Annotated in this window: 47 protein-coding genes, 1 riboswitch and 1 other annotated feature (2 of these 49 running past the window's edge); of the genes, 5 read left to right on the top strand and 42 right to left on the bottom strand. The window is 32.5% G+C overall.

Features of this window, described 5'->3' with window-relative positions:
- From DW006_RS08100 to DW006_RS08090, 3 genes are all read right to left on the bottom strand, one after another.
- Positions 1-235 carry the beginning of an extracellular solute-binding protein gene (locus tag DW006_RS08100; protein ID WP_117999812.1) on the bottom strand. 2,888 nt of this gene lie to the left of the window's left edge, so only the first 235 of its 3,123 coding nucleotides appear in the window; its start codon is at positions 233-235; the stop codon falls past the left edge of the window.
- Positions 236-319: 84 nt separating this feature from the next.
- Positions 320-2,008 carry a hypothetical protein gene (locus DW006_RS08095; RefSeq protein ID WP_117999811.1) on the bottom strand — a complete coding sequence of 563 codons (1,689 nt, stop codon included), beginning with the start codon at positions 2,006-2,008 and terminating at the stop codon, positions 320-322.
- 482 nt (positions 2,009-2,490) lie between these two features.
- Positions 2,491-3,285, bottom strand: coding sequence for a hypothetical protein (locus DW006_RS08090; RefSeq protein WP_117999810.1), 795 nt, complete (start codon positions 3,283-3,285; stop codon positions 2,491-2,493).
- Positions 3,286-3,723: 438 nt separating this feature from the next.
- On the opposite strand from DW006_RS08090, the gene DW006_RS08085 reads away from it, so the two are divergent.
- Positions 3,724-4,440 (top strand): lysophospholipid acyltransferase family protein, encoded by a 717-nt coding sequence (locus tag DW006_RS08085; protein WP_117999809.1) that lies wholly within the window; start codon positions 3,724-3,726, stop codon positions 4,438-4,440.
- Between the two features lie 240 nt (positions 4,441-4,680).
- Complete coding sequence (locus tag DW006_RS08080) at positions 4,681-5,145, top strand: hypothetical protein (protein WP_117999808.1); 465 nt, start codon at positions 4,681-4,683, stop codon at positions 5,143-5,145.
- A 512-nt stretch (positions 5,146-5,657) separates the two neighbouring features.
- On the opposite strand, the gene DW006_RS08070 is transcribed toward DW006_RS08080, so the two are convergent.
- From DW006_RS08070 to DW006_RS12040, 11 genes are all read right to left on the bottom strand, one after another.
- Positions 5,658-6,023, bottom strand: a complete 366-nt coding sequence (locus DW006_RS08070; RefSeq protein ID WP_117999807.1) for a hypothetical protein — start codon at positions 6,021-6,023, stop codon at positions 5,658-5,660.
- A 317-nt stretch (positions 6,024-6,340) separates the two neighbouring features.
- Complete coding sequence (locus DW006_RS08065; protein ID WP_117999806.1) at positions 6,341-6,760, bottom strand: DUF1934 domain-containing protein; 420 nt, start codon at positions 6,758-6,760, stop codon at positions 6,341-6,343.
- Between the two features lie 37 nt (positions 6,761-6,797).
- Complete coding sequence (murI, locus tag DW006_RS08060; protein ID WP_117999837.1) at positions 6,798-7,613, bottom strand: glutamate racemase; 816 nt, start codon at positions 7,611-7,613, stop codon at positions 6,798-6,800.
- A gap of 109 nt (positions 7,614-7,722) precedes the next feature.
- On the bottom strand, positions 7,723-9,519 hold the full coding sequence (locus tag DW006_RS08055; RefSeq protein ID WP_117999805.1) for an ABC transporter ATP-binding protein: 1,797 nt from the start codon (positions 9,517-9,519) through the stop codon (positions 7,723-7,725).
- A 2-nt stretch (positions 9,520-9,521) separates the two neighbouring features.
- On the bottom strand, positions 9,522-9,752 hold the full coding sequence (locus DW006_RS08050; RefSeq protein ID WP_117999804.1) for a hypothetical protein: 231 nt from the start codon (positions 9,750-9,752) through the stop codon (positions 9,522-9,524).
- Positions 9,753-9,773: 21 nt separating this feature from the next.
- Positions 9,774-10,637: a hypothetical protein gene (locus DW006_RS08045; RefSeq protein ID WP_147337642.1), complete on the bottom strand. Its 864-nt coding sequence runs from the start codon at positions 10,635-10,637 to the stop codon at positions 9,774-9,776.
- A gap of 197 nt (positions 10,638-10,834) precedes the next feature.
- Complete coding sequence (locus tag DW006_RS08040; protein ID WP_117999802.1) at positions 10,835-12,658, bottom strand: ABC transporter ATP-binding protein; 1,824 nt, start codon at positions 12,656-12,658, stop codon at positions 10,835-10,837.
- Positions 12,645-13,157, bottom strand: coding sequence for a hypothetical protein (locus DW006_RS08035; RefSeq protein ID WP_117999801.1), 513 nt, complete (start codon positions 13,155-13,157; stop codon positions 12,645-12,647). Before DW006_RS08035 ends, DW006_RS08040 begins: the two co-directional genes overlap by 14 nt.
- Positions 13,158-13,173: 16 nt before the next feature.
- Positions 13,174-15,492: a hypothetical protein gene (locus DW006_RS08030; RefSeq protein WP_117999800.1), complete on the bottom strand. Its 2,319-nt coding sequence runs from the start codon at positions 15,490-15,492 to the stop codon at positions 13,174-13,176.
- 18 nt (positions 15,493-15,510) lie between these two features.
- Entirely contained in the window at positions 15,511-17,313 is a 1,803-nt protein-coding gene (locus DW006_RS08025; protein ID WP_117999799.1) for a S8 family serine peptidase, read from the bottom strand.
- A 79-nt stretch (positions 17,314-17,392) separates the two neighbouring features.
- A complete protein-coding gene (locus DW006_RS12040) occupies positions 17,393-17,563 on the bottom strand; it encodes a hypothetical protein (protein WP_158561093.1) in 171 nt (56 codons plus the stop codon).
- 276 nt (positions 17,564-17,839) lie between these two features.
- Here DW006_RS12040 and spoIIR point away from each other — a divergent pair, with 276 nt between their 5' ends.
- Positions 17,840-18,460: a stage II sporulation protein R gene (gene spoIIR / locus DW006_RS08020; protein WP_117999798.1), complete on the top strand. Its 621-nt coding sequence runs from the start codon at positions 17,840-17,842 to the stop codon at positions 18,458-18,460.
- Here spoIIR and ispE read toward each other — a convergent pair.
- The 8 genes from ispE to DW006_RS07980 all read right to left on the bottom strand — a co-directional run bounded on the left by ispE (position 18,457) and on the right by DW006_RS07980 (position 29,115).
- Positions 18,457-19,317 carry a 4-(cytidine 5'-diphospho)-2-C-methyl-D-erythritol kinase gene (gene ispE, locus DW006_RS08015; RefSeq protein ID WP_117999797.1) on the bottom strand — a complete coding sequence of 287 codons (861 nt, stop codon included), beginning with the start codon at positions 19,315-19,317 and terminating at the stop codon, positions 18,457-18,459. The genes spoIIR and ispE overlap by 4 nt on opposite strands.
- Before the next feature lie 189 nt (positions 19,318-19,506).
- A complete protein-coding gene (locus DW006_RS08010) occupies positions 19,507-21,051 on the bottom strand; it encodes an SPOCS domain-containing protein (protein WP_117999796.1) in 1,545 nt (514 codons plus the stop codon).
- A gap of 51 nt (positions 21,052-21,102) precedes the next feature.
- The gene (locus DW006_RS08005) at positions 21,103-21,516 is read right to left on the bottom strand and encodes a protease complex subunit PrcB family protein (RefSeq protein ID WP_117999795.1); all 414 of its coding nucleotides are present in this window, start codon (positions 21,514-21,516) and stop codon (positions 21,103-21,105) included.
- An 83-nt stretch (positions 21,517-21,599) separates the two neighbouring features.
- Positions 21,600-23,339 (bottom strand): phospho-sugar mutase, encoded by a 1,740-nt coding sequence (locus DW006_RS08000; protein ID WP_347475110.1) that lies wholly within the window; start codon positions 23,337-23,339, stop codon positions 21,600-21,602.
- Positions 23,340-23,554: 215 nt separating this feature from the next.
- Positions 23,555-24,538 (bottom strand): CotS family spore coat protein, encoded by a 984-nt coding sequence (locus DW006_RS07995; RefSeq protein ID WP_117999793.1) that lies wholly within the window; start codon positions 24,536-24,538, stop codon positions 23,555-23,557.
- 55 nt (positions 24,539-24,593) lie between these two features.
- Positions 24,594-25,964: a CCA tRNA nucleotidyltransferase gene (locus DW006_RS07990; protein ID WP_022164825.1), complete on the bottom strand. Its 1,371-nt coding sequence runs from the start codon at positions 25,962-25,964 to the stop codon at positions 24,594-24,596.
- 24 nt (positions 25,965-25,988) lie between these two features.
- Entirely contained in the window at positions 25,989-27,428 is a 1,440-nt protein-coding gene (locus DW006_RS07985) for a PLP-dependent aminotransferase family protein (protein ID WP_117999792.1), read from the bottom strand.
- A 295-nt stretch (positions 27,429-27,723) separates the two neighbouring features.
- Positions 27,724-29,115 (bottom strand): hypothetical protein, encoded by a 1,392-nt coding sequence (locus tag DW006_RS07980; protein WP_117999791.1) that lies wholly within the window; start codon positions 29,113-29,115, stop codon positions 27,724-27,726.
- 373 nt (positions 29,116-29,488) lie between these two features.
- Between DW006_RS07980 and DW006_RS07975 the strand changes: the two genes are divergently transcribed.
- Entirely contained in the window at positions 29,489-30,325 is an 837-nt protein-coding gene (locus tag DW006_RS07975; protein ID WP_117999790.1) for a pyridoxamine kinase, read from the top strand.
- 124 nt (positions 30,326-30,449) lie between these two features.
- Here DW006_RS07975 and metK read toward each other — a convergent pair whose 3' ends face one another.
- The 9 genes from metK to DW006_RS07930 all read right to left on the bottom strand — a co-directional run bounded on the left by metK (position 30,450) and on the right by DW006_RS07930 (position 41,539).
- Positions 30,450-31,640, bottom strand: a complete 1,191-nt coding sequence (metK, locus tag DW006_RS07970) for a methionine adenosyltransferase (RefSeq protein WP_117999789.1) — start codon at positions 31,638-31,640, stop codon at positions 30,450-30,452.
- 166 nt (positions 31,641-31,806) lie between these two features.
- Positions 31,807-31,912, bottom strand: a riboswitch (SAM riboswitch).
- A gap of 87 nt (positions 31,913-31,999) precedes the next feature.
- Positions 32,000-32,920 carry a hypothetical protein gene (locus tag DW006_RS07965; RefSeq protein WP_117999788.1) on the bottom strand — a complete coding sequence of 307 codons (921 nt, stop codon included), beginning with the start codon at positions 32,918-32,920 and terminating at the stop codon, positions 32,000-32,002.
- Between the two features lie 198 nt (positions 32,921-33,118).
- A complete protein-coding gene (locus tag DW006_RS07960; RefSeq protein ID WP_117999787.1) occupies positions 33,119-35,107 on the bottom strand; it encodes a 2-isopropylmalate synthase in 1,989 nt (662 codons plus the stop codon).
- Between the two features lie 256 nt (positions 35,108-35,363).
- Positions 35,364-35,592: a binding site (T-box leader), on the bottom strand.
- An 87-nt stretch (positions 35,593-35,679) separates the two neighbouring features.
- Positions 35,680-36,972: a UDP-N-acetylglucosamine 1-carboxyvinyltransferase gene (locus tag DW006_RS07955; protein WP_117999786.1), complete on the bottom strand. Its 1,293-nt coding sequence runs from the start codon at positions 36,970-36,972 to the stop codon at positions 35,680-35,682.
- 294 nt (positions 36,973-37,266) lie between these two features.
- Positions 37,267-37,848, bottom strand: coding sequence for a M23 family metallopeptidase (locus tag DW006_RS07950; protein ID WP_158561091.1), 582 nt, complete (start codon positions 37,846-37,848; stop codon positions 37,267-37,269).
- 71 nt (positions 37,849-37,919) lie between these two features.
- The gene (locus DW006_RS07945) at positions 37,920-38,423 is read right to left on the bottom strand and encodes a shikimate kinase (RefSeq protein ID WP_117999836.1); all 504 of its coding nucleotides are present in this window, start codon (positions 38,421-38,423) and stop codon (positions 37,920-37,922) included.
- A gap of 26 nt (positions 38,424-38,449) precedes the next feature.
- A complete protein-coding gene (locus tag DW006_RS07940) occupies positions 38,450-39,688 on the bottom strand; it encodes a DNA polymerase IV (protein WP_278286614.1) in 1,239 nt (412 codons plus the stop codon).
- 83 nt (positions 39,689-39,771) lie between these two features.
- The gene (locus DW006_RS07935; RefSeq protein WP_117999784.1) at positions 39,772-40,362 is read right to left on the bottom strand and encodes a flavin reductase family protein; all 591 of its coding nucleotides are present in this window, start codon (positions 40,360-40,362) and stop codon (positions 39,772-39,774) included.
- A 37-nt stretch (positions 40,363-40,399) separates the two neighbouring features.
- Entirely contained in the window at positions 40,400-41,539 is a 1,140-nt protein-coding gene (locus tag DW006_RS07930; protein WP_117999783.1) for a hypothetical protein, read from the bottom strand.
- Positions 41,540-41,667: 128 nt separating this feature from the next.
- Between DW006_RS07930 and DW006_RS07925 the strand changes: the two genes are divergently transcribed.
- Complete coding sequence (locus tag DW006_RS07925; protein WP_022164837.1) at positions 41,668-42,654, top strand: sigma-70 family RNA polymerase sigma factor; 987 nt, start codon at positions 41,668-41,670, stop codon at positions 42,652-42,654.
- Positions 42,655-42,816: 162 nt separating this feature from the next.
- Here DW006_RS07925 and DW006_RS07920 read toward each other — a convergent pair whose 3' ends face one another.
- The 11 genes from DW006_RS07920 to recR all read right to left on the bottom strand — a co-directional run.
- Positions 42,817-43,431, bottom strand: a complete 615-nt coding sequence (locus DW006_RS07920; protein WP_022164838.1) for a DUF624 domain-containing protein — start codon at positions 43,429-43,431, stop codon at positions 42,817-42,819.
- Positions 43,432-43,443: 12 nt separating this feature from the next.
- Entirely contained in the window at positions 43,444-44,472 is a 1,029-nt protein-coding gene (locus DW006_RS07915; RefSeq protein WP_117999781.1) for a LacI family DNA-binding transcriptional regulator, read from the bottom strand.
- A gap of 143 nt (positions 44,473-44,615) precedes the next feature.
- Entirely contained in the window at positions 44,616-46,106 is a 1,491-nt protein-coding gene (gene malQ / locus DW006_RS07910; protein ID WP_117999780.1) for a 4-alpha-glucanotransferase, read from the bottom strand.
- Positions 46,107-46,126: 20 nt separating this feature from the next.
- Positions 46,127-47,050, bottom strand: a complete 924-nt coding sequence (locus tag DW006_RS07905; protein WP_243002597.1) for a carbohydrate ABC transporter permease — start codon at positions 47,048-47,050, stop codon at positions 46,127-46,129.
- A complete protein-coding gene (locus DW006_RS07900; protein ID WP_117999779.1) occupies positions 47,050-47,976 on the bottom strand; it encodes a sugar ABC transporter permease in 927 nt (308 codons plus the stop codon). Before DW006_RS07900 ends, DW006_RS07905 begins: the two co-directional genes overlap by 1 nt.
- A 153-nt stretch (positions 47,977-48,129) precedes the next feature.
- Positions 48,130-49,422, bottom strand: a complete 1,293-nt coding sequence (locus tag DW006_RS07895) for an ABC transporter substrate-binding protein (protein ID WP_117999778.1) — start codon at positions 49,420-49,422, stop codon at positions 48,130-48,132.
- Between the two features lie 542 nt (positions 49,423-49,964).
- Positions 49,965-51,704 (bottom strand): ammonium transporter, encoded by a 1,740-nt coding sequence (locus tag DW006_RS07890; protein WP_199521895.1) that lies wholly within the window; start codon positions 51,702-51,704, stop codon positions 49,965-49,967.
- 395 nt (positions 51,705-52,099) lie between these two features.
- Positions 52,100-53,038, bottom strand: coding sequence for a transketolase family protein (locus DW006_RS07885; protein ID WP_117999777.1), 939 nt, complete (start codon positions 53,036-53,038; stop codon positions 52,100-52,102).
- A complete protein-coding gene (locus DW006_RS07880) occupies positions 53,026-53,865 on the bottom strand; it encodes a transketolase (RefSeq protein WP_117999776.1) in 840 nt (279 codons plus the stop codon). The genes DW006_RS07885 and DW006_RS07880 overlap by 13 nt, the downstream gene beginning before the upstream one ends.
- 47 nt (positions 53,866-53,912) lie before the next feature.
- Positions 53,913-57,344 (bottom strand): hypothetical protein, encoded by a 3,432-nt coding sequence (locus DW006_RS07875; protein ID WP_117999775.1) that lies wholly within the window; start codon positions 57,342-57,344, stop codon positions 53,913-53,915.
- 25 nt (positions 57,345-57,369) lie between these two features.
- Positions 57,370-57,671, bottom strand: partial view of a recombination mediator RecR gene (gene recR / locus DW006_RS07870; protein WP_022164848.1) — the 3' portion only. It continues 295 nt past the right edge of the window; the window shows 302 of its 597 coding nt (coding positions 296-597); its start codon lies beyond the right edge, outside the window; its stop codon occupies positions 57,370-57,372.

Below are 57,671 nucleotides of genomic sequence, written 5' to 3'. Positions count from 1 at the left end.
GAGTTCCTTCACCAATTGTTGTGTTCTTCTTTATGAAATCGGTGTAGTAAACTTCTGCTTCTTCTCCATCGCTTAGATAAGCTGTAGAAAGTAAATTATATGCTTTTTCAAAAGTGTTACTATCTACATCTTTGATATGTGATGTTTCTGTTTTGAAAACAAATTGTGTTAAAACAAGTGCAGCAACAACGATACAAACTATAGCTATTATAATAGTAGTAATCTTCTTTTTCATTGTTGTCCTTTCCCTTTTTCACAAAAGCGGAACTACTTTAACGGCAGTTCCGCTCTTATGTTTATAATAATTAATTAGTAATTACTATTTAGCCTCAATATTATAGTATTTCTTTAAAGCATCTTTAAGCTGTGTCTGAGCTTTATCAATACGTTTGTTAATTGTTGAATTCCAATCTGAAAGTTTAGCCTTAACATTATCAGCCCAATCCTTATCTCCAGGCCATGCTCCAACTACCTGTTCATCACCATTATGATTCCATTCATATAATGTATCTTTCTTTTCTCCGTTTTCAGTAACTGACTTAGTCCAGCACTTTTCACATGCATCGCCATAGTCAACAACTGTGTTCTTGCCTTCTTTCCAAATCTTAAGAACTTCCTGGAATCCTGCTTTGTCTTTGTAAAGTTTATGAGCATCGATGCTGTTCCATAATTTCATCTGTTCATCATAAGCCTTGCCTGTTACAACTGGGAAAGAATCTCCAGCTGCAAGTTTCATTTCTCCGTTTTCAGAGAACTTCTGAGCATAAATTGCTTTCTTTGCTACTGTTGAAGCTGTCCAGAATGATGCGAATGTGTAAGCTACATCTCTCTTCTGTGTTTCTGCCTTGCTCCATTCTGTGTTTCCATCATCCTGTGCGTAGTTATGTATACACATTGGATCCATAACGATCTTAACGCTGTTTTCTGTATACTTAGTTGATGGGAATGGATAATAATCCCAATCAGCAGCGTCGATGTATGCATCGCTGTCCTTTGCTGATTTATCAGCGCCTGCTGTTAAGAACCAAGGATCTGTTGTGTTAACTAATGTTCTGTTGTTTGTGAAGTAGTACCATGTATAAGCCTTGCTTTCCTGAACGATTTCCTTAGTTAAGGCACCTGAACCTTCTGCAGAATCGATTGTGTGGTCTGACCACTTAGGAATGTAACTTAATAATGATTTAACTTCTTCATTATTTAAATCAACTTTGTTTTCCTTAGTAATGTTTCTTGCAATTGCTTCTGTTCCAATGTTGATGATTGTTCCAGGAATTGCTTTAATTCCCCAGAATGTCTTATCATCAGCCTTTGTGACAAATCTTGTAAATTCATCAATTGTCCAATCTGGATCTGGAACGCTAATGTTGTTATCTTCTGCTAAAGACTTGTTAACCCAAACACCCCAAGGGATTGTGTATGATGGAATACCAGCCTGGAATCCATAATAGTTTAACTTATCCATAAGAGATTTATTGTATGACTTATATGTTTCATCATCTTTGTAAACTGATAAGTCAGCAACTAAACCTTTCTTAACATCTGATGTAACATCTGTTGAAGCCCAAATATCAGGGTACTTACCATACTTAGCCTTGAAGTTTTCCATTTCTTCTTCCCAAGTTGCTGTATTGTACTGATCTGGGTCACCGCTCTTTGACCAAAGATTAATCTTAATGTTAGGATATGCTTCATGGAACTTCTGAGCTACTGCATATACCTGTGCAACGTTACTTGCTGTAATGTTCTTTGCATCTGATAATTTCTTACCAGCTGTGCTGTCAGGGTTTCCGATATCTTCGTAATACTTTCCATCACCTGACCATACCATAATTGAAATGTCGCCCTTTGTATCAGCATTCAATCCTGTTGTAACTCCTAAATCTTTTGGACTATCAACACTTCCGTCCTTTCCATCTGAGCTACCTGAGCCACATCCTGTTAATAACATTGATGTTCCCATAACAACTGTTAGTGATAAAGCTAATGCTTTACGGCCTAATTTTTTCATTTTATTCTCCTCCTTATTGAAAAAATTCTTTCACCTACACTAGAATTCACATAGTGACTTCCTTAATAACGATTTTATCACAACAATATGTACAAATCAACAATAAAAAACGATTTTAGGTTCTTTTTTATTGTACTATTTTAACAACAGTTCTTTTCTGTTTACATAAAATGTTCACATTTTTGAAACTATAGTTGGTTCGTTTTTATTGTTAATTTATTAACAATTACCATATAATGGGCAGTTCAGGGAGTTTTGATACTTTTTGCTCATCTTTTTCTGCTTTACATAAAAGCTTAATTGCCTATATTTACTAGGATTGAAATGTTTTTTAATTTATTTTATTTTTTGTTATTTTGACAATCTTTAAAGTGAATTTTTTATGCAATATAAATACCTATTGCTCAAAAAAAGAAGATTTGCCATCCAAAAAGGGATTAAGCAAATCTTCTTTTTATTATTGTATTAAGTTAAGTTCTTAATTAGTTGTTTTCTCTTTTTCTAGCGAATACAACGATAACTGAAGCTGCTACTACGGCTGCTGCTGCACAAGCGATTGGTGTGAAGTCACCAGTTGCTACTGTGCTAGGAGCTGTGCTAACTGTACCAGTCTGACCTGACTGTGTACCCTGTCCGGCTGCTGCTGTTGTTGCTGTCTGTGCAGCTGCTGCTGTTGATTCAAGTGAGTATCCTGTACATGTAATTGTTGTACCCTTACCAGCTGCATCACCATTACCATCACTGATTGATTTAGCGCCACCTTCAGCGTATGTATATAAATCTTTTTCATCAGCTCTATCACCAAAGTCTCCACCTAAACCAAAGTAGATAGATGTTGCATCACACTTAGCTGTGAATGTTTCGTTAATTGTAGTGTTCTGACCTTTCTTTAACTTAACCCACTTTGCAAATGCAATGTTTTCTTTTGTTGCAACCTTAACTACAACCCACTTATCCATGTCGCTTGACTTTAATGTACACTGTAATTTGTATTCCTGACCTTTCTTAATGTCAACCTTGCCGTTGCCCTTTTTTGCATCCTGGAATACCTGGCATCCCCAGACACCACCCCAACCGATTGTCTTCATCTTACATGTCCATGATGTATCTGAGTTCTGTGTAAATTTACCATCTGCTGCTTCGTACCATGTGTGTCCTGGCTTGCCATCGAATCCAATGTAATCTCCCCATGTAGATCCTGCGAATACACTAACACACATACCAACTGTAAGTGCAAGTGAAGCTACTACAGCTGTAAATCTCTTTAATGCTTTCATTTTATTTCCTCCTCTTAATAAAAACGCGAACTACTCGCTATTTAATGTTACTATAGCACGAACATGTACCCAATTCAATAAATAAAAATGTTTTTATTAGTGTTTCTATTACTTTTTACAATTTCTTTGGTAAAATACTGTATAATTTCACCAAACATCTCATTATAATTACCGTGTCAAAAATCCTTCCCGTATTTATGTTAGAATAAAGGCGGAGGGCAAACATAGTAATCTGCCGGTATATACATAATATAAGTATACAAGCGAAGTATTACTGACCTTTTAATCTTCGAATCTTTTTATTTATTAAATATTGTGGTAACATTATTTAATATGTAGAATCTACTACAATGCCGTTAATTTATGTATGAAACATATTTGTATACGGGAGTACCAGGTTGTACATATTTATAATAATATTTCTACAAAGGAGTTTTTATGATAAGATTAATTATTTTACTTGTTTTTTTAATTGTATATTTTATTGTCTCTTTACCTATTCAATTATTGGAATTAATTTTAGAAAGATTTAATATGAATGCCCGCAATAAAAGCAGCCTTGCTTTTGTCAACTTTGGCTTAAGAATAGTTCAGCTTATTTCAGGAGTCAAACTGGAGGTACATGGCTATGAAAATATTCCAAAAGACCAGGCAGTATTGTTCGTAGGTAATCATACAAGTTTCTACGATATTATTGTCACATACCCTTTAATGAAGCGACCTACAGGTTATATAGCAAAGAAGGAAATTAAGAAGGTTCCATTTTTAAGTTGGTGGATGTATTTTGTAAACTGCATCTTTTTAGACAGAAAAGATCCACGTGCCGGTTTAAAATCGGTACTTAATGCTGCTGACATGATTAGAAATGGTATATCAATTTTTCTTTTTCCTGAAGGCACACGTTCAAAAGACTGCAAACTTGGAGAATTTAAGGAAGGTAGTTTTAAGATTGCCACTAAGGCAAAATGCCCTGTTGTTCCTGTAGGGATTCAGGGAACATATAATATTTTCGAAAAGCAGCAGCCACGAATCAAGTCCTCGAAGGTTATTGTTACTTTTGGCAAACCTATCTATACTGACCAGTTAGACAGAGCAGGACAAAAGCAGCTTCCTTCTATTGTTAAGGAACAGGTTCGAATTTTATCAAATCAGTAATCAATTTACAAAACAGATTATTTTTTCATCATTCTTGTTTGATTCAGAGATTGTTTTAGGACAAAGAATATTGCTTGTGACATTCTACGCACCCAATGCGTGCCCTCCCGCAACTATTTTCTTTTTGCATCAGGGTGCATTCCTAGTGGAACGTTTATTTATGTTTATTCTTCGTTAATGTTGTCAATTAAGTGATAAAATGATAGAATATCACAAGATTAGTTTATATGGAGGTACAAAATGAATAACATTTCACCATTGTTAGCTCTAAGCGGACTATCAATTGCACTTATTGTAATCGTAGTAATTCTTTTGATTGCCGTTATAGCGCTATATTTTATTGGAAGAAAAGCAGAAAAGAAGCAGGCAGAGCAGCAGAAAACTATGCAGGAAAACTCACAGTTAATTAGTTTATACGTTCTAGATAAAAAGAAACTGAAGTTAAAAGATGCAGGACTTCCTAGTATTGTTTTAGAGCAGACACCTAAGTATGCAAGACGTGCTAAATTACCTATTGTAAAGGTTAAAGCCGGTCCTAGAGTTATGAATCTTATTGCTGATGCAAAGGTTTACGAAACAATTCTTCCTAAGCAGGAAGTTAAAGCAAGAGTTAGCGGAATTTACATCACATCATTTAAAAGAATCCGCGGACCTGTTTATGAAGCTCCAAAGAAGAAGAAACGTTTTGGAAGAAAGAATAAATAGAATAGTTTTAATGTAATAAGAAATTTTGAAGGTTTTTCTCATTACATTAATAAAAATAAGCTACATCGAATTAATATTTCAATGTAGCTTATTTTTTGTTTTAGGGAAGCTTTACGCTTCCCTATTATTTTAATCATATATTCTTTGCTTAATACATTATTACAATCGTATGCAAATTGCTTTTGGCATTTTACAATGGATATATTTTCTTTACATTTACATAATTTATTATGTTTTTGTATACTTATATTTTAGCTGATTACCGATTATACCAATTATATCCGGTTATTTTTAGCTACTTCTTAATAATTACCTTCTTAACAGAACTCCATGGTCCCTTTACCTTACCGTTTATTCCACGTACTCTTACATAGTACTTCTTCTTAGCCTTAAGCTTTTTAAACTTGTAAGATAATTTTGAAGTAGTAACTGTTTTTACAGATTTAGTGAATTTCTTGTTTAATGCACACTGAAATCTTTGTTTTCTTCATCATATGATGTGAAATCTAAATCTACCCTTGAGAAAGAGTTGTTAAACTTTTTCCGCTTTCACCTACTGTAGCAACTTTTGAATTGTCTACAGAATAAGTAACCTTCTTATCCAAAATATATGAAGGTTCAACTTCTTCGTAAAGTCCAAGTTTAGATATTTTACCTGTTACTGTCAATGTGTTTAAGTCACTTGAAACATTAACAAAATCTTCATTGCCGTCTTTGTTCTTAACTGAGATATTAGAATCCTGCGGCACTAATGATGTGTCAATAACCAAACCTTTGGTTGTGTACTTTTGATGAGCACTTACTTTATCGGTACCAACAAATGAAATACTGGTAACGATTAAAGCTATTGCCATCAAATAGCTTAATACTTTTTTCATAGTATATCCTCCTTAATTTTTTGCATACTCCTATATAATGTCTTAAAAACGATTTTATCTCAAATTTTAACAGATAATGTGGAAATATTAGATTTTTGATTTAACATAAAATATATAGTAATAGAAACGTAAATGAGTATACATAATCAGGCTAAAAGGAAATAGAGTTAAATAGAGATAGGATCACGAAATAGAAAACGTAGATAGAGTCGGAAACAGAAATGAAAGTATACGTGAAAACAAATCAAAAAAGTTGAAATCTTCAAATGATACATAACTACATTCCCTGCTATCTATCCTCAAGATTTCAACTTTTCTTAACTGTGCATGGCACTAATATCAATTTCATTATCAGAAACTTTGTTTCCATCCACATGAATCTGATACTTGATTTTTAAATTCACATCATCGTCATCATCGCTAACCTCTATTTCCTTGGTAAGGACCTCAATTAACAAATCTCCCATAGGAGTGCTGTACAATGACTGCTTCTTCTGGTTCTCCTGAAAAATCAGTTTTCCATCTACCTGACCTTTTCTTGTAATTTCAACAATATCATTGTTAAACTTAATCATATTGCTTGTCTTTGTGTTTTCGTCATTTTCATATTCTTCATATAGTAGGTAATGTTTGTCTTTTTTTAAGTAATGCCTGCCTTTCGCAATTACTTCAACATTATCACCTGTATTTTCAACTATCTGTAATCCTGAAATTTTAATTACTACATTCTCATCCATATTACATTTCCTTAAACTTTAATCTCATTGCATGGAATTAATATTCTTCAATATTAATTCTGTTTGTTTCGTCAATTTCAAACGGCATAATTGAATTAGCAAATGTTCTGAACTTTTCAGCCGCATCACTTACATAAAATTCATAATGTGGCTTTGCATTATTTTCAGCACTTATACCATTTTCTTTTAACATTTTCTTTAAACTAATGGCTGTTTCATAGGCAGGGTTTACTAAATTAACCCCCTCACCCATTATTTTCCTGATTGTGCTTCTTAATAGTGGATAATGAGTACAGCCTAAAATCAAACTGTCTATATCTTTTTCCTTCATTTCATCAAGATATCGTCTTGTAATCTCATCAGTAACCGGATCATGTAACATTCCCTCTTCAACTAATGGTACAAAAAGGGGACATGCTTTTCCAAAAACTGTAACTTCCGGATCAATGCTATGAATGTACTGTGTATATAACTCACTATTAATTGTTCCTTCTGTTCCAATAATTCCGATTCGTTTATTAGTTGTATTCTCAACGGCACTCTTTGCTCCCGGCTTTACAACGCCTATTGCAGGAATATCCAATTCTTTCTCAATTGTATCTAATGCAAAAGCACTGGCTGTATTACAGGCAACAACAATTGCCTTAACCTTCTTTGTCTGTAAAAATCTAACAATTTGGCGGGAATATCTAATTATTGTTTCCTTTGACTTGCTTCCATAAGGAACTCTTGCTGTATCCCCAAAATATACAAAACTTTCATTTGGAATCTGTCTTGCTATTTCTCTCGCAACAGTTAATCCTCCAACTCCGGAATCAAATATACCAACTGGTGCGTTATCAAATCTATCCATAAAAATACTTTCACCCTTCTTTTTTTCACGTCTTTTTATTTTACCTTTATTCAATAAATTATTCAATACTCTTATATATTTTGTTTACTAGGATTATACTGTAATATATTTATTCTATATAATATTGCGCTTGTGTCTCAAACATTTCTTTATATCTACTCTCTCTCTTTATTAATTCATTATGCGTTCCCTTCTCTACAATTCTCCCTTTATCCATAAAAATTATTTCATCACAAAAGCGCGTACTAGCTAATCTGTGTGAAATAAATAAAGTCATTTTTCCATTTGATACCCTCGCAAAAGACTTATATAACTTATCCTCTGAAATTGCGTCTAAAGCTGCTGTGGGTTCATCTAGAATTATAATCGGAGCCTCTTTATACAAGGCTCTTGCCATCAATATTTTTTGTCTTTGGCCACCTGACAAATCAATCCCTTCTTTATTAAATATTTTTAATATTTGTGTATCTAAGCTGTTTTGAAAAATCTTAGAGTTATAAGCTAATCCTACATCATTAAGGCTTTTCTTCACTTTTCTATTGTTACTTTTAGTCATATCACTTAAAGTTACATTTTCCTGTAAAGACAAAGCAAATATATCTTTATCTTGAAAAATCACAGAAAACATTTTAAAATACAAATCCCTCGGATATGATTTTATATTTTTACCATTTATTAATATTTCTCCCTCACTTGGCTCATACAATCTCGTGAGAAGTTTAATTAAAGTTGTCTTTCCTGCACCATTTCCACCTACAATAGCTAATTTTGTTCCTGAATTTATTTTCAAATTCAAATTAGAAATACTATTTTCCTTCTGTCCAGGATATCTAAAGCTTACATTTTTAAATTCCAACTCTATGTTGTTTATATCTATTTTAGTATTAGATATATTTTCACTTACCAGCATTTCATCTATTTCTTCGATATACCTATAATCATTTATCTCTATACTGACTCTTTGCAAGTCCGCAACAACATCAAACAGTTGAATAATGTTTTCATTAAACAATGTTGTGATACCTATATAAAACACAACACTTCCAACACTCAAATTATTATAAATAACAGCCCAAATTACCCACGCATAAATGCATACATTTTGCATCATCGAAAATAATGCCATTAATGTTTCAGAACGAATCCATCTTTTATACATGTTTTTTGTAATAATATGTGCTTTCTTATTTACTTCTTCACTTTTCTCTTTCAAAAAAGACTGTGCACTATTTATTCTAATATCTTTTGCATACTCAAAATCATTTGTAATTCCATCTAAATATCCCAATTTTCGCCACATCGGTGTCATAGCATCCGTATACTTTCTTTTATTTTCTTTTTTTGTGTGTTCTAATACAAAATATTCACATACACTAAACATAAATAATAAAATCAATATAATTGGATTTATTAATGCAACCGTACTAATTGTAATACTAATTGTTAATATATTTCGGCTCAAACATATTATATTATTATATACAGCACTAAAACCATCTTTTTCTTCCTCAGAAGCAACCCTTGCCCTGTCCATCATGTCTAAATAATCTTTATTTTCTAGATTTACATAATTCGTACTTATATTATGTTCCACTCTTTTTCTTACTAAAAAAAATTTTATATTCATCTTTCTCAAAAAAGTTGAATATTCAATCTTTTTTTGTATCAAATCAAGCGCCAACATTATTATTATTCCAAAAGAAACAACAATAATAATATCGTACCAATCTTTTTGCCTAGAAAGCAAATCTAATATTTTTTTTGAAATATATGATACAATGATTGGAATTTCTCCCCAGCAAAATCCCTGCATAACCAAAAGAATAACAAACACTCTATCAATCATATTTGCTTTTTTTATCGAATAAAAAAAGTTGTTAATTACTGAATACTCTTTTCTTTCCATCTTTACTTTTTCAAAACACTTAGTATAGAATCTAGCATTTCTTTTACAGTCCCTTCATAATTTATTTCCATATAGTCTTCCTCTGTAAATGAATATGACATTAAATCTTCTATTTTGGAATAAAATTGTATTAAAAACACTGATTCTAAACCAATTTCATCGTAATAATCTTCCTCATCTATGACCATTCCTATAATCTCATCAAATATTCTTTTTAATCCTTTATAGTTCATTCGTTACCTCCATACTTTCTTTTATATTTCTTTTTTTATCTCTCTTTTTAATATTTGCGCAAATTGTTCCATAAAACTCTTGTCTATAATTTCAGCTATTTGCATGTTATTTGCCATTTTTCTTATTACTTTTTCTTCTCCACTTATTTGATACTTCTCTAACAATAATCTTGCATTTGTTAAATATTTGCATAATAAGTTCAACTGACAAATCAAATCCGACACATCTGGAATATAATTTTTATCTATCAAATATGTTATCTTTTTTCTAATATTTTTTTTGCTCTCGCATATTTTATAAATAGACTTTATTACATTATAGTTTTTTTCCAAATATTTTTTATCTTTACAAAGTTGTTCAGGCAAGCTTTCGTAATACATTTTATATATTTCAATTCCTCTATGTATTTCAACCCACCTTTGGTCCTCTGAATGATAAAGTTTTACTCCAGTTGCTCCTTTATAACCCGAATATAACATTTTCAAAATTATTTTATATATAGAAATTAAATTAATCTTTCTATCTGACATTTCTTTTCTGAAAACAGCTAATGCTGGATATCCAAATTCCTTATAATATAAAAACATATCGTCATCTTCTTTTAAAATATCTAACTCCTCTTTAAAGTATCTTTTCAATTCTTCGTATGAATACTCTGCCTTTTTCCAATAAATTGGTTGTCCTACATATACCATGCAATATACTCTTTCTTTTTTATTGTCATATCCATATATCAAAATTTCATGATCTTTAAGAAGTACTTTTTCATTATGAATAAATATGATTGGATATCCTCCTCTATCTAATGTTTCTTCTACTTGAGAAATAATATCATTTTTATATATAAGACTTTCAGTTTTTAACACCTCATCATAATCTGGCATCGCTCTATTGTCTAAATCAACTTCATAATAAAATGCAATAAACCCATCATATATATTTATGTCCCAAAATTTTTCAACATACCATTTCATATTATTTTCGGAGAGCGCCACAGCTAATCTACAAAAGTTCCAACACTCTGTTATAATTGGATTTTCCGCATCTATATGTAACTTTTTTTTCACTTTTGCTCCTTTCATTATTGATAATACTCTGATTGTATTTTATACATATCGTAATATATTCCGTATTTATTCCTCATTAATTCTTTATGCGTTCCTTGATCAACAATCTTGCCTTGATCAAAAACTATTATCTTATCGCAAAATTTACAAGATGATAACCTATGCGATATATATATAGCAGTTTTTCCATCTGTCATTTCATTTATTTTTTCAAACAACTCCGCCTCTGAAATCGGATCCAGTGCTGCAGTAGGTTCATCTAAAATTACAATCGGTGCATTTTTATACAAAGCTCTTGCAATTGCAACTTTTTGTGCTTCACCACCAGATAATTCTATTCCATTTTCATCGAACATTTTGTATAATTTTGTATTCAATCCTGTATCCAACTTATCAAACTTTTCATTAATTCCGCTTTTAATACAAGCTTCATATACATTATTTATTTTTGTACAATCACTACTAAAACAAATATTTTCATATGCAGAAAATGCAAAAATTTTGAAATCTTGGAATACTACTGCTAAAAGTTGCACGTACTCTGAATTCTCGTATTCATTAATATTCTTTCCATTTATAAGAATTTCTCCTTTGTTCACTTCATAAAACTTACAAAGTAATTTAATAAATGTTGTTTTACCAGCTCCATTTTTACCAACAATTGCTACACATTCCCCAGGCAAAATTTTAACATTCACATCTCTAAGAATATATTCTTGTGTATTAGGGTATTTAAACCATACATGCCTAAACTCTATATCATATTGAGATACTTTTCTTTCTATACTCTCTTTCTTATCTATCCTAACTTCGTCCAAATACTCAATGGTATTATTTAATATATCAAAATTATAATTTAAAGACTGAATACTGTTAAAAATTCCTTTAATAGAAGAATTAAGAGATGTAATTGTTATTAAAAGACTTGAAAACGTTCCTATACTTATCTTTTTCTTGACAATATAGTAGGTAGCAATTGCATATTGACCTCCTAATATGCAGTAAGATATCAAACTTTCCAATTTATTATATTTCCATATAGACTTTGTGTTATTCTGACTGAGAGCTATTATTTTTTTTGCAAAATTATCATTTTTATTTAAAAAGAATTCGCCAGCTCCATACAAACGTATAACTTTTCCATACTGTTGCGATACTATTTTATGAGTAAAATAATCATATGCCCTTTGAGTCGGAATTGATTTCTCAAAAAAAGAATAATTTAATTTAATGTTTTTACCATTTATAATTACCGAAACAATTACATCAATAATTACTAATAGTAATACAAAAAAAGAATATCTGAAAACTATATATGTCATCGTAGGTATTAATATAGCGCTTGAAATCACATTTGAAACATACTCAAAGATCCCACTGACACCAACCTTGAAATATCCGTCTACTGCAGCTTTTTGCTTATCTAATATTACTGGATTTTCTGTATCTTCATATTTCAAATACATACTTGTGTCATTAATCATCAATCTAATTCTTCTATTAAATTTATCGACACAAATTCCTTTTGCATTAGATATAATTTTACTCAATAATTCCACAAAAAACTCACTTAATATTATAAATAAAACAATCCGAACTATCTCCTTATTACTTCTATTCACACTTGCTATTTCATCCACCAACCATTTCGTACCATATATTTCAATAAATGGATCAGCAATACCAAGTAAAAGTCCTAATATCATATATATGTAATATATTTTTGCTTCCTTTAAAATTATATTATTTAAAAATTTTATTTCCTTTTTTATTATTTTCATTCTACGATTTATCATTTCTAACACTATATTTATATGTACGTCATCATATTTTTTCATCAATACTTACCGCAACAACATCCCCCGTACTTTTCTTTTTATATTTTGCATAATATAACTTACACATTTTTTCCGAATTAGTTATAAGTCTTGCATTACCAACAAATAGTACAGATGAATATTTTTGAAGCTCTATGTTATTTAATATGTTGTCAATTTCTATTCCTGCTTTCGAAAATTTAAGCAATCCCTCTTTTTCTTCTTCAGTAATTCCAAATATAACTATTTCGTTTTTTCTCATAACAAATTCTCTTACAAATGCCGATACATAACTCTGTTCATTTTTCACAACATATGTAATATATCTACAAAATTTCATTTTCATTATGTCCTTGATATTTCTTTCTCTAAAGAAAAAGTGTTCCTCTTCACAATTATACAAATTATATATTTCCTTTTCAGAAAATTGTCTACCTGTTTTTTTCTCATATTTTACAATATATTCCATAGATTCCAATGAATCTAATTCTCTAAATTTTTCGAAATCAAATTTTTCCACTACTCCTCTTTCTCCTTTATCTACTCATGAAATATTTCATTTCACTGTCTTGTGGACATGTATATTCCTTTATAAATTTTCCTTCTTTTTCAATAATTATTTTCCAACCTTCTTCTTTTTCTTTTTCTAATAATCTTCCACTTTCATATAACTCTTTAGCGATTTCATATGACACCATTTCTATTTTTTTATTAAAATAGCTGTCTAATACATATCCGTTAAAAATACTTTTTAATATTATCTGTTTAGAATTATCTTCATAAATAATCATAACTTTTATTCTATTAGTACATATGTCTAGTCTTATTTCTTTTAATCTTTTTGGGTTTTCATAAAAAACTTTTTTTACCCCTTCTATTAGTTCATGCTTAAATTGATAAAAGTCAATATTTTTTTCACCATATAAAGGATATATACTTTCCCTTTCATTATTATCATATTCTCTAATTACCTGTTTAACGTTTTTTCCTGAATATATATATCTATCAGTGTATTTTTTTACCACTTCTTCTGTACGAATTATTTCATATTTGCATAAACATATTTTTTTGTTACATACTTCAAATTTTCCAATTATTTTTTTATTACCCCTTTCCAGTCTTGTAAACAAAACCGGTATACCACTATCATATTTTATTATATCTATAAAAACACATTCTTTAATTCCTGATATATGATTGTTACAAAAGCCATAACGTATAACATAATTTTCTTTATACTCGTATATTACTAACAGTTCGGTTTTGTACGGGAAAAAATCATCACAAATCATTTGCAATGCACTAATGCTTGAATACTTGTTTATCCAATAACTTATTGTATTGTCATCAAAAGCATTATCAACCACCTGTCCTCTCCCAAACTTTCCTTGTAATTCATCCAAATATGGAAATATTGCTATGTCATGATACTTAAAAGTTCTATATTCTTTTAGTTTTTTAAATGGTTTTAGTTTTTGTACAATTTCATCATATTTTATGTCAGATAAACTTGTATATGATTCTTCATGATTTTTATATTTTTTTTCACACTTCTCACCTGTTAAAACATAATATATTTTATGCAACATCTTTTCATCTAATATCATTAATTCTGCATACTTTTCTAGTATATCTGCATACGATACATCTTGATACGAATTTAGTTTAATTACTAAATTTCTTACAATTTGGCTAACTATTTTACATCTCTTTAATAACACTACGTCATTTTCATTTAGTTCTATTAACTCCTTAAACTTCAAATATCGCATACGTTCTTCCATTATTGCATTAAACTCATATATTATTTGTATCGGTCGAATATCAATTTTTTTATTATCAAACATACAGTTATATAAATATTTCTTAATTTCTTCCAATGCATCCATTCCATAATAAACCATGCCTTGCTTGCAAATATTTAAAAAGTTATACGATCTTGTATCTGAGCATTCAATAAATTCTTTTATATCATTGGAAATTTTACTAATATTAATTTTTTCTTCTTTATTTGTATATTTAAGCAAAACATCCTTAGAGAACTTTCCTTCCTGGTTGCTTGTCCCTTTACTGTTTTCAAAAAAAGCCTTCTCAAATTGTTCATAGCTTACAGTCGTCCTTTGATATTTTCCGTTAAAAAAATCTGCAATATGCAATATTTCTTCTTCATCATTATATCCAAACACAATTATTTGATGAACATGATGCCATCTCTCTTTTTTCCCTTCCCACCATTTATCAATATACAACATGTCAACCGATGGGAAAAAATATATTTTATTTTCTATATATTCCTTAATTATGCTAATTATATTCCTTTCATCTTTATAATCTCCTCTTTCCTTTTGGATAATACAATTAGCAAAATTATCTTCATCAGCTTCATTTTCATATTTAAAATCAAACCAATATTCTGGAGACACTATAAACTTATCAGCCCACAATTGAATATAGTTATTATATAACCAATTTTTTTCTTTATCATATCCTTTCAAAATACCCTGCATTGCAGTAAATTTTGGATATGTACAATATTCAGGTGTACCAAATGGCAAAACTACATTTTTTATATTTATTTTTTTTTCGGTATAAATATCTAACTCATATTTAAACCCTTTTACATTTATACCCTCTGAAACAATAATAGCCCCTGTGTCTTCATATTGTATATTGTTTACAATTATTTTATTTGCTAAAAAGCTACAATAATAACTGCCTTTTCTTTTGTAGACTATAATATTTGCTTTTTTTTCGTCTGTTTCTACAATTTCATCGTTACAAACTCTAATAAAAATCTTTTCATCTCTACGTATTTTCTTTATTAATTTATAAGTACCATATTCTATAGTTATCATTATTTAACTCCCTTGCCTTTATGAACAAATTGTTATAATTTCATCAACCACTTCTTTCACAAATTCATCATCCATTATGCACCCTGACATAACACCGAACTCTTCGGACATTTTTCGTGCTATTTCCACTTGTTCTTCAAATGAAATTTTTGATTTCACACTAATTCCGTATTTATTTTTTTTATATAATTTATCTGGGAACGTTAAAGCTATAGTCTTACACCTAAATCCAGCTCTTAACACATCTATTGTGTCTCTTATTATTTCTTTATTCCCTAAGGGATTAACTGCTAATACACCTAAATCTGGCTTTGTTGCATCCAAAAAGCTCCCGTTAAACATAAAATCCCACATATAAAGTTCGCTAGGCAATATTCCAGCTTGTGTACCTTCTAAAACCATATCACAATCCGAATTTATCTCTGAATATGTTATAGCTTTTCTTAAAAACTTCATTTTATCATTATATGAAATATTTGCGTTCTCAATAGAATCATATCCATCAGGTAAAACCACATCAGCTCCTAGCAAATATGCTTGATGTTCCGTTGACAAGTGAAATACCTTTATTTTTCTCTTTTCAAAAATCTCCTTCATTCTCAATTGCATTGTGAATTTACCAATTTGTGATGTAGTTCCAAAAACTCCAATTACAGGTTTTGTGCTTTTAAAATCACAAGGAATTGCCCTTTCGATTCGTTTCAACTCTCTTTTATCTACTACTGGAGATGTTTCAAATTTTATTCCCTCTTTTTCATAAATCTTCTGCCATTCTTTTGGTATGGGTAAAAAACTATATACATTAGCTTTTCTATTTTTCAGATTTTCCCTTAATATATTTTCCATCAAAAAATACTCATCTACTCTAGATATTTCTTTTAAATAACCTATTATTAATGTATCATAATCAAACGTTATTTTATCTAATCTGTTTGTAATCCTTAGTCCTGTTTTTTCTATTTTCAACAAATCTCCCACATCTCTATTTATTGTTCCTTTTTTTGCTGAATCAACAATCCCTACAATATCGTATTGTAAATTATTTTTTTCTAAAATTAATCCATGCATTTCTTTACTAAAAGAAACCAGCACTACCTTGTTCATTCTTATTCTTTTTTTTCGAAATTGAAACTTTTCATCAATTATTTTAACTTCTGCTCCATTATATTTAGTTATGATATTACGTATTTCATTTCCTCCATTTATGAGTTCATTGCAGAATAATCCTGTTATTCTTGCACATGCAAAACTATTTCCACTAATTAGTTCTGTATTTTCTCCTTTGTGATAGTAATTAGTATAGGCTGGTGTGACTATTTCTTGAATTCCATTTTCATTGATTATTTCAATTTGGGTATTACTGTCTTTTTCCCTAACCTTATATACATCTCCTGACGCCCAAGGAATAGCTGGTTCATATCCATTTGACCTTGCACAAAATATCTTTACATTTCTTTTTTTTGCATTTTTGCATACATCATATAACTTTCTATGATTATATATATTAAAAGTTCCCATACTAATATTTATTACATTGCATCCATTTTCCATCGCTAATTCTATAGCCTTAGCAATATCTGTAGAATCTATAGATTGTTCTATTCTTCCCTTCTTATTTATTCCTGGACACAATGATATAATCTCATGCTTTTCTTTTGATTGAATACATTTTCTAATAACATCAAACACTACCGTTCCATGTCCATAGTAGTCTGTTGCCTTTTCTTCATATACTTTTCCCTGATATACCCTATACTGTTTAACATTCCAATTACCAAGTGCTTCTTTATTAATTCCTGAATCTATTATCCCTATTACCAATTCTTTCTCCTACTTAACCTACTTATATATTTCAAAAATAAAAGGTCCCAATAACGGGACCTTTATTAACCACTTAAGCCTACTTTTTAGTAAAAGGTACTGGTGCAAGTGGTGTCATATTCTGTGGCATGCCAGCTTCAACCTGAGCCATAACCTGTTCTTTTCCTAAAACAGTTCCATGCTTTTTTTTCTTAAAAAAACAATTAGCATTTGCCACTTCATTTGAATAACTTTTGTTAATCTTTTTCATGCTTAATCCCTCCTATCTTTGTAACGTTTTTCTATGTTATTATAGTACATTTTGTATAATATTTCAATAAATCTGTTATATTTTTGTCACTTTTTGTAAATCGACCATTTTTACTAACTTATTATCTTTTTTCCAACATATCTTTTTTAAGACTTGTCTAATCAAATATTGTTATAAACCACCATTATCCATTACTCCATATATTAAAACTATTATATGAATATATTTTTAAAAACAGGTTAGAATTTTCATATAATAATTGAAAGGATTAGGTAAATGAATTTATATATATTTTTTCACAAAAATAAACTACTGCTTCCTTACATACTTTTATTTCTAGGGTTTATGTCATTTATTCTTTTTTACAAAATGGAATATTCAGCTGCAAGTACAGCTCTTGCTAAAAACACAATCAGATTTCATGTTAGGGCAAACAGTGATACCGTTATTGACCAGACTCTCAAATTAAAAGTAAAAGATGCAGTTGTTGACTATATTTACAGGGAAACCAAGGAACTTAATTCTCTTAAAGAATACAGCTTGTTCATTACTACTCACAACGAAAAGATTTTGAACATTGCTCAAAAAACAATTGACGAGAACGGGTTTGATTATAACGTAACTTCTAAATTTGGCAAAGATGACTTTCCAAAGAAAACTTACGGGGACGTAGTTTACCCTAAAGGTGAGTACACTTCATACACCATATATATTGGCAAAGGAAAAGGACACAACTGGTGGTGCGTCCTTTATCCTCAATTATGTTTTGTAGATGCAAGTTCCGGCACTGTCCCGGATTCTTCAAAAGAGCGTTTGAAAGATTCTTTGGGCGAGCGGGAATACAAAACAATTATTAAATTTAAGTATTTAAAGTTTTTAAATAACTTTTTGGATTAAATAAACTTTGTTAGATACAGCTGCTCTGTTAGTTCTTTAGAATCCAGAGCTTTCATTGCAGCCTGTGCTTTTTTCCTGTCATCGAAAAGTCCGAAAACTGTTGGGCCGCTACCACTCATAATTGAATTTAACGCGCCATTTTCAAGCATAATGCTTTTTAGTTTTTCAATAACGGGATACTCTGACACAGTTACTTCTTCCATAACATTATATAAAAGATCTGAAAGTTTGTTCAAATCCTGTTCTTTTATTGCTAAAGTCATCTGTTCAATGTCAGGTCTTTTGGTTATTTCGTCAGGTCTGATATGCCCGTAAACATAGGCTGTTGAAACTGATATAGGCGGTTTTGCAATGATTACATGGCACTGTGGTGGTGTAGGTAGCGGTGTTAAAACTTCTCCTATCCCTCTTGCTATTGCAGTTCCACCAAGCACACAGTAAGGAACATCTGCTCCCAGCTTAACTCCACGTTCCATAAGCTGTTGTTTTGACAAACCTAAATTAAACATTTCGTTAATGCCAATTAAAGTTGTTGCGCAGTCAGAGCTACCGCCTGCCATTCCACCTGCAATTGGTATTCTTTTGTGAATTGTTATTTCAACTCCTGACTTAATTCCAAATTCATCAAAAAGCATTTTGGCTGCCATATATGCCAAATTATCCTTACCGTTGGAAAGCACTGCTGCATCAGCTTTTACAACAATTTCTTCTCCTGCTTTTTTTTCAATAATAACGTCATCATAAACATCTACCATTTGCATAATCATATCCAAATCATGGTAGCCATCAGGTCGTTTTCTAATAACATCAAGACCTAGATTTATTTTTCCATAGGCTTTTAGCTGTAACTTATCCATACATTTCTCCTATTTTCGTTAATCTCTATTTTTCATATTTGCTTTTTTAATTACTGTTTAAGTATACTTTTTTTATAATTTATTTACAAGTTCGTTCACATTTTAACTCTTGTCATCTATTGTTTTGTAAAATTAGGCTTTCTTTAAAGTATTATCTTTATATGTTTATTTTGTAAATGTTTTTAAGTTCTACTGACAATTTTTAACCAAAAGTAGTTTATCCCCTTCTCTTATTTTTTCATTTTCCAACTGATTAATTTTCATAATATTGTCAACGGTGGTGTAATTGGCCTTTGCAAGTTTCCACAGGGTATCGCCTTTTCTTACAATATATCCTTTAAGGATAGGGGCGTCATTAAACTTTGCCCAATCAACAGGCTTTTCTTCAATGTCCCAAACGAAATTGCATTTTTCTTCTTTAAAAACCATAGCCTGTAAAGCTATCACTGATTTTACTTCCACCTGGTTTGTGCTAATCATGTTAGAACTTACCTGCTCAACTTTCCAGTTAATATAGTATTTGTCGTCTTTGGAAATTCCCTCAGTATCAATTCTATGCTCAAAATCAGTTTCCTTTGTCTGACAGCAAATTGAATAAATATCATCTGAGGAAATATAAATTATTGTTGCCCGAATCTTACCTGTTACCCTAAGGTTGTTTTCCCCTACTGAAATATTATCAATTTGAAGTCTTGTATCGCTATTGCAAATTTGTAAAATATGTCCCTTACTTTGGTCTACATCAATTTTTATAATATTCTTTGTTCTGGACTCATTTTTTACTAACAGCTTTTCATATTTCTGTTCTTTTTCCATTGGGCACAAATCCACATCCGGTGCGTATATATCTTCCAAAACATCCATCTTGTTTTCTTCGTATATCTTTATAGATAATTTAAGTAATGCACTAATATCCAAATCTTTCATCTCGTTGTCCTGATTCATTGTGGCTTCAAGTTCTACATTATGAATATCCCCGCAAATATAAGATATTAAATCTTCTCTTGCCTCAGGTGCCTCTAATGTGCCGCTAAAATCTATAACAGTATCAAACCACTGGACGGGAATCGACTGTTCTTCCGGAGTGTACATAATAAAAACCTTCAGCTGACCTGATAAATGAATCATGCCCTCCAACATTTTGGTTGTAAGCTTTCTGATTTTTACATCGCTCCAAATTATTTTCTCTATTGCGGGACTACCTGATGGCAACGAAATCCTTTCATTAATTCTAAAGGTTTCATTTCTGTCTGCTAATATCATGAGATTTTCAATCGTTTTATATTTAGTCATTGTATTTTCTCTTGAGATAGCACATACCGCCTCAATATCTTCTATTTTTTCAATATTAACATTCGCCATAACCTGAATCTTATATATGTAATTTCGGTTGTCAATCATTTTAATTGAACCCGATAAAATAATTAAATCCACGCTTGCCTTAATATTTTCTTCTGTAGTGTTAATTTTAATATTTTCTTCAAAAGGAATCTCCCCTGTAACTCCTGACGGTGCATTGTCTTCTCCGTAAAACATTATTCCGTAGGAAATATTGCCATTAATTATAACCTGGTTTCCTCTAATGATACCACTGTCTAATGTAATCTTTTCCTGATGATTTAATATGCTTTCCATTGATTGCTCTGGTAAATTACACTCCTTTGTTACATAAAAAGTTGCCCTTTGACTTTCTACTATTTTATTCATATGAATATTACTTTTCTCTAATTCCATATTTCCCCCTTACCTTTAAATCTTCTATAATCTATGCATTGTTTCATTTTCTTATTCATTAAAAATTACGCTTTTATCGCTATACTCTGTTTTAACAACAATTACGGGATAAGTTACATTCTCCTCGTTGGTGTATTCTTTTGGGCCGTTAAACTGAGTTTTTATATATATGGCATTGTCACTTTCATACATTTCCTTAACTTTTATGGAATAACCCTCGTACTGTTGTCTACCGTACCCAATAATAATATATGTATATTCATTGTTGCTGTATGTAACCTGAAACTCCTTGTCTTTTCTTTTTTCAATTATCTCCTTCACTTCTTTTGGCATTTCATTTTCTGCCACAACAGTATAGTCCATGTCTTTTACTTTTGTTTTTTTGATTTTTTCATAGCCGCAGGCAGATGTAACAACAATAGCTAACGTTAGTACCAGCAGAATTTTTATTTTATTTTTTCTCATAAAAAAATCACCATAATATACCTTTATTAAAATATATTATAGTGATTTATTTTTATTCTTATTATGTTTTTGTTTTAATAATATTACTTGAGCATTTCATTTACCATGTTAATCATATATGAACCAAGGTCAGCTAATTTTGCCTTTGAATCATCAAAGTTTTCGCCCTTAACTCCATAGTAGAATTTAAGTTTTGGTTCTGTTCCTGATGGTCTGATACAAACCCACGCACATTCACTTAAATCAAGATATAAAACATTTGACTTTGGAAGACCTGTTGTTGTAACATCACCTGTTTCCATGTTTGTTACTGTATCAGCTAAGTAATCTCTTACTGAAAGAACCTTGTAATTATCAACTGTAGTTGGTACATTTTCTCTTAATTTTTCAAGAGTATTCTGAATCTTTTCAATTCCTTCTTTACCCTTTAATTCGATTGACTGAACGCCATCACTCCAGTAGCCGTATCTCTCATACATTTCTTTCATCTTATCCCAAAGAGACATTCCCTTTGTCTTGTAATAAGCTGCTGCTTCACATAAAGCCATTGAGGCAACGATAGCATCCTTGTCTCTTGCGTGTGTTCCAATTAGGCAACCATAACTTTCTTCAAAACCAAATACATATGTACCTGTGTGATTAACTTCGAAATCAAGCATCTTTTCACCAATGTATTTGAAACCTGTAAGAACTTCAAATAAATTAATGTTGTAATACTTAGCAATATCATTTGCAAGATTTGTACTAACAATACTCTTAATGAAAGCTCCATCACTTGGAAGCTGTCCTTTTTCCTTTAACTGGCTGATTTCATATTCAGCAAGTAAACAGCCTGACATGTTACCAGTAAGGATGTGATATGTTCCAGGCTTGCTACCTTTTACATAAACGCCAAGTCTGTCTGCATCAGGATCTGTAGCAAGAAGTAAATCTGCTCCTACTTCATTACCTAATTTAACCGCTAATTCAAATGCTTTTGCTGATTCAGGGTTTGGATAACCAACTGTTGGGAAATCACCGTCAGGTAATTCCTGTTCTTTTACTACATAAACATTTTCAAATCCAAGTTCCTTTAACACTCTTCTTACAGGAATGTTACCTGTACCATGAAGTGGTGTGTAAACAATCTTGATATCTTTCTGTACTTCCTTAATTGCATCAGGGTTCTTAACCTGAGTCTTAAGGATTTCAATATATTTATCATCAACTTCCTTGCCAATCTGGATGTATAATCCATCAGCAACTGCCTGATCTTTGTCCATAGTTTTTACTTTGTTGTAATCCTTTAATGCAGCAACTGCATCCATGATTCCAACATCGTGTGGGGGTGTAATCTGTGCACCATCTTCCCAATATACTTTGTAGCCATTGTATTCTGCCGGGTTATGACTTGCTGTTACATTAATACCTGCAATACACTTTAACTCTCTAACTGCAAAAGATAATTCAGGTGTAGGTCTTAATGAATCAAAAACATAAGCCTTAATTCCGTTTGCATTTAAACATAATGCTGCTTCATCAGCAAATTCAGGTGACATGTGTCTTGAATCGTATGCTATTGCAACACCTTTGTCTTCTCCATGCATTTTAATAATATAGTTAGCTAATCCCTGTGTTGCCTTTCTAACTGTGTAAATGTTCATTCTGTTAGTTCCGGCACCAATAACTCCACGAAGACCTGCTGTACCAAATTCAAGTTCCTTGTAAAAACGATCTTCAATTTCCTTATCATCGTTTTCTATTGCTTCTAATTCTTTCTTAGTGTTATCGTCAAAATAAGGGTTTGTAAGCCATTCATTATACAACTCTCTGTAGTCCATAATTACCTCCTATGTTTCAATCAGAAATGTCTGTAACTGTTTTCATCCTACAGGCATAAGGTTCAAACTAATTCAAACTTTGACCTTTTTATATATTTTTACAATCATTACACATAATATCACAAACCCTAAATAATTAAAACTATAAAATCATTTTTATGTTTCACTTTTGCTATTTATCTCATATTTTCTATAAATTTATGTTTCACTTTTGCTATTTATCCCATATTTTCTATAAATTTTCGTCTTAATTTTTCCATTTTTCTGAACTGTTTCAATTTATCTTCATTTTTTTCAGAATACCAGGCTTTGTTAGAATTATAGTAATAATTTATTATTTTCCAGAATTTTTCCGGATAACTAAGAAGACTTTTCAATACTGCCCTCTCCATATCTGATAATTTTCTTACTGAATCATATGCCTTAATAAGTTCATTTCCTAAAGCAATGTTCCAGTTATTTTTTTCAAGCACTTTTCTGATGAAGTCATACAAATCCTGAACTGACGGACTGTAGGAAATTTTCATCATGTTAATCATGATTATTTTATTTTCCTTAATTAGTACATTGTGATAATTGTAACTTCCATGATAAATTGTCTCGCTGGCAATACTTTCCTTATACAGCTGTTCATACCGGGAATTCTTAATTGCACCTAAAGCCTCCACGCTTTGTATGTAATATTCCTCTATAATGTTTTGAAGGTACATTTCAAAAGCATTTTTGTTTTTTCTCTTTTTTATGTAATTTTTTATACGCAATATTTCACTACTATGTTTATTCATAACTTCAAGCAAATTTCTTCCCTTATGAAATTTCTGCTCTTTAAAAATATCCGTTGTATTTTCTGTTGCGTTATGAAATTTTGCCAGATTTTCCACTGTAAGTAGCAGATGTTTTCTATTTGTGTTATTGCAGTCTTCTCCATCAAACCATTTTTTCAGAATATACGCATAGCCGTCCTCACTTATTGAAACATATACTCCTTCTTTGTTTGCTATAACACTATCCGTTACAAACCCTGCTTTTTCCAAATAATCATAAAAGGTACTCATTAGAACCATTTTTTCGTTGCTATTGTTGTATTCCATTAGGAGATATTTTCCTTCATCTGTTGTACAACCATAGTTTCCTTTTGTTCTGTAAGTACCTTTTATGTTTAAATCGTATTGTTCTAACACTGTTAATGCTTTTTCGTTCATACCTTCCCTCCATATTTTTAATACATTATCTAAAAATATGAAAAAAGAAGCCTGTTTAGAACATTGTTTTTGCTATTTCCATTAACGATTCTTTGTTATTCAATTGTGGTTTCTGTATTACACGTTTAAGCAGTTCATCAAGTATGTTTCCGATTATCTCACCTGTTGGACAGCCTGCTGCTATTAAGTCTCTTCCTGATACAGCCATGTCACCTTTGCAGGTGCATATATTATTTTCCACAATGTATTCGTACTGCTCTTTTGAGTAAATATATGCCCCCATGCCTTTTTCTCTGCCGTATTGACTTTTCCCCTGAATGTCAGCATACGCAAGTTGCAAATACATATCGTAAATATCTTTGCCAATTATATTTACACTTTTTCGAATCTGAACAGGTTCTTTTTTGTCCGCCACCGGTCTGTCATCGTGATGTTCCACCAGTCTTGTTACAAGCTTAATTGTTTTGTTATCCATTTTCAGTCGCCTTAAAATGGTCGAAACCATCTTAGCTCCCACATGAGCATGACCGTAAAAGTGCATTCTTGTTGGCTCCTTCTTGTCATAAGTTACTGAATCAGGTTTTCCCACATCGTGTAACAATGCAGCCCATCTCATTTCTTTTGTTGGTGGCACATTCTCCATTACCTTAATTGTATGTTCGCCTACATTATACATATGATAAGGGCTTACCTGCGGACATTCCATCATAGCGTCAAATTCAGGAAGCACCACCTTAGTTATGCCTGCCTCATAAGCTGTTATAAGTTTGTCAGGATGATTTGACATTATCAGTTTCTCTAATTCCACATGAATACGCTCTGCACTAATATTTTCAAGAGTGCCTGCCAGCTCTTTTATGGCTTCCATTGTACCCTCTTCAATATGAAATCCCAGCTGCGCCGAAAATCTTACTGCTCTAAGTATTCTAAGGGCGTCCTCCCCAAATCTTTCTCTTGGATTCCCTACGCATCTTATTTCTTTCTTTTCTATATCACCAATTCCGTCAAAAGCATCTACCAAACCAATTCCCGGATTGTATGCCATGGCATTAATGGTAAAATCTCTTCTTTTTAAATCCTCTATTAAATCTGCTGTAAACTCTACACTTTCAGGATGTCTGCTGTCATTGTACTCACCATCAATTCGGTAAGTAGTTACCTCGTAACCTACTCCCTTAATTAAAACTGTAACCGTTCCATGTTGAATTCCTGTATCAATTGTTCTGTAAAACAACTCCTTTACCTGATTAGGCAATGCTGAAGTTGTAATATCCCAATCCTGAGGTTTTCTGTCTAAAATAGTATCTCTTACACATCCACCAACAGCAAACGCCTCGTAGCCGTTTTTTTCCAAAATATCTATTATTAATTTTACAGACTTTGGAATGTCTATTTTAAATTCTTTGTTTCCGTTATATTTATTCACTATAATAATCTCACTCTTTCTTTTTTATTCCAACGCGTTGTTCATAATAGTCAGTGCTTTTTTCAGCTTGTCTTCAGGCACCGCAGAATAATTAATAATGAACTTATGGTCAAACTCTTTTAAATCATTATAACAGTAATCAGATACACATGAAATATTTATATTGTTTTCCCTTAGTATCTTTTTGAACCGGTTATCGTCGATTTCTTTTTTTATTCCTAAAATAAAATGAAGTCCTGCGTTTTCCTCTTCTATTGTAACCTTAGGATATAATGCTGACTGTTTAATGGCATTTATTATTTTGTTTCTGTAATCCCTGTAATAATTTCTCATTCGGTTAATATGTCTTTCGTAATAACCTCCTGCAATAAAATTTGCCAAGGTATACTGTTCAAAACTTGAAACAGTACCTGAATAAAAATTAAGTTTGGTATGGAATTTTTCCATTAAGCTGTCCGGCAAAACCATATAGGCAATTCTTATTGATGGTGCAAGAGTTTTCGAAAAAGTATTCATATATATTACTATCTCCTTGTCCATTCCAACCATTGTAGGAATTGGTCTGCCTGAAAATCTAAACTCACTGTCGTAATCATCTTCAATAATAAACCCATTGTTTTCTATTGCCCAATGGATTAAATGCTGTCTTCTTGATACAGGCATAACTCTACCTGTTGGAAAATGATGAGATGGAGAAATATGTACTGCATCAATCTTTTTTCCTAACAGCGCCTTTGTTTGAATTCCTGAATTATCTATTGGTAAATGTAAACATTCCACTCCATTACTTTCATAAACTTTTCCAATTTTTCTATAGCCCGGGTCCTCTACAGCAATAACACTATCTCTTCCAAGTAACTGAACAATAATGCTATATAAATATTCTGTTCCTGCACCAATTATTATGTTCTCTGCATCTACTTCCATACCGCGAAATTCCATTAAATGGTTTGCTATGGCTTCCCTAAGTTCCACTACGCCGTTTGGTAACGGGCTTGAAAGAAATGAATTCTCTCTGTCTAGTAAAGTCTGTCTCATTATCCTTGACCATATAGAAAAAGGAAAACTGTCGTACATTATGTGATTGGAATTGAAATCTACTAGCCACTGCTTTTTTGTATCCTGGATTTTCTTTTTGATTTGCCCACTTTTCAAGGATACTTTTGTTTCTACTATTTTTTCCTTGTTTCCGTTAATTCCACCATTGTTTAAATATTGTCCACTTATTTCACTGGCAAAATATCCACGCTTTTCTTTCGAAAAAATATATCCCTCTACAAGCAACTGTGCATAAGCATTTTCTACAGTGATAACGCTTATATTATGATTTTTCGCCATGGTCCTTTTTGATGGCAGTTTCTCCCCCGCTTTGATTTTGCCTGACAAAATGTCATTTTTTATGCAATTATATAAATACTCATACAGAGACATTTTTCCTCTTTTTTCAAAATCATATGTTAGCATATAGTTTTTACCTCTGTTACTTTTTAATTATTTATTTCATCTATAAATTCTTAATAACATATTTTAGCTACTAATATATTACCTTATATCATCTACTGGTATTATTGTTTTTTTGTGTTATTATATTATCAGTAATGCCATATGGATTATACTTTATATTTTTTCAAATGTAAAATAAGTGAAACCTCACAGTATATAGAGGTATTTATCTTTAACAGATAAAAATCCCCAAATCAACCGGAGGTTTCACTATATTCCATTATATTTATATTAAACTATATTAATTCCGTCTCCTTTAGTTCTCTATTCCATTAAAATCTTTTAAGCAAATGAATTCGTCATCTTTAACTTTATCGGGAAGCTGTACATTTATTGCATCTCCTTTATTTACATACACCGTATAACTTCCATCTAAATCTCTTTCCACAATATTGTTATTTTTATCAGTTACCCTTACAGGAACATCTGTTGAAAATATAATAATTCCATCTATGTCAGATATAATTTGTATTGTCTTACCATAATAATGTTTACAATATTCAAATGTACAAAAAGTATTATATTTATACCCCACACCATGCGAAGACGGAACAGAATGATAATAATTACTTAATACAATTTTATCCTGATTATACCATTCTGAATAGTAAGAATGTCCTCTCCATATTTTTGATTTTTTATCTTTAAAACCTTTTGGTAATTTAACAGCTCTAATTATGCTATAAGAAGATTCTTTCATTACACTAAGAGAATTTTTCATAGCATACTTTATTCCTTTTGGAATAGTTACAACCAGCTGACATCCATCATATCCAACTAAAATATTGTTATTAAAAATATAAAAATCTCCCTGTTTTTTTATTTGCTTTTTAAAAATCTTAAAAATTCTATCTTCCAATACTTCATACAAAGCTTCCATGCCCTCGCATGATATATTTTTATTTTTTATTACATATTTTGCCCTATAAGCAACATCATTAATTGCCTCTCGCATATAATCTTTAAAATTGCTGTCACTTGTATAATAACTTTTTACAGTTGATGGAATAATAACTTTTTTTAGTTTCTTACAACAAGTCAATATATAATAATCCGGATCATCACTACAACTTTCTTCATTATAAGATTCATACGAAAATCCAACAACATTAACTATTTTACACCCTTTTCGAATTTTCAATATTTTGCATTCGCTTGGCATTGCCACAAATTTTTTCCCGTTTTTTGTATAAATGCTTCCTTTGTAACTTCTGTATTTTTTGTCCTTTTTGCTTACAATGAACTTATGTGTTAAATAAAACTTATACATTGGTTTATCTGACAACTGTGTTGTAAATTTAACTGTTTTTACAGTTATCGGAAAGTTCTCATAATTATCATTATCATATACTTCCCCCAAAAAATCATCTACAAATATCAATTTTCCCGGAACTTCCAAAGTTTTTACATTTATACAACCCTTAAAAGGTTTTGTAGGTAAAATTTTTATATTGTCTTTCACTATAATCTTTTTAATCTTTTTCGCATTTTTTATATGTGTACCATTCCTTAACTGACCTGTTACTACTAACGTTTTTCCTTTTGTGTAATAATTCTGTGTTTTTGCCTGAACACTTCCATTAGTTAAAAGAATCCCTCCACAAAGAATAACCAGCATTAAGCATACTCTTAAAATTTTCTTTTTCATTTTGCTCCTCCTATTTATCCATCTTGAAATGTTGTTATATATGTATAACGAGATTCTTTAGTATTTTATTGCATTAACTTTTTATTAGTTGAATACAAGTTGAATGCAAAACTAACAAAAACGGATTCTCTCTGTCAAGTAGCGTTTGTCTCATTATCCTTTACCAAATTGAAAAAGGAAAACTGTCGTACATTATGTGGTTAGAATTAAAACCTACCAATCACTGTTTTTTGTGTTATTATATTAGCAGTAATACCATATGGATTATACTTTCCAATATAAAATCCGGGTATTTTTATTTTATGAAAGCATTGTAATTAGTAACGACTTTACTTTGAGAAACTAATTTACAAATAATAATTAGGAGTTTTATATGAAAAGAGTTTTAAGCATTCAGGATATATCCTGTTTAGGAAAATGCTCACTAACTGTGGCTCTTCCTATTATTTCTGCCATGGGAATTGAGACAAGCATTGTTCCCACAGCAGTTTTATCTACTCATACCAAATTTAACAATTTTACCTTTAGAGATTTGACCGATGATATGGAAGGAATAAAAAATCACTGGTTAAAAGAAGGTTTTAATTTTGATGCCATATATACCGGATATCTTGGAAGTGAAGAACAGGTAAATATAGTTTCTGACTTTTTTTCTGCTTTTGGGAATAATGATAATTATATTATTGTTGATCCGGCAATGGCAGACAACGGAAAAATGTACACTGGTTTTACAACTGACTTTGCAATTACAATGTCACAGCTTTGTTCAAAGGCAGATATTATTTTACCTAATATTTCAGAGGCATGCTTTATGCTCAACAGAAAATATGTTGGAGAAAATGCTTCTTTGGTAACTATTAAGGAACTGCTTTTGGAGTTAATTAAACTTGGTTCCAAATATGCTGTAATTACAGGTGTCACACTTCCAAACGGCGAACTTGGTTTCATTGGATACGACAGCAGTAATAAAGACTTTTTTATGTACGGAACTAAGGAGGTTCCTATTAAATCTCATGGAACAGGGGACGTTTTTGCAAGCACTTTTACCGGTGCCTTAATGAATGACTATAGTGTTTTTGACGCTTTAAAAATTGCAGCTGATTTCACTTACCTGTGTATAGAAGACACTTATAAGGATCCTAATGCAGTTGATTACGCAGTAAATTTCGAAACACAGATTCCTAATTTATTGAAATTACTAAACAGATAAAATTATGTTCTATATTTTCCATGCAAATCAATATTTTCCAGTAAAAATTTAGGGAAAAATGAAACCTACATAAGTTCCATTTTCCCTTTTGTTACTACATATTTTACAACAGATTATTTTCTAATTATTTTGCATATTTTGCTAAAACATCAACCTTGTCTGTTTTCTCCCATGGTACATCAATATCATTTCTTCCAAAATGACCATAAGCTGCTGTCTGCTTGTAAATAGGTCTTCTAAGGTCTAACATCTTGATAATGCCTGCTGGTCTTAAGTCAAAGTTCTCACGAATAATTTCTACAAACTTCTCGTTACTTAACTTTCCTGTTCCAAATGTGTCTACCATAATTGATGTTGGATGTGCCACACCAATTGCATAAGATAACTGGATTTCACATTTATCTGCAAGTCCTGCTGCTACAATATTTTTTGCAACATATCTTGCTGCATACGCTGCAGAACGGTCAACCTTTGTACAATCCTTTCCTGAGAAAGCACCACCACCATGTCTTGCATATCCACCGTAAGTATCAACAATAATCTTTCTTCCTGTTAAACCACTGTCTCCATTTGGTCCACCAATTACGAAACGTCCTGTTGGGTTAATGAAGAACTTTGTATTTTCATCTACCATATCTTTTGGTAATACAGGATCAAATACATATTTCTTAATATCCTTATGAATCTGTTCCTGTGAAACTTCAGCATCATGCTGAGTTGATAATACAACTGCATCAAGTCTTACAGGTTTTCCATCTTCATCATATTCTACTGTAACCTGTGTTTTTCCATCAGGTCTTAAATAATCTAAAGTACCATTCTTTCTTACTTCTGTTAACTTAAGTGCCAACTTATGTGCTAAAGCTATAGGGTATGGCATAAATTCTTCTGTTTCGTTTGTTGCATAACCAAACATCATACCCTGATCTCCGGCACCAATTGCATCTAACTCTTCGTCAGACATTTTATTTTCTTTTGCTTCTAACGCTTTGTCTACACCCATTGCAATATCTGTTGACTGTTCATCTAAAGCTGTTATAACTCCACATGTGTCACAATCAAATCCATATTTTGCTCTGTCATATCCGATTTCTCTAATTGTCTCTCTTACAATTTTCTGGATATCTACATATCCCTTTGTTGTAATTTCACCCATTACCAAAACAAGTCCTGTTGTGATGCTTGTTTCACAGGCAACACGGCTCATGGGATCCTGTTTCATTAATTCATCTAAAATGGCATCTGAAATCTGGTCACAGATTTTATCAGGATGACCTTCTGTTACTGACTCTGATGTAAATAATCTTTTTTCCATTTACGTCTCCTTTACTTTCTACTGTGCATTTCTGCTTTAACTATAGTATCCTACAAATATTTATTTTCTTCTTTTGAGAATTTATTATTATAGTATACCTTTTTATATTTTATTAAAAAGAAAAGTCCACTGACAATCAGTGGACTTGAAATCAAGGTATCAAATCCTCTTATTGATCAAACTTCTGTCTGCTCAGGTTGGCACCTTCCTGACTAATGTCGGGGTTGCCGTAGCTTCTTAGGTCCTTGTACCTCCACTACTCTGAATAAGAGAAAATATTTATTTGCAATGGCTATACTACTATTATAGTTGCCATATGTCAAGTAGTAAATTTTGACATCATAGTATTTATGTGCTCACTATCCCAATTTAGCCATTATTTTTTCAACATTATAATCAGGTGCAAACTCCTTTGCTATATCATAAATTTTTTGAATCTTAGAAACATCTTCTTCCAACTCATCAGCAATCTGTTCTATAGATTTATTTTTAATCATTTTTTTACAAATATTAGAAACAATAAGCTGCAATTCGCCTTTCACAATACCATCCTCATACGCACGCTGTTTAAAATATTCCATTGCCTCTTCTTCATCATATTCCGTTAAAAGTGTATGCATAGCTTCAGCCTTCCTTTCCAGCAGAAAATCTTTTAAAACATTACAATTAATACACTCTTCAATAGCTTTTTCGATAGCAACATTTTTATCATCATATTTCTGCCTGTACTCTTTTATTGTTTCTATTAATATAGCATATTCCTTTAAAGGTTTACAAGCAGATAGAAGTTTTTCGTTATAACCCGGATTGATGTTTAAGACAGTGGCAGTCCATTGGAATATCCCATCTTTAGGCGGTGCGACAAATGCGTCAGAAAGTTTCAAGATTTGTTTGTCAGGGACTTTCCTGGAACCATTATATAACACATAATATTGCGGCGTTGGAATTTTTATGAACTTATCATCATAAAGTCTAAAGTGATATTTTGATACATATTTGTTGAACAAATCACTGAAATACATAAATCCACGTAGTGGCATGTTAGGATTCCATGTGCTCTGCTGTTCAAACAAAGCCATGTTGTTGGCAATGATACAGGACACATCATTTTTCATACTCATATACACTGCGTTTTCCATTGTGGTAATTTCTAAATCGTCTAAGTTTGTATAATTTGTTTCATTTAATGCATTATACAAATCCAATAAATTGCCCTTATACTTTTCATACCCAAAAATCATGCAGAATATTCTATCCTTGTGTTGTCTGTTAAAATTCATACTTTCTTTTCCTCCTTAGCAGTTAATTATCCCTTATAGTTTATATTAATTCACATAAACTGTAAGGTTGCTTTTATATTATACATACTATTTGTGTACTTTTCAAGTTTAAAATAAATATAAAATGGTTATTTTTTGCAATAAAAAAAGGTGTCACCCTAAAGGTTCCACCTTTTTTATTGCAATACACATCCTATATTAATTTTTACTATTTCTAAACTGTACCGGTGTCATTCCGTATTTCTTTTTGAATAAGCGGTTAAAATGTTCTACATTTTGGTAGCCGACATTTTCAGCAATTGCTTCAACTGTCATATTACCGCCTTTCAATAAAGTTCTGGCTTTTTTCATTCTTACCGCCTTAACCAATTCTCCAAATGTTTTTCCTGATTTATCTTTTATGTACTTTGATAAATATGGTTTTGATAAATGGAACTGGTCTGCTAATTCATCAAGTGTTACTGTTAAATAATTTGTATTAATATAATTAATGATTTCTGTTAATCTTTCATCTTGAAGTGCTGTATCACCTGTTGCCTTTACTAAATGGTTAACTGCTACAGTTAATGCATGAATCGATGACTTAATAATATCTTCATCAATTCCAACACCCCAATACATTGTTCCATGATAATTAATTCCTACATATGAAACAGCCTTTGATGATGAACCTCTTGCTAATGAATGTTCTTCATATACAGCAAGTTCATAGCTAATATTGAAGTATTGTTTAAAAGCATTACTTACAGCGTCTAAACGTCCATTACCTGTGCTTTTTACGATACGAACTGTATCATTCTGTGCAATAGTAACTTCTGCAACGATTCCGTTTGTCTGTTTAAAATGTGCTTCTGGAACTGTAAATACACTGCTTTCATTAATATATTTATCTTCAAATATTTGGTATACCCATTCAGGTGATAATTCCTTATGTTCTTCATCTGATACATGTTTTACACTATATCCGATTTCTTCTCTCATTTTTTCAGGTATGGATAATCCGAAGTTCTGTTTTAAAATATAGCTTACGCCACCCTTACCTGACTGGCTATTAATTCTAATAACATCAGAATCATATGTTCTTCCCACATCAACAGGATCAATTGGAAGATATGGTACATTCCACTTTCCTTCAGGATCCTTTGCCTTACAAGCCATTCCTTTTGAAATAGCATCCTGATGTGAACCTGAGAAAGCTGTAAATACTAAATCACCTGCATAAGGCTGACGTGGACTAACATTCATTCTTGTTACTCGTTCATATAATTTTACGATTTCAGGCATGTTACCAAATTCGAGCTTTGGATCTACACCATGTGATAACATATTCATTGCTAATGTAATAATGTCAACATTACCTGTTCTTTCACCGTTTCCAAATAATGTACCTTCAATACGGTCAGCTCCTGCTAATATTGAAAGCTCTGCTGTAGCTACGCCACATCCTCTGTCGTTATGTGGATGAACTGAAATTGTAACTGCATTTCTGTATTTTAAATTCTTGTGTATATATTCAATCTGTGTTGCAAAAACATGTGGCATTGCATTTTCAACTGTTGCCGGAAGGTTGATGATAACTTTGTTGTCTTCCTTTGGTTCCCATACATCAAGAACTGCATTACATACATCTAATGCATAATCTATTTCTGTGCCTGAGAAACTTTCAGGACTATATTCAAATGAAAAGTTTCCATCTACTTCGTCTGCTAATTGTTTTAAAAGCACAGCTCCGTCAACAGCAATCTTTTTGATTTCTTCTTTACTCTTCTTAAATACCTGCTCACGCTGTGCAACAGATGTTGAATTGTAGAGATGAATTACTGCATGTTTTGCTCCCTTTACAGCTTCAAATGTTTTCTTAATAATATGTTCTCTTGCCTGTGTTAAAACCTGAACAGTTACATCATCAGGAATCATATCTCTTTCAATAAGAGCTCTCATAAAATTGTATTCTGTTTCTGATGCTGCAGGAAAACCTACTTCTATTTCTTTGAATCCAATGTCTACAAGTAACTGGAAAAACTCTAATTTTTCATCTAAGCTCATTGGCTCAATTAAAGCCTGGTTTCCATCTCTTAAATCTACGCTACACCAAATTGGAGCCTTATCAATGTACTCTTTTTTTACCCAGTCATATGTGACTTCCGGTGGCATAAAATACTGTCTTGTATACTTTTTGCAATTCATAGTAAAACCTCTTCTTTCTTTATATCTAAAAACCAATATATATCCTATACTTTATGGTACTTTTTTTCAAGTAAAACCTATTTAAATAAACGGAATAAGATAGAATGTCGCTTGCGACATTCTATGCACTGAGCGCGGTTGCTCCAGCAACTATTTTCCTTTCGCGGAAATGTGCATCCCTAGCGGAACGTTTTTTATGTATTAGAACTTCCTAAACAATTTCCTAATGCATAAAAACGTCCCTGTGCTTTTTCAGCACAGAGACGTAAGCTTTACATACGCGGTACCACTCTGTTTCATGTGTTACATGCTCTCAAGATGATAATGCATCCGATTCCTATAACGGAGAAAACCGTCCCAACCTACTTGACGTTTTCAGCGGGAAACTCTAAGGCGAGTTCGTTGTTTCGTGCCTGGCATTTTGCACCAACCAATGCTTCTCTAAAGGTCACTCTACAATTACTACTCCTCTTCACTGCTTTTATAATTCTTAGGATGAACATATATTAACATAAGCCATTTTCTTTGTGTAGTGACAAATTTAATCAGTTTTATTGATTTTTTTTAATATATCATCCTACTTTTAATTTAAATTTCTGTTCTTCTTTATCCGTGTCCACTTCAGTAATAATTGCACCAAGTCCTGCTAATTTCTGATCAAATTTCTCATAGCCTCTCTTGATATATACAATATCTGTTACTGTTGTAAATCCTTCTGCAGCTAATCCTGCAATAACCAATGCTGCTCCTGCTCTTAAATCAGGTGCTGCCACACTGGCTCCTTCTAAACTGCCTACCCCTGTTATAATTGCTGTATTTCCTTCAACCTTGTTTACAGCACCCATTCTTCCAAGTTCTGACATATATTTAAATCTGTTTTCGAAAATACTTTCTGTAACTGTACTTACACCGTTTGCCATTGATAAGACTGCCGCCATCTGTGGCTGCATATCTGTTGGAAAGCCCGGATATGGTAATGTCTTAATATTTGCACATCTAATGAATTCACCTGCTTTTACCTTAACGGCATCATCATATTCTTCTACTGAACAACCCATTTCTATAAGCTTTGATGTAATACATTCCAAATGTCTTGGAATTACATTTTTTACAAGAACTTCTCCCCCTGTAGCTGCTGCTGCACACATAAATGTACCTGCTTCAATCTGATCAGGAATAGTTGAATAAACTGTTCCATGTAATTTTGGAACACCTGTAATTCTAATCTTATCAGTTCCTGCACCTCTAATATCAGCTCCCATGCTGTTAAGCATATTGGCAACGTCTACTACATGTGGTTCTTTTGCAGCATTTTCAATAACAGTTCTACCTTCTGCTCTTACTGCTGCTAACATTACGTTAATAGTAGCTCCAACTGATGACACATCAAAGAAAATGTGATTTCCTTTAAGCTGTTCTGAAAATGCATTAAGCATTCCATGGTCCTGAATTACTTCGGCGCCTAAAGCTCTAAAACCTTTTAAATGCTGGTCAATTGGACGTGCTCCAATTACACAGCCACCCGGTAGAGCCACTTCTGCCTTGTGGAACTTACCAAGTAAAGCTCCAAGCAAATAATATGAAGCTCTAATTTTTCTCATTTGTTCCTCTTCAACAATGTGAGAAGTAATTGTTGCTCCGTTAATAATAACTGTATGTCTGTCTACTCTGTTAATAGTAGCTCCTATTGTTTCTATTGCATCTATTAATTGATTAATATCACTTACATCAGGTAAGTTTTCTATTGTTACGTTCTCATCCGCCATAATTGCTGCAGCAATAAGGGCCAATGCTGCATTCTTTGCACCACTAATTTCTACTTCACCTTTTAAGGCAACTCCGCCTTTAATAACATACTTTTCCATTTATGCACCTCTGGTTATATGTAAAATCTATATCTAAAAAATGTTAATTATCGTTTTTTATTTTTGCGCGCACTAATACAAATATATTTTTACGCACTTTCATCTATTATAACATAAAGTGCAACTTTGTAAACTGTATAAGTAACACAATTTCAAGGCAAATTCTTCCAATTATTATAAATTTTTCACTATTAAATAATATATATTGTTATATATATGTTTTTTTGCAAATTATGTTACCTATACAGCATGCTTAAATTAAGTTTAAACTATGCGCTATGTTTCATTTTTGTTTTACTCTACATATTTCAAAGGATTGACCTTTACTCCTTCTTTGATTACTTCAAAATGTAAATGTGGTCCTGTGCTGTCACCTGTATTTCCTGAAAAGCCTATTAACTCTCCTTTGTTTACAATGTCACCTTTTTTGACACACAAAGAACTCATGTGTGCATACCTGGTTTCCATATTATCTTTATGCTTTATTAACACGTTATAACCATAGCTTTCACTATAATATGCAAGTTCTACAATGCCAGCCTCTGCGCCATACACCTTTGTCCCAACGGGAACTGCCCAGTCGTGTCCTTTGTGGCAGGCATTTCTGTCAACAACGTCTCCGAAATACGAAGATGTAATTCCACCCTTAATCGGTTTTATAAAAAATAGCACAGATGATTTCTTTAATTTGTCATTTGTGCTATCTTTTAAATTCTTTTTTGATGTTTTGTTGGACTTGTTTTTTATTTTCTTTTTATAAATTTTCGGGTTAATCTTTTTTTCATTTAAATCTTTTTCTCTTGTGTTTCTATTAATAACGTAACCGTATGCATATATTTCCATTGTAGTTTGTTCAAAAATAATGATTCCTATCATAAGTAAAACACATAAAATCGGCAGAAACAATATTTTCATCTGCCTGTTAAAAAGTTTAAATCTGTTAATTTCTATACCCCCAATTTTGCTTCAATTAGTTTTACTGTCTGCTGTATTGTATGTCCATGCTCATTTATTATTATATCCGCATATTTTTCATATAACGGTGTTCTTTCATTAAATAAATCTTCTAATGTTTGTCCGTCCTTTAGAACTACCCCTCTTTTTTCCAAGCTTCCTAGTCTTTTTGAAAGTGAATCAAGATCAAGTTTTAAATAAATAACTGTTCCTATTTCTGACAAATGCTCCATTGCTTCTTTTCCATAAACCACACTGCCGCCTGTTGCAATAATTGATTTTTCTGTGTTAATTGAAGCATTAACCTTGTTTTCTATATTGATGAATTCATCAATTCCCTCTTCTGCAATAATATCCTTTAACAAACGGTCTGTCTGTTCTTGAATAACTAAATCTGAATCCATGAATTTGTAACCTAAAACCTTTGCAAGCACTACTCCTATTGTACTTTTTCCAACTCCAGGCATTCCTATTAATACGATGTTTTCTTTATTCATAATTGTGTCCCTTTCCATTAAGTATACTATTTATTTTTTGTCCTATTTTCATTAAGCAGGCTTGCCCTTTTAACAGCACCGCTTCCATACTTTGCATTAATTAAATCTAATGCCTTGTCCAATTTTTTCATTTTCTCTCTGGATATATTGTTTTCTTCTTTGTTCCATGAATCAATATCCATAAAAGTCAGTTGTTCCGGCTCGTCTTCTTCTATTAAATTAGCTGTTCTCACACCTAAAAGCCTAACCGGTCTACCACTCCACAAACCTTTAAACAGATTTTTTGAAATGTTATATATTTCTGTTCCGGAATCAGTAGCAATATCTACTGTAATTTGTTTTGAACATTTTGTAAAGTCATTATATTTAATTTCAACAGCAACTGTTTTTGCCTTTTGTTTTCCCTCTCGTAACCTTCCTGAAACTTTTTCTGAAAGTCTTAGAAGAATTCTGTTTATTTCAACAATATTGTCTAAATCCTTTGGAAGGGTTGTGGAATTTCCTACGCCTTTTAAATCTTCCCTTTTGGTATTTACTACGCTTTCGTCAATTCCGTTAGCATATTCCCACAGTACCCTGCCATGACTTTTTAAATGAGCATCTAATATGGTAACAGGGCTTTTTGCCAACTGACCAATTGTAAAAATTCCTAGTTTATGTAACACATTCACGCTGGATTTTCCTGCCATAAATAAGTCTTCCACAGGAAGCTTCCACATTTTCTCTTGGATTTCTTCTTTGTAAAGAGTGTGTACCTTATCCGGCTTTTCAAAATCTGATGCCATTTTTGCCAAAACTTTTACATCTGAAATTCCTACATTTACAGTAAAGCCAAATTGTTCTTTTACTTTGTTTTTTATTGTATATGCAGCTTCTATTTCGTTAGAAAATTTGTTTCTTATTCCTGTATAATCCATATAGCACTCATCAACGCTTACCTGCTCTATATCCGGTGTAAATGATTTCAAAAGTTCCATTAACTTGTGACTTTGTTCAGAATAATAATCATGCTCCGGTGGAACAATTTCCAAACCGGGGCATTTTTTCAAAGCATTTACTACAGGTTCTCCTGTAACTATACCGTATTTTTTTGCAGAAATTGATTTTGCAAGAACAATTCCATGACGGTTCTTCTTATCTCCACCTATAATACAGGGAATGTTTCGGATGTCTTTTGGATAACCGTTCTTTAACATCTTAACTGCTGTCCAACTTAAATACGCTGAATTTACATCTATATGAAAAATTATCTTATCATGCTTCAACACTATTCTCCTATTAATAATTTTTCATTAAACTGTCTATATTTCCTTGTTGTCTATTTCTTTTCTGTCCACTTATTTGCTGTCTACTTATTTTTCTTTCTTTTTGGTTTTTGAGTTTTTCTAACTGCAAATCCAAATTTACCAAGTTTCTTGCCTGTGCTGTAATATTGACCATGAGAATAAACTATAGGCTTTGCTTTTGCCAAATCAAACTTGCCTTTTTCATCCATGTACTCTTTGTCTGCATGAACGCAAAGAACTTTTGCAATAAACATATCATGAGTTCCTAAATGCTTAATTTCTGTCACTTCACATTCAATATTTACAGGGCTGTCTGTTAAAAGTGGTGCCTTAACATACTCAGCCTTTTCAGTCTGCAAATTCATTTTTTCAAATTTGTTTTCATCACGACCTGATTTCACGCCACAATAATCTGTAGCCTTAGCCAGTTTTTCTGTTGTAAGATTAATTACAAACTGGCCTGATTTCTTAATCATATCGTAAGAATATCTTGATGGTCTTACTGAAATATAAACCATTGCCGGATCAGTACATATAGTTCCTGTCCATGCTACTGTAAATATATTTTCGTTGCCACTATTGTCAGCCACTGTTACCAAAACAGCAGGCAGTGGGTATAACATATTGCCCGGTTTCCAAGTTTCCTTTGCCATATTTTTCTCCCTAAAAATTGATTATTTTTCTTAAATCTTATTGACTCTTTTTATCCTTATTTTTTAACTTAATATTCTTTATTTTTACCTGATTTTTATCAGCTGTGTAAACAACAGTTAATTGGCTGTCACATTTACCTGATATGCTGTATATGTAACTGCTTGTAAGGGATGTATCTGTTGATGATACATAGCTGTAAGAATATTTGTAAGTTAAAGTGTACTCTTTGTTTTTCTTATTATAAACAATCTTGCTGTCCTTTTTATTAATTTTCATATCAATTACTTTTAGCTTTGATACATTTCTGTCATCAGATGGATATGTGATTTCCATTGATTGGTCAACAAGTGATGAAACTTTATTTTTTGTTTTCTTTGTGCTAAATAACTTCAACAGTTCTTTTCTTTTACTGTCTTTTGTTCTAACAGCTTTGTAGAACTGGTCTACAAGACTATCACAATTTTTGTTAATTATCTTAGTGTAATTATCATTAGCTACAGGTTGAATCTTTGACAAATCAAGTTTTGTATCGTCTTTACTTACATTCAAAGTTTTTACCATAGCGTAACTTGCATTTGTAGCTACAGCTTTGTAGTTTCCTTTTAAAGTTTTATTAAAAAGATATACTTCCTGGCCACTTGAATTTTTTGAAACTTTTGCATTGCTGTTTGTAATTGTAATGCCATTTAACTGTAATTCATTACCTGCCGGTAAAGTAACCTGAAAATTGTTGGTTAAAATATCATCTATGTTTACATAAAAGTCAGGTACAATATTTAAACCTTTTCTTTTGGATGTTATTTTTACTACGAAATCTTTTGTTTTTCCTGTTTCTTCGTTTTTGCATTTAATTGTTACTGACTTCTGCCCATCTTTTGTTTCAGGCTTATTTATATCATAAGAATCAATGGTATATTGTTTTCTCAAATTTTCCATTTTCTTAGTGTATAATGTTTTTTCCACATACGCACCTTCTTTGTCTATGTAACTGTACATTTTGTTATAATCCATGGCAACGAAAGCTCTAAAATAATTAGATGCCACATCTGTTGGATCTGATTCATGGTTAATATATGCTGCCGCTGCCCCTGTCCCAAAACATATACTTATAAACAGTAAAATACATATAAGGGAAAAGATTCTGCTTTTTCTTATTTTATTAATTAATTCTTTCATAGTTACTCCTTTTTTGCCTTCAAGGCATACACCTTAAATGTTACCCATTATCCTTGATTTTTGCAAGGCTTTTATGTATCATTTACATAAGTATGATGTAATATTTTAAAGACGAGGTTATAAAAAACATGGATAAAAAAACAATGTTTAATGAAGCTTTAGCAAAATTAGTTTCTTATGCTACAGCTCACGATAATTTAATTACTATGGAGGATGTTAAATCTTTCTTTAATGGTCTTATTGACGATGACAGTCAGTACAAACTTATATACGACTATCTATCAATTAATAAAATAGAAATTAAAGGCTTTACTCCTAGTGACGACAATATTTTTGACGACAGTCATGGAATGAATGCCATCTCAGAAAACATAGCAAAAGATGAAAATGGGCAGTCACAGGAAGAGACTGATTTTATAAAAATGTATATGGATGATATGGACGCTCTTCAAACTGTATCAGATGTAGAACAGGCTGCGCTTGTAAATAAACTAATAGCCGGAGATGCATCTGCATCTACTCCACTTGTAGAGTCTAAACTAAAGAAGGTTGCAGATATTGCAAAAAAATATTGTGGAAAGGGAGTTACTTTTGGTGACTTAATTCAGGAAGGTAACTTAGAACTTATGGTTGCCGTTTCTGAATACACTAAGGAATGTGGTGATTTTAATAATTATATTGATAAACGCATTGAACAGGGTATCCGCAACGTAATTAACAGTCAGATTAATTCTGATCGAATCGGACAGCATCTTGCTGACAAGTTAAATCAGCTTGACAACACAACAAGCAAGCTTAGCAAAGAGCTTGGTCGTGTGCCTGAAATTTCTGAACTTGCTGATGCAATGGGAATTACAGAAGATGAGGCTTCTTTATTGCTTAAAACATCACTTGATACTTTATCAGTTAATCAGGATACCCAGATTACAGATGCCAAAACAGCTGAAGAAATTGCAAAAGAAGGTACTGTTTCCGTTGAAGACTTAATTAATAATAATTCTGTTTCTGCAGATGGATTTATGGGACAAAGCTATGCTTCTACAGATGACTCAATGGATATTACTAAACCGGCAAGTGGTAGTGATCCTTTAACCTGGAGAAAACATACAAGATAATTCAGTACAGTAATTTATAGTATTTTGTAATTTATTATTTTAAAAGAGTTATATTTTTTCATAAACGTATTTGGTTATCAAATATCAAAAATGTTGTTAACTTTGAAGATATGTATCTGAAATTCAGGACATATACCTTCAACTTTAACAACATTTTATTCTTTACATATATTTCTTAAATATTCTGTTAAATATAAAAGAATTCAAATATGCAAGTACCGAAAATCCGACAAATGACATTACATATATAACAGAGGATGCTGCGCTTCCTAATGTTACTAGTAGAATAATAGGGAGTAATGTAATGGTCACAATTAACAAAGTCCATGGAAAATGACCTATTCCCATTAAGAAGGCATTTTTCAATGTATTTTTCACTGTGTTTTCAAAAGTGCTTTGTAATGCCATGGCATAAAGGAATACGAAAAGTATTGCTAAAGCTGCTGCTAACATAAACCCTCTTAATACTGTAGGTAGCAGACCTTTTGGCATATAATTGATTATATATAAATCGGCTGTTGGGATTAATGAAAGCACCAATAAAATAATCCACATTATTGTTGATTGTTTGAAATTTTCCTTGAACAGTTTAAAGTATGACCTAAATATGTAGCCTTCACTGTTACTTGCCATTTTTTTTGTTACTCCATAAAGAGCCGTTGTTGACGCTCCTATAGTAACAATAGGTAACGAACATATAATAAATAGCAGGTTTACTATTATTAAATCTGCTATTTTTGATAAAAACTCATATAGTTTGCTGTCAATTCCAAACACAAATATTTCTCCTTACAATTCTTTTACTGATTCTTTCTCTAATAATTCAGCTTCAAAAATCAGTTGTTTCTTTTCATCGTTTCCATTTATAGCATCCATTAAAAGTTTTATTGACGACTTAACCATTTGTTCACAAGGCTGTTTCATTGTTGACAATGATGGTTGAAAATATCTTGACATATCAAGGCCGTCAAATCCTAAAACCGAATAATCCCCGGGAATTGTTTTACCTTCTTCCATAATTGCCTTGTACGCCCCAAAAGCTGTTAAATCTGAAATTGCATATAGCGCTGTGAAGTCTACATTAGATTTAAGCAATTCTTTAGTTACTTCATAACCATTTGCTACTGAATATTCCGGTATATCATCCTTCATATATCTTATTAACTCATCTTTTATTTCAATGCCGTTGTCTTTCAAAGCTCTCTTATAGCCTCTTAAACGAAGACCACCAACCGCCTGATCATTGCTTCTGCCTGAAATCATTGCGATTTTCTTATGACCTTTTTTACATAAATAATCAACTGCTCTATAGCTTTCCTTTTCGTCATCAATTGATACAGATGAACAATTTCTTTTTGGTGCCATCATATTAACTGCAACTGTACACAAAACATAAGGTACACCGATTTCTTCCAGTCTGTTGTCTAGAGAATCCATCTGGCCCCCAAGAAAAATAAGGCCTTTTAATCTTTTTTCTTTAGCAAGCTGTATAGCTACACTTACATCATCCTGGTCTTCTCCAAGCGCATGAATTAAAAATGTATATTCTAACTTCTTCAATTCTTCTTCAAATATCTTAAGCATTCCTTGAAAGAACTGATTGTCAATTCCTTTTATTAACAATGCTATTGTATTTGACTCTGTCATTTTTAGATTTCTCGCACTGTTATTTGGAACATAATTATATTCTTTAATTACTTTTAGTATTCTTTTTCTTGTATTTTGATTAATTCCCGGGTCATCATTAATTGCTCGGGAAACAGTGCTAATTCCAACCCCACATATTCTTGCTATGTCTTTGATAGTAAGATTTGCCATGTCTTTCCCCTTTCATTTAGCATAAATTAATAAGTTTCATTTCTTCCACAATTTAGCATTTTACCACATAGCTGTACTTTATGCAAAAAGCTGCGAAAGTTGTCCCTTCGCAGCTCTTTTAAGAAATTATTATCTGTATTCTGTTATGCTCTGCCATAAAGAACAGTCAACTTTTTAATTTTGTTGTTTAACCTTTTTGTTAATTGTGTAGATTTCAAACGCCATCTCCAATTGTCTCCTAATGTAGATGGTGTATTCATCCTCGACTTATTGTCTAAATGTAAATAGTCCTGCATAGGAATTATGCAAGTATTTGCAGTTGAAGCCTGAGCCATTCTTATAATCTCATCCACTAACTGTGTTTTTGTTTCAACTTTTCTTCCTATGTATTCTTCTATCATTTGTACTTCTTCAGGTTCAATGTCATCAAGCCAACCCTTTAATGTTTCATTATCGTGGGTGCCTGTATAAACTACACAATTCTTATCATAATTATATGGCAAATAATCTCTTGGTCCTGATGAGTCCCTACTATCAAAAGCGAATTCTAATACCTTCATATTAGGGAAACCTGAGTCTTTAACTAACTGTCTTACTGTGTCAGTTATATAACCTAAATCCTCAGCAATAATATTAATATCTCCCAAACAATATTTAATTCCATTGAACAAATCTATACCCGGGCCTTTTTCCCAATGCCCGCCTATAGCATCTTTGTCCTTTGCCGGTATTGAATAGTATTCATCAAAACCTCTAAAGTGATCAATTCTTACAACATCATATAATTTCACACTTCTCTCTATTCTCTTTATCCACCAGTCATAATTAGTGTATTTGTGATAATCCCATTTGTATAATGGATTTCCCCAAAGCTGTCCTGTTGCTGAAAATCCATCCGGTGGACATCCTGCAACTGCAATTGGATTTCTCTCATCATCTATTTGGAATAATTCAGGATGTGCCCACACATCAGCACTATCATATGCAACGTATATTGGAATATCACCAATAATTTTTATTCCATTATCGTTTGCATATTTTTTCAGTTTGTACCATTGTCTGTAAAACTCATATTGAATAAACTCATAAAAAGTAATTTCATCAGCTAATTCACTTTCGTAATATTCCATGGAATATTCCCATCTGAGTTTTATGTCCTCCGCCCAATGGTCAAAACTCTGCCCATTAAACCTTTCCTTAATAGCCATGAACATTGCATAATCTTTTAACCAATAAGCGTTTTCAGCTTTAAATCTTTTAAACTCTTCACGTTCGCTTATATCACTTTTTTCATAAGCAGTTTTTAAAAGTTCAAATCTGCCATTATACAATTTCTCATAATCTACTTTATCTGTTTTGCTACCGAAATCCACTTTATCACATTCTTTTTCTGTTAGAAGTCCCTGCTCTATTAAGTCTTCTAAACTAATAAAATAAGGATTTCCTGCGTATGTTGAAAAAGACTGATAAGGTGAATCTCCGTAGCTTGTAGGTCCTATAGGCAATATCTGCCAGTATTTCTGGTCGGCTTCTTTTAGAAAATCCACAAATTCATATGCTTCTTTTGAAAAGCTTCCTATACCATACTTTCCAGGCAAACTTGAAATTGGTAATAAAATTCCACTAGCCCTCATAGTTCCTCCTTAAATAATCTTTAACCCTTTACTGCTCCTGCAGCTACACCTTTTATAATATGCTTCTGACATGTGAGATAGAATAATATAACAGGTATAATACTTAATATAATAAGTGCCATTATCGCACCTAAATCTACTGAACCGTAACTTCCCTGTAAGTATTGAATATGAATTGGAATAGTTCTGTATCGATCCAAGTCAAGAACTAAATATGGAAGAAGATAATCGTTCCATATCCACATAATCTCAAGAATACCTACTGAAATTAATGTTGGTTTTAACATTGGTACAATAACGATGAAAAATGTTCTGATAGGTCCGCAACCATCAATTGCTGCTGCCTCCTCGATTTCAAGTGGCAAACCTTTGATGAATCCCGTAAACATAAACACCGCCATACCGGCTCCAAATCCCAAATATATAACCGGGATTGTCCAAGGTGTGTTAAGTCCCAATGAATCTGCTGTATTTGACAATGTGAACATTACCATCTGGAATGGCACTACCATTGAGAATACAAACAGATAGTAAACAATCTTACAAACTATACTATCAACTCTGGCAATATACCATGCTGCCATTGATGTACAAACTAATATTAAAGCCGTTGATAAAACTGTAATTACAAAACTGTATAATACTGATTTAAAAAACGGATAATTTCCAAATGTAAAACCTTTGATGTAATTAGCCCAACCTACTAAAGCTTTTCCTATAGGCCATGCAAATGTATCTGTTTTAACAAAGGTATTTGCTTTAAAAGAGTTCATTAAAACAACAAATATCGGACTGACATAAATTAATGTTACAATTGATAATATTATTGTTAAAAGCTTTCCATGTTTCAATGGAATTTCATTGTTCTCTTTTAATTTTTTCTTCTTTGTGGCAGCAACTAATTTTGTATCTTTTAAATTTCTATTTGTTTCTTTATTGTTCATTATTGCTGCACCTCCTTTGATCTAGTTGCCTTAAGCTGAATAATTGATATTCCTGCAACTAAAATAAAGAATATAACGGCTTTCGCCTGTGCCACTCCCTTACCTGTAAGTGACTGTCCATAAAATGTGTTGTAAATATTAAGTGCCAACATTTCTGTTGTCTTTATAACTGAACCATCCTTTAACTGTTCAAATGGCTGACCATTTGTTAATGCTAAGTTTTGGTCGAAAAGTTTAAATCCATTAGTTATTGTTAAGAACAAACAAATTGTAATAGATGGCATAATATTTGGAATTGTTACTCTTGTTAATGTCTGCCATTTGCTTGCTCCATCGATTTTTGCTGCTTCAATTAATTCTCCGGGAACTGCCTGTAACCCTGCAATATAGATAATCATCATATATCCAACCTGCTGCCAGCACATTAATATGATTAAGCCCCAAAAACCATATCTTGTTTCCATTAATATTGAAGTGTTCATTTTTCCTAATATACCATTGAAAATCATACTCCAAATATATCCAAGAACAATACCACCAATTAAGTTTGGCATGAAAAATGCTGTTCTAAATAAGTTTGCACCTTTTATACCTAACGTTAATAAATATGCTATTGCAAATGCCAGTATATTTATCAAAAATAGTGATACTATTGCATACAATGCTGTATACCAAAATGCATGTATAAATGACGCATCGCTAAATGCATCCATGTAATTTCTAAAACCTACAAAAGAAGCATCTCCGATTGTAACAAATTCACAAAAAGATAAATAAATTCCTCTTAAAAATGGATAAATAAATCCAATACAAAAAGCTCCAAAAGTAGGTGCTAAGAATAGAAGAAAGCATCTTTGAATAGGTCTGCGAAGAAGTTTAGAATTTACAGATGTTCCACTGTTATGTTTTTTCTTTTTTTCTTTCACAGCAATCTCCTCCTTATTTCTAATAAGAGGGGGCGGGCTATGCCCGCCCCCTAAATATCAAGTTTCTATATTTATTTCCTATAGCAATTAATAACTATTATTTAGTTAATAATTATTGTCCAATCAATAATTATAATTTATTTATTGGATAATTTATTTGTTAGCTGCCTTATATTGTGTAGCCCATCCTTCTACAAATGCTGTCTTAACATCATCCCATGAACCGCCTGCATCATATTTGTTCATTGCTGCTACAAGGCTTGCTCTCCATTCATCTACATTTGGTGTGTAGTTAAATGCCCAGTCAACATTGTAATTTCCTGCATCAAATAAGTCGTTTGCATTCTTTAAGAATACATTTCCACTGTCTGCTGCTTTCTTATATGGAATAGCGCCAAACTGTTCAGCCATAACTTTTGTACCTTCATCGGAAGTTACTAACCATTTCATAAAATCAAGTGTTGCCTTCTGATCAGCTTCTGAAGCTTTTGCATTAACTGCCCAGCAGTTCTCTGTTCCTGAGCAAAGGCCTGCTTTTTCTTCACCATCAACTCCACAGTAAATTGGAATCATCTGCATATCATCATCTGAAATTGATTTTTTTAAAGCATCATATTCCCATGTACCATTCTGGAAGAATACTGCTTCACCATTCTTGAATTCTGCTTCTGCATCATAACCACCTGTTGCTAAAGTGTTCTTATCGTATTTGCTGTTGTTAATGTATAAATCCCATGTTTTTTTGAAGTTATCTAAATATTTTCCTTTAATTGTTGCAGGAGCTTCTTTCCATCCATCATCTCTTCCTTCATAGAATAATGGCATGTTTGCTAAGTGTCCTGTAAATCTCCATGATGATGCATCATCCATTCCTGATGATGTAAATGCATCAAATCCAAGTTTGTCAGCTCTCTTATGAATATCTTCAGCAACTGACTTTAATGATTCAAAGTTCTTAATGTCTGAAACTTCATATCCTGCCTTCTTAAGTAATTTCTTATTTACAATTAATCCATAACTTTCATAGCAATAACCGATTGATGCAACTTTGCCTTTGTCATCTTTCAAGTTAAATGAATCTGTACTTAATTCCTTGTAAATATCTGTGTCCTTAAGATCTAAGCAATAATCATCCCAAGTCTTAACTGCTGCCTGGTTACCAACTACAAATAATGTAGGTGCTGCTGATTTTCCCATTTCAGAAGTTAATGTTGAGTTATAGTTTCCTGAAGCTGCTGTAACAACCTTTACCTTAACTCCTTTTTCCTTCTGGTATGTCTTTGCTACTTTCTGTAAAGCCTCATCAGCTTCTGGTTTAAAGTTTAACCAGTAAACTGATCCTTTTTCTGAGCTTGATTTATCGCTCTTAGAACTGCTTCCACATCCTGCTAATAATCCTGCTACCATTGTTGCACACAACGCTACACTTAATAATTTCTTACGCATATCTTTGTCTCCTTTTCTTAAAAAAATAACTTAGGTTATCCGATATTTCCATTTCCAGTGTGGTACTCACTTTCTTTGGAAACGTTTCCTATGAACTGATAGTAGCACTTTTCGGAAACGTTTTCAATAATATTTTCACAAATAGAACACATTTCGACCTTTTATACAATAAAAGCTTATCTTTTTGTGCATTTTGCACATATACTGTAACGTTTTTATGCGTTTTTTATCTATTTACCATAGTTTTATTTTTTTATGCAATGAATCTTCTGAAAGAATTTTCTATTTTTGAAAGCCTGTTACTTATGACATTCTTTCACACCCAATGGGTGTCCGTCCGCAACTATTTTCTTTTCGCACTAGTGTGCATCCCTAGTGGAACGTTTTTTGGACAATGAGAAATTCTTTCCAAATTTCTCATTGTTCAAAAAAAAATGAGCCGGTACTTAAGTACCGGCCCTTTAATGAGATTAAGTAAAATATATATTTAAGAACAGAGTTCTAAAATATCTTTTTAATAAATAATTGTTAATTACTGTTAATTATTTTTCATCATATTTCAATGCATCGTATCCTGTATCACCTGTACGAACTCTCATTACATCTTCGACACTTGTAACGAAAATCTTACCATCGCCATAGTGTTCTGTATTAAGAGCTTTTCTTGCTGCTGCAACTACAAGTCCTGGATCAACCGTTGATACAACTATATCAACCTGAACTTTCTTATAAAGGTTCATTGTTGTTGACACACCTCTATATCTACCTGTCTTACCTTTTTCAGCTCCACAACCCATTACCTGAGATACTGTCATACCCATTACTCCAATGGCATTCATTGTATCTCTAAGAACTCCAAATCGTTCTTCAGGACATATAATAGAAATCTTAGTATATCTGCCTTCTGACTTATCACCTAATGTAAGTGGTGTAGGTTTAACATCTGATAAATCAACTGCCCCTTCACTTTCACCTGCATATGATGGTGCTGCTGGAAGGAAGTCTGCGTATGCTGATGCAAGACCATGTTCTGAAATATCCATACCAATAATTTCTTCTTCTGCTGTTGTTCTAAGTCCAATTGTATGTTTAATTAACTGGAATACGATTGTCATCATAATCGCTGCATATACATCAATTGCCACAATACCTAAAATCTGAATTCCTAATAATTTTGCTCCACCACCGTAGAATAAACCTGCGTATGCTGAACCATCTGCAAATGCCTGTACTGTATCACCTTTTCCTGTTGCAAATAAACCAACTGCGATTGTTCCCCAAACACCATTTGCCCAGTGAACACCAACTGCACCAACAGGATCATCAATGTGGAATTTCTTGTCTAAAACTTCTACAACTACATCTACTAAAATACCTGCTACAGCACCGATGATTAATGCGCCAATTGTATCTACTGAAGCACAACCTGCTGTAATTGCTACTAAACCTGCCAGTGAAGCATTTAAGCACATGCCTACATCAGGCTTACCATCTTTAATCCATGTGAAAATCATACATACTACTGTTGCTGTTGCAGGAGCAATTGTTGTATTCATAAAGATTGAAGCTAAACTGTCAACATTTGTTGCTGCTGCACCGTTGAATCCGTACCAGCCAAACCAAAGAATGAAACATCCTAAAGCACCAAGTGTAATTGAATGACCGGCAATAGCATTTGATCTGATTTTTCCATTTGATCTCTTTGTATATTTACCAATACGAGGACCTACAATAATTGCACCAACTAAAGCTGCCATACCACCAACTGAGTGAATTACTGCTGAACCGGCGAAATCAACGAAATGTAACTGCTGTAACCAACCGTGTCCACCGATGTTCCAAACCCAGCCTGCTTCAATAGGATATACTATCAAGCTGATTGCTGCTGAGTAAATACAGTAAGCACTAAACTTTGTTCTTTCAGCCATAGCTCCTGAAACAATTGTTGCTGCTGTTGCACAGAACACTAACTGGAATACAAACTGTGACCAGTTGAAGTTGTTGTAATTTGTAAAGATATCAAGGTTTGGTACACCAATGATACCCATTACATAATCCTCAGACATCATAAGTCCAAATCCTAAAAATACGTACATTATAGTACCAATACAAAAGTCCATAAGGTTCTTCATAATGATGTTACCAGCGTTCTTTGCTCTGGTAAATCCTGTTTCAACCATTGCAAATCCTGCCTGCATAAAGAATACTAAACCAGCACCAATTAAGAACCAGATTGCAAAACTACTGTCTGTAGCTGCCTGAATAATTTCTTTTGCGTCCATAATTTTTTCCTCCATTCTTTCAGTCATATTTTTTCTTTTAAACATTTGAATTGACTTTTTTCAAATGTTCATCACAAGATTTCTCTTGTGGGGAAACATTTTAAAGGGGTATGTTTTCCTTCTTACGAAATTCTTTTATTCTCCTAAAAACAAAAGAAAAAGGGAGCTAGACCTTTACGTCTGCTCCCTTGCATTTCGTTTAACAATGGCTATTATAACATCTGTTTTTTGTTTTGCAACAGTAAACCTGTCTTAACTAAAATTATTAAGACATTGTTTTAAATATTTAACCATTTGTTTTATTTTATTAGTTTAGTTCTTTCTAACTTTAAGTTTGGAAATTATATTTCCTATTTCTTCATAATAATCTTTTTATAACTATGCTCTATTTGAAATTATGCTAAAGTTTCCTTTACCTGCTGGTAAATTCCTTCTCCGTCTAGCTTAAATTCTTTAAGTAATTCTACTGCAGGACCTGAATGTCCGAAAACATCCTGTACACCTAATTTTGTTACTTTTGTAGGTAATTTACTGCTTAATGCATCACATACAGCGCTTCCAAGTCCACCAATTACAGAATGTTCTTCAACTGTAACTACTTTTCCTGTTTTCTTAGCTGATTCAACAATAATATCTTCATCTAAAGGTTTGATTGTATGAATGTTGATTACTTCTGCATTGATTCCATCTGCTGCAAGTTTTTCTGCTGCCTCTAATGCATAGCCAACCATAAGACCTGTGGCAACAATAGTTACATCGCTACCTTCTCTCATTTTTACACCTTTTCCAATTTCAAACTTGTAGTCTTCCTTGTTAATAACAGGTGCTGCTAATCTTCCAAGTCTTAAATATACAGGACCATCCATTTCATAAGCCGCTTTTACAGCCGCCTTTGTTTCAATATCATCACATGGACAAATTACTGTCATGCCTGGAATTGTTCTCATAAGTGCAATATCTTCGTTGCACTGATGTGTAGCTCCATCTTCTCCTACAGAAATACCTGCATGTGTAGCTCCAATTTTCACATTTAAGTGTGTATAACCAATTGAGTTTCTTACCTGCTCATATGCTCTTCCTGCTGCAAACATTGCAAATGTACTTGCAAATGGTACTTTTCCGCAAGTTGATAAACCTGCTGCAATACCCATCATATTTGCTTCTGCAATACCACAGTCAATGTGTCTTTCAGGATAAGCTTTTTTGAAAATACCTGTTTTTGTAGCTTCCGCTAAGTCAGCATCAAGAACTACAATATCATCATGCTCTTTGGCAAGTTCTACTAAAGCATTACCATAGCTTTCTCTTGTTGCGATTTTCTTTACTTCTGACATAATGCTTCACCTACTTTCTCTAAATCTTCCATTGCCACTTTGTACTGCTCATCATTAGGAGCTGCACCATGCCAATTTACTTTATTTTCCATAAAAGATACACCTTTTCCTTTTACAGTATTCATAACGATTGCTGTTGGCATACCCTTTGTTTCTTTTGCTTCATTTAAAGCACTTCTGATTTGGTCAAAGTCATGTCCGTTAATTGTAACTACATGGAAATTGAATGCCTTAAATTTTTCATCAATGGGATAAGGTGAGCATACATCCTCAACTGTTCCATCAATCTGCAAATTATTGTTATCCACAATAAATACCATATTATCTAATTTTCTGTGACCTGCAAACATTGCTGCTTCCCAAACCTGTCCTTCTTCGATTTCTCCATCACCTAGCATTGCATAAACACGATAGTCACTGTTATCCATCTTTCCGGCAAGTGCCATACCTACTGCTGCTGAAATTCCCTGTCCAAGAGAACCTGCTGACATATCAACTCCAGGTGTGTGCTTCATATCAGGATGTCCCTGCAAATATGAGTCAATCTTTCTTAAAGTTGTTAAATCTTCCTTTGGAATAAATCCTTTTTCTGCTAATACACCATATAATCCCGGTGCTGCATGTCCTTTTGATAAAACAAATCTGTCTCTATCCGGTTTGTTTGGATTTTTGGGATCAAGACCATTCATTTCTTCAAAATAAAGAAATGTAAGCATGTCTGCTGCTGATAATGATCCACCCGGATGTCCTGACTTTGCACTGTGTAATGCTGTCACAACATTCTTTCTCACTTCATTTGCAATTTTTGCAAGCTGTAAATTTTCCATTGTTACTTCCTTTCTTAAATATGAAAATTTTATATGTCTGAATTATACTAAATTTCAAAATCTGATTCCTGTAATAAATTAAGTCCGTCATTTTTTGACTTTGAACCAAATATACCTTTGAACTTTCTTCCCAACTTCTTGGTATGCGCAATGGCATTGTCGATTATTTCTTCAACATTGTCCTGTGAAATTCCCTTATTTGCTCCAAAATAATCATCTATTGCCTTATAAAATGCCAAGTTGGCAAGTTCATCCATTTCGTATCCTTTGTTCAATGCATAACGCTTTCCATATTCTACCCATTCCTCAATGTTGTATTCCTTGATTCTAACAATGTGATTAAATGTAGTTTCAAGTTTTGGATTCTCCTTAAGTAACTCTTCCATGCCATCTTCATTTCCTTCAAGAATAATAAGCATGTCATCTGTAAACATTCCACATCCATCTAACAGGCTAATAACAGTCATTTTTCCAAGTTGGTCTGCATTTTCGATAATTAAGTCACTGCCTACTAACTTGCCTAATACATATTTAAAGCCTTTTCTATTAAGCACTCGTGCATCAACTTTTGCAAGTTTTCTGTTTCTTCTACCACGTTTTCTGTTTACAAGTTTAATTAATTCAATGGCTAATGTTGTCTTTCCTGTTTTTTCATTCCCCATTATAATTACATTTCCATGTTCTGACTTACCATTTGGAGAATAATTAACAATCAATTCCTGTAAAACTTCTCTTATGTTAATCTCAAAGCCTTCAACATTCAAGTAGTTTTTAAATTCTGTAAGTTCAGCTTCTGATAAAACATTCTCGCGAACAATATTATTATCCATTGTCTGGTCTTCTTTCTTTTCTGTCTTTTTATTTTCTGTCTTTTTATTTTCTGTTGCTTCTTCTGGTTCTGCCTCTGCTGTAGCAGCTACTTTTTCTTCCGTTTTTGCTTCAGTAGCTGTAACTGGTTCTTCCACATTTGCTTCCGTTTCAGTAGCTTCATCTTCTACCTTTGCTTCTGTTTCTGCAGCTTCATCCGCCTCTTTTTCTACTTCAACGGCCTCTTCTATCTTTGCTTCTATATTGTCAGCTTTTTCTTCTGTTCTCGTTTCAGTATTAATGCTTTTGTTATCTGCTTTTTCTTCTGCCTCAGCAGTAGTTGCTTTTTCTTCCGATTCAACAGACTCCGCATTTGCTTCTGCCCCAGCTGATGTTTTCTTTTCAACCACCTGTGTTTTAGGAGTATCTATAGTTCTATCTTCGCCTGCCGGTGTATCAGACTTTTGTTTGCCTTGAGCCTGTTTTTGCTCTTTAGACTCAACTTCAAATTCACCTTCCGGAACAATACCTGCACCTGCTAATATTTCAACTTTAGATGTTGGGTTTTCTTTAACTCTTACATCTGAGTCTTCCTGATTATTTGATACAACTTCCTCTGCTTCTTTTATTGCTTTTTGCAATTCATCGCGGGTTGGCAGTTTATCAGTCTTATATCCCATATCAGAGTTAGCAGCAATATTTTTGTACATCTTCTTCTGTCCTAAGTCATTGCTTTCATCTCTTGTTGGCGTTTTGTAGCCTAAATCAAGTGCCGGAACTTCACCTGTTTCCTCATGTAGTCCTTCTTCAATTTGTTCCTCTACCTGTGGTTTTACAACTCTGCTTACATTTGGTTGTTCTTCTTCACTTGAAGGAATCTGAATTTTTCCAAATATACGTGTGCTCCCCAAATCATCAGGAACGATATTCTCAGTTGACTGAGCGTTTTTGTTTTCTTCTAAATCTTCTTCTAAAACAATATCACTTTCATCAATTTCTATGTTATCATGAACACGTTCTTCTACCTTAATTGCATCATCATTTTCAGTGCCTTCAACTTTTTCTTCTGTTTCATTTAATTCTTCTTTAGAAACCAATTCATCATCAGACTCTTCAATAACACTTTCATCAATTGGAAGTATGCTGTCTTCTTGCTTTGCTTTAGAATTGCTGTCATTAACTTCTGCTGCCTCATTAATAATGTCAACTGCTTCTTTTACAGTTTCAGGTTTAAGAATTCCTCTTTCCTGAAGCTGTCTTAAAATATCACTTACATCATTAATGCCTGTTAATTTTTCAGTTCTTGATTCTTCCGGTTCAACCTGTTCTGAAACTTTCTCATCTGCCTGTGACTTAGGCTGTTCTTCATCGTTTAGCAACTGACCAACTGTAATGTCACCGTCATGTAAATCCGGTTCAAATTCGCCATTTTCAATTGTTCCCTTAACTGTTTCAGTATTGTCACTGTTTGTAACTTTAACCTGATCATCATTAGTTTTTGTTTTCTGCTGAGCTTCGTCAACAATTTCAGGTACCTTGTCATTCTGTGATGTTACTGAATCGACTGTTTCAGGTTCATCAGAAAGAATAATTTCTTCCATATCATCATCTTCACTTGAATTCAAATTAATAAATTCTTCTATATTCTTCTCTTCATTTTCAGCCTGCTTTGGTTCAACTTCTTCTGGAACACTCTCCTCTTCTTTTTCCGGTTTGATCACAGAAGCTGTGTCTTTCTGTATCATGTCAGGATTAATTTCAAAAGGTCTAAAAGTTCTTTTCTGTTTCTTATGTGATTTTTCTTCTGCTTTAGAAATAATTTTCTTTTCTTCAACATTTCCGTCTTCATCTAAGAACTGGATTTCATCCACAGTCTCTGAAGTTTTTTCAGGTTCAGGCTTCACTTCTTCTTTTGTCTGACCATTTTCATTACTTACTATTTCAGCAATAGTTGGTTCTTCAGTCATTTTGGGAGCCTCAACAATTTTAGCCTTCACTCCATCTTCTGAAATATCAGTAATTTCTATAATTTCATCCGCACTGTTTTCCGCCAGTGTTTCAGCCTTTTTTTCTTTTTCTTTTTTTATCTTTGCAGCCTTTGGATTATTGATTTTTTCTTTTAAGTCAGAGGCTTTCTTTACATATTTTCCTTCGGAGAACCATAAATTAATCTCATCGCATATATCAAGGCATTTGTCCTTTTTGCCGGCTTTGTAATAAAGTTTTGCCAACTCGTAAGCCCATTTTTCTTCCATGTCAAGATTTACATATTCTTCCAAAATATTAATTAACTCTTCAATAGGTTTTCCCTGAGCCTTTGCCATTCTATATCTTAGAATATATCTTGCAGTATCTCTTGGTGCCATTTCAATAAAGTCTTCATAATAGCTTCTTGCTGCAGCAAAGTCTTTTGTTTTAACAGAAATTAAACATAGCTTGTATGCAATAAGTCTACCTGCATTTGTATTTTCATAAGCAATTGTTAAAGCTTCTTTTGCCTCTTCAAAATTATGAGTCACCTCATAGGCATCTGCAACTAAACTTAAAATATTATTGTCTTTTATTCTCTTTAAATCTAAAGAATCTGCAATGTCAACTGCTCTGTCAAAATCCCTGCGTTTCATTGCATCTCTTAGCTCATCCATTTTTTGTATCTGTTCATTTCTATCCATTTGAATACCTCTTTGTTTTGACTTGTTAAACTGTTACACGTCCTTCTAATGCCCTTAGCAATGTAACATTGTCAATGCACTCTAAATCTCCTCCAACGGGAACGCCACTGGCTATTCTTGTAACTTTAATTCCCAAAGGTTTAACCACCTTGCTAATATACATTGCCGTAGCCTCACCCTCTACGCTGGAATTTGTAGCTATAATTACTTCATCAACATCATCTTTTAGTCGTTGAAATAATTCTTTTAATTTAATATCATTTTGCCCAATGCCAGCCATTGGATTAATCGCTCCATGTAAAACATGGTATACACCTTTGTATTCTC

It is taken from the genome of Eubacterium sp. AF36-5BH (assembly GCF_003460505.1).
Taxonomy (GTDB): Bacteria; Bacillota; Clostridia; order Lachnospirales; family Lachnospiraceae; genus Eubacterium_G.
The sequence above is the reverse complement of the archived record's forward strand: the minus strand, read 5'-3'. Positions and strand labels throughout refer to the sequence as shown.

Excerpts from the sequence above, each read along its gene's own strand:
- DW006_RS07905 (WP_243002597.1), bottom strand. The coding sequence starts at position 47,050 with ATGAACAATAAAGAAACAAATAGAAATTTAAAAGATACAAAATTAGTT.
- DW006_RS08045 (WP_147337642.1), bottom strand. The coding sequence starts at position 10,637 with ATGCCAGATTATGATGAGGTGTTAAAAACTGAAAGTCTTATATATAAA.
- DW006_RS07995 (WP_117999793.1), bottom strand. The coding sequence starts at position 24,538 with ATGAACGAAAAAGCATTAACAGTGTTAGAACAATACGATTTAAACATA.
- DW006_RS08095 (WP_117999811.1), bottom strand. The coding sequence starts at position 2,008 with ATGAAAAAATTAGGCCGTAAAGCATTAGCTTTATCACTAACAGTTGTT.
- murI (WP_117999837.1), bottom strand. The coding sequence starts at position 7,613 with ATGGATAGATTTGATAACGCACCAGTTGGTATATTTGATTCCGGAGTT.
- DW006_RS07960 (WP_117999787.1), bottom strand. The coding sequence starts at position 35,107 with ATGAATTGCAAAAAGTATACAAGACAGTATTTTATGCCACCGGAAGTC.
- DW006_RS08050 (WP_117999804.1), bottom strand. The coding sequence starts at position 9,752 with ATGAACTATAAAGGATTAAAAAGAATATTTGATGAGATTATAGGAATG.
- DW006_RS08040 (WP_117999802.1), bottom strand. The coding sequence starts at position 12,658 with ATGAAAAAATATGATGACGTACATATAAATATAGTGTTAGAAATGATA.
- DW006_RS08005 (WP_117999795.1), bottom strand. The coding sequence starts at position 21,516 with ATGAGAAAAAATAAAATAAAAATTCTGCTGGTACTAACGTTAGCTATT.
- DW006_RS08030 (WP_117999800.1), bottom strand. The coding sequence starts at position 15,492 with ATGATAACTATAGAATATGGTACTTATAAATTAATAAAGAAAATACGT.
- DW006_RS07930 (WP_117999783.1), bottom strand. The coding sequence starts at position 41,539 with ATGAAAGAATTAATTAATAAAATAAGAAAAAGCAGAATCTTTTCCCTT.
- DW006_RS08065 (WP_117999806.1), bottom strand. The coding sequence starts at position 6,760 with ATGGATGAGAATGTAGTAATTAAAATTTCAGGATTACAGATAGTTGAA.
- DW006_RS08070 (WP_117999807.1), bottom strand. The coding sequence starts at position 6,023 with ATGAAAAAAGTATTAAGCTATTTGATGGCAATAGCTTTAATCGTTACC.
- DW006_RS08055 (WP_117999805.1), bottom strand. The coding sequence starts at position 9,519 with ATGGAAAGAAAAGAGTATTCAGTAATTAACAACTTTTTTTATTCGATA.
- DW006_RS12040 (WP_158561093.1), bottom strand. The coding sequence starts at position 17,563 with ATGAAAAAGATTAACAAAAGTTATTCAAATGAAGTGGCAAATGCTAAT.
- DW006_RS07890 (WP_199521895.1), bottom strand. The coding sequence starts at position 51,704 with ATGGACGCAAAAGAAATTATTCAGGCAGCTACAGACAGTAGTTTTGCA.
- DW006_RS07880 (WP_117999776.1), bottom strand. The coding sequence starts at position 53,865 with ATGGAAAATTTACAGCTTGCAAAAATTGCAAATGAAGTGAGAAAGAAT.
- DW006_RS08010 (WP_117999796.1), bottom strand. The coding sequence starts at position 21,051 with ATGGAATTAGAGAAAAGTAATATTCATATGAATAAAATAGTAGAAAGT.
- DW006_RS07955 (WP_117999786.1), bottom strand. The coding sequence starts at position 36,972 with ATGGAAAAGTATGTTATTAAAGGCGGAGTTGCCTTAAAAGGTGAAGTA.
- DW006_RS07950 (WP_158561091.1), bottom strand. The coding sequence starts at position 37,848 with ATGATAGGAATCATTATTTTTGAACAAACTACAATGGAAATATATGCA.
- DW006_RS07935 (WP_117999784.1), bottom strand. The coding sequence starts at position 40,362 with ATGGCAAAGGAAACTTGGAAACCGGGCAATATGTTATACCCACTGCCT.
- DW006_RS07915 (WP_117999781.1), bottom strand. The coding sequence starts at position 44,472 with ATGGCAAATCTTACTATCAAAGACATAGCAAGAATATGTGGGGTTGGA.
- DW006_RS07885 (WP_117999777.1), bottom strand. The coding sequence starts at position 53,038 with ATGTCAGAAGTAAAGAAAATCGCAACAAGAGAAAGCTATGGTAATGCT.
- malQ (WP_117999780.1), bottom strand. The coding sequence starts at position 46,106 with ATGAGGGCTAGTGGAATTTTATTACCAATTTCAAGTTTGCCTGGAAAG.
- metK (WP_117999789.1), bottom strand. The coding sequence starts at position 31,640 with ATGGAAAAAAGATTATTTACATCAGAGTCAGTAACAGAAGGTCATCCT.
- DW006_RS07945 (WP_117999836.1), bottom strand. The coding sequence starts at position 38,423 with ATGAATAAAGAAAACATCGTATTAATAGGAATGCCTGGAGTTGGAAAA.
- DW006_RS07895 (WP_117999778.1), bottom strand. The coding sequence starts at position 49,422 with ATGCGTAAGAAATTATTAAGTGTAGCGTTGTGTGCAACAATGGTAGCA.
- spoIIR (WP_117999798.1), top strand. The coding sequence starts at position 17,840 with ATGAATTTATATATATTTTTTCACAAAAATAAACTACTGCTTCCTTAC.
- DW006_RS07925 (WP_022164837.1), top strand. The coding sequence starts at position 41,668 with ATGGATAAAAAAACAATGTTTAATGAAGCTTTAGCAAAATTAGTTTCT.
- DW006_RS08090 (WP_117999810.1), bottom strand. The coding sequence starts at position 3,285 with ATGAAAGCATTAAAGAGATTTACAGCTGTAGTAGCTTCACTTGCACTT.
- DW006_RS07980 (WP_117999791.1), bottom strand. The coding sequence starts at position 29,115 with ATGAAAAAGAAAATTTTAAGAGTATGCTTAATGCTGGTTATTCTTTGT.
- DW006_RS07965 (WP_117999788.1), bottom strand. The coding sequence starts at position 32,920 with ATGAATTTTAACAGACAACACAAGGATAGAATATTCTGCATGATTTTT.
- DW006_RS08080 (WP_117999808.1), top strand. The coding sequence starts at position 4,681 with ATGAATAACATTTCACCATTGTTAGCTCTAAGCGGACTATCAATTGCA.
- DW006_RS07975 (WP_117999790.1), top strand. The coding sequence starts at position 29,489 with ATGAAAAGAGTTTTAAGCATTCAGGATATATCCTGTTTAGGAAAATGC.
- DW006_RS07875 (WP_117999775.1), bottom strand. The coding sequence starts at position 57,344 with ATGGATAGAAATGAACAGATACAAAAAATGGATGAGCTAAGAGATGCA.
- DW006_RS07985 (WP_117999792.1), bottom strand. The coding sequence starts at position 27,428 with ATGCTAACATATGATTTTGAAAAAAGAGGAAAAATGTCTCTGTATGAG.
- DW006_RS08085 (WP_117999809.1), top strand. The coding sequence starts at position 3,724 with ATGATAAGATTAATTATTTTACTTGTTTTTTTAATTGTATATTTTATT.
- ispE (WP_117999797.1), bottom strand. The coding sequence starts at position 19,317 with ATGGATAAGTTACAGCTAAAAGCCTATGGAAAAATAAATCTAGGTCTT.